The following is a 57,671-nucleotide window of genomic DNA, read 5'->3' as shown; positions in this document are numbered from 1 at the left end:
ACAGGTATTGTCTTCCTTTTCGTTAGTATCTTGTGGATTGGTGGCGGTCTCTTGCCTGCTTCTTTAAATTTATCAGATACAGTTATCGCAATGTTAGGTGCTGTATTGCTCTTCCTTATTCCTGCAAAATCTTCTAACGGCGCATTACTCGTATGGAATGATATGAGTAGACTACCATGGGGTATATTGCTATTATTCGGTGGTGGCTTATCCTTAGCTGCTGCATTTGAAGATTCAGGACTGACAAAATGGTTTGGTGGCATGCTAGGTTTCGTCGAACCACTACCATTAATCCTTGTCGTTATCGTATTATCGACGTCTATTTTATTCTTAACAGAAGTGATGTCTAATACGGCAGTTTCCAATATGTTAATGCCAATCAGTATTGGTTTAGCCGCAGCAATTAGCCAAGATCCATTTATTATTATGGGAATTGTCGCAGTATCCTCAACGTGCGCATTTATGTTGCCAATTTCAACACCACCAAATGCTGCGGTATTTAGTTCTGATGAATTAGAAATGCAAGATATGGTTAAAGGTGGATTTATTTTAAACATGTGTGCAATTGTGGTAATATCACTATTCGTATATTTCTGGTTACCTATTGTATTTGGTTTATAAAAAGAAAGTTCTTAATAGTTTGTATCGTTAGGATACAACTAAGGTATGATATAATTTCGATACTAGGGACGCATGTCACAAAGTACAAAACGGTATAGAATAAGAGTATAAACTTATAGAAGGAGTCATTTATTATGAAGACAATCATTAAAGGGGCTATCGCAGTATTACTGATATTAGGCGTAGTTAAAACATTCCAGGACCATGACGTGCAAGCAGAAGCAGTTAATTATTATAACCAAGCTAAAAATGGTGAATTGCTTCAAAGTATAGAAAGTGTGAATTTCGATTCATTAAAGCACTTACAATTCGATGATCTTATCCCTTCTGATTTCTTTTAAAGTTTATCAACTTTCTTCTAGATAATTACAGAATAAACGTCATCTGATATGCTAGGTGTCAACCTTGTCCCAATTTCGTATCGATACTGTAATTGTCGTACCTTATTAACATAAATTTCAAACAAATAGGTTTTCCAAGACAACCTTCAGACAAATAAATTAAGAGGCTGAGACATGATGACATGTCTTAGCCTCATTTTTTTATATTGGCAGTGGCCAACTGAATTGAAAATGCGCTTATATCAAGCTTTTAAAGAACTACTACTTCATTTATGAAGACAAGTAGTTCTTATGCAAGAGCTAAAGCTCTTGTATTCCATTTTATAGTCAGCTGTGCCGGGGTGGGACGACGAAATTTTATTAGAAAAATTAGATTTCTGTCCCACTCCCTTTTTTGTGAAAAAATATAAATTTTTAAAGGGTAAGTGTAAAAAAAGCATAATGACATATTTCGATAAAAATCGTATAATAATATAAATTTATGATGTCATATAATCTCCACCATTGACGTGGATAACTTGGCCTGTAATATACGAACTATCTGCGTACGTTGCTAAAAATACATAAGATGGTGCAAGTTCAGCTGGTTGCCCTCTACGTTCCATTGGTGTATCAGAACCTTGATTTTCAACTTTGTCTTCTGTGAATGTTGCTGGAATTAATGGTGTATAAATTGGTCCAGGTGCCACTGCATTAACACGAATACCTTTTCCAATCAACGTAGTTGCTAATGAGCGTGTGAATGCAACAATCGCGCCTTTTGTTGCTGAATAATCTATAAGATGTCCCGAACCTCTATAAGCTGTCACACTCGTGGTATTAACAATCGCATCGCCATCACTTAAGTGTGGTACTGCAGCTTGAGATAAAAACATCATTCCAAAAATATTCGTTTCGAATGTTTCTTTTACTTGTTCTGGTGTGATATCTTCAAAATTATCTTTTGGAAATTGAACGCCACCATTATTAACTAATATATTGAGTCCACCAAAATCATTTACGACTTTTTCAATTAAATCTTGTGATGATGCAACATCTTTCAAATCATGTGCATAGGCTTTTGCTTTTACACCTAAAGATTCCAAACGATTTACTACCGCTTCAGCATCTTCATGTTCATCATAATATCCAATCGCGACATCTGCGCCTTCTTTAGCATATAGTGTTGCCACTGAACGCCCAATACCTGAATCTCCGCCGGTAATCAAAGCAACTTTCCCGTTCAATTTTCCACCACTTTTATAATCTTTCATTTCTGAAAGTGGCTGTGGATTCATATCTTTTTCAATTCCTGGTTGTCTATCTTGTGTATAACCTTTAATTTGTTTATGAAATTCAGTTAAGTTCATTTGTATACCTCCATTTTTACACCTATTACTTGCTAGATACCACTTCAGAACACATACAAACATTTTGAATTTTTAATTAGTTTTGAGCAATATAAAATGAATACATTAACAACACACTATAACAGTGCCGCTATAGTGTGTTGACTGAGCTTTAAGATTATTAATTGGATTTAGATAGAATGTTTAATGATTCTACTTGAATGGATAAATGACATAATTGCAAATATGCAATAAACAATTGAATATGCACCCATAACAATATAGACAGGTAACATATTTGTAGTACTGAGGATTAACATAAATGCTTTAGCTGCAAAATATGCATGTAATAATGACACTACTAGTGGCAGTCCAAAATTAAACATTACTTTAAGACCTAACCCTTTGAGCATATCACTATGTGTGTATCCAATTTTGCGTAATATACGGAAACTTGGTATCTCATCTTCTGTTTCATCCATCTGTTTAATATAAATGATACAACCTGACGCAACTAAAAATGCTAGTCCTAAAAATGATGTAACAAATAATAATATACCCGCAGAGTCATTCAATTCTTGACGTACTAATTTTTGAGGGTAGATATCAGAATGAACCGAATGGGCCATTTTATTAGCTTCTTCCCAATTATTTTGATTTTTTAAATCATAACCATATTGAGTACGTGTTTCCTCACCTTGTGGTTTCAATTGATTATATTGCTGTTCACTTATGAGTAATACAGGTGAAGCAAAGCTGACATCGTTTTTAAAATTCACTTCTTTTTTAGCATCAATCACTTTAAATGTGTCCACTGGTTTAGTATCAAATTGAATTTTTGTATTTAAATTGAATTTCATTATACTTGCGGATGAAGCCATATTTATCATTTTCGCTTTATGATCCGTAATATCCTTATCATTAAAATATTTATTACTTGTTATAAACATTTTATCAGTTTCACCAAAATTACTACTGTAATCATAAAAATTCTCTTTAGTTACTTTTAATTCAGTAACTTCTTTATATATTTTGTTATAACCTATATCCTTTTTTTTCAATTTATCTTCAAATTGTTGGGCTTGCTTATTTTCCAAGAAATTAAAATCTTGTGGTGAGGATTGCTTCACTGTATCGTCAATCGTTGACTTACTGATTGCACCAAAGCACAGTACGGTAACAGTAACAGCAGATATCGTCGCTATTATTGTGAGTGACAATGCATTTTTCTTCATTCTGTGCATGATTGAAGACGTAAATACAACATCTGTTATAGAAACATTACCATTTTTTGAACGCTTCAATGTTTTAAAAATCAGCGACACTGAACTTCTAAAGAATAGATATGCACCTATAATAGTTAAAAATAAAATGGCGAATGGCGCGTACATTAATTGCTCGGCGAATTTGCCAAACAGTTCAGTAGACATATAATAGCCAAAAGCAATCATGGCTATGCCTAAAATGCCTGAGATAACTTCAATAACGGTCATCTTAGATTGGGTTGCTTCAGATTTTGTACTATCATTCATCATTGATAATATACTGCGCTTACGTAAAAAGATGAAGCTTTGTGCCATAATCAATAGGAAAGACACGATAATTAACAAAATTGTTTGTATAACAGCAGGAAATTGGAACGTTAATGATACACTCGTGTCTATAGTTAATACCTTGAGTACAATCATTAAGAGAATTTTCGAACCAAAGACACCAATAATTATGCCCATCAACCCTGTTATTAAAAACATTGCAGCTTGTTCAATTAATAATATGCGCATAATATTTTTTCGAGTTAAACCTATTAATTGATATAAAGCAAATTCACGTGTCCGTCGTTTTATAAATAATTGATTTGCGTACATTAGAAATACGAGTATAATCGCAAATAAGAAATATGATCCTACTTCAGAACCCTTTCTAATAATAGACATTGAATTTACGTTGTTTATACTCTCTGTATACTTTAATGTTACGAAACTAAAATATAATACAATACTGACAATCAATGAAAATATATACATCGCGTAATGCCGTATGTTTTGTCTGAAGTTCTTAATTACGATCTGATTAAAACTCATTTGCTACACCACCCAAAGCAGTTTGCATATGAATGATATTTTTGTAAAACGCTTGATTCGAGTCATCACCTTGGTAAATTTCAGAATGGACGCTGCCATCTTTCAACATAATGACACGATTAGAATAACTTGCTGCCACTGGATCATGCGTCACCATTACAATCGTTGCATCTATGCTTTCATTCAAATCTTCAAGCCTGTTTAGAAGATCTTGTGCACTTTTTGAATCTAATGCGCCAGTAGGTTCATCAGCAAAAATAATAGCAGGTTTATGTACCGAAGCGCGTGCTGCTGCAGTACGTTGTTGTTGCCCTCCAGAAATTTCATTAGGATATTTATGACCCAGTTCATGAATACCTAGCGCTTTTGTTACTTCATTATAATTATTTTCTTTTTCTGCTTTAGACATTTTTTGAATTGATAAAGGAAGCATGATATTTTCTTTTACCGTTAATGTGTGTAATACACTATAGTTTTGAAAAATAAAACCTATCTCTTTTTTACGAAAATCTGCTAACGCCTTGTTACTCATGTTATTTATTTTGTTACCGTTAATTTCAACTGTGCCACTCGTTATATAATCAATAGAACTTAAGACGTTTAAAAGTGTTGTTTTACCAGAACCTGAAGGCCCCATTATGGTAACAAATTCACCCTTTTCAATTGAAAAATCTATCCCCTTTAATACTTCTTGTTGCTGATGTCTGTTACCGTACTTTTTTGTTAGTCCTTCTACTTTTAATATCGACATGTTTGTTCACTCCTCGTCATCTTTTTCTCTATATAACTATCATAGCTAATTAATTTTTTCTTTTCGTTTGATATAACTAACAAAAAGCTATTTTTAAATGACAACTTTGTCACTTATATGAAATTTAGTTGATTCTATTTTTTTAAATCTACACTTCTGTCATATGATATAATAGTCTAATTGAATTTTAAATAAGGAGTACAAGAAGATGTTAAATAAACTTAAAAGAGAATGGCTCACTGCTCCGGGCACCAATATCGTAGCTGGTATCCTTGTGGCGCTTGCACTCATTCCTGAAGCCCTCTCATTCTCTATCATTGCCGGTGTAGATCCTATGGTCGGTCTATACTCTTCATTTATTATAGCAGTTGTTATTTCTTTCGTTGGTGGTAGACCAGCAATGATTTCAGCAGCTACAGGTTCTGTTGCCTTAGTCATTGTGCCACTAGTAAAGGACCATGGCGTTCAATATTTACTGGCAGCAACAATTTTAATGGGTATTATACAAATTATATTTGGTGTGTTAAAGGTAGGACGTTTAATGAAGTTCATCCCAAACTCTGTCATGATTGGTTTCGTCAACGCTTTAGCCATTCTTATTTTCATGACACAAATCAAGCATATATTTGGTATATCAATACCTACATATTTATTTGTTATTACTACACTACTAATTATTTACTTATTGCCACGCGTATTCAACAAAATTCCCGCGCCACTTATCGCAATTGTTGTACTTACTATTGTCTACTTAGCGACTGGCGCAAAAGTCGAAACTGTTGGTGATTTAGGTCAAATCACACGTTCATTGCCACAATTTTTCATTCCTGATGTGCCATTTAACTTAGAAACATTACAAATTATTTTGCCTTATTCTTTATCTATGGCGATTGTTGGACTTGTAGAAAGTTTATTGACTGCACGTATCGTAGACCAAGCAACTGATACGTATAGTAGTAAAAATAGAGAATCACGTGGACAAGGTATTGCCAACTTTATTACAGGGTTCTTTGGTGCTATGGGTGGCTGTGCTATGATTGGTCAATCCGTAATTAATGTACGCTCTGGTGCAACAACACGTCTTTCTACTTTTACAGCTGGTGTATTTTTGATTGTTTTAATTATCGTGTTTGGGGATTGGGTCGTTCAAATTCCTATGCCTATATTAGCTGGTATCATGATTATGGTATCTGTAGGAACGTTTGATTGGCATTCATTTCAATTTATGAAAAAAGCACCACGAACTGATGCGTTAGTCATGGTACTCACTGTAGCTATTGTACTATTCACGAGTAACCTTGCCTTAGGTGTTATCGTTGGTGTCATTGTAAGTGCCCTTTGTTTTGCTACAAAAATTTCAAATGTTACTGTAGATTACGAAGAAGTCGATGAGACAATTCACTACAAAATCAAAGGTCAAATTTTCTTTGTCTCTATAGATTCTATGATGAATCAACTTGATTTGGAATTACGCAATAAAATAATTTACTTAGATTTTAGTCAAGCTCACTTATGGGACGATTCCGCAGTGAATGCGATTGATACTTTAATAGAAAACTATCATAAGAAAAAAAATACAATTTATGTACAACACCTCAATAAAGACAGTCGTAAAATTGTTTCAGAATTAAGTAAAGTAAACAAACAACATCTTTTATAAAATATGAATCTATGAGATTGAAATATTGGTAAGTTTTTAAAACTACGCCTTTATTTCAATCTCTTTTTTCAAACACAAAAATTGACTTTTATACCTAGTGGGGGTATATTAAAAATATAGAAATTTAAAAAACGACTCTGTCACCAATATTTAGTTACATGTATGAAAGGAGGTTCACTTCATGGCTGAAAAGAAAAAAACGACTTTAGGTATCACCGGTATGACTTGTGCCGCGTGTGCAAATCGTATAGAGAAAAACTTAAATAAAATTAATGATGTAGACGCCACTGTAAACGTTACAACTGAAAAAGCAACGGTTGCTTACAATCCTAAATCGACAACGATTGATGACCTTACGCACTCCATTGAAAAAACAGGTTATGGCGTCTTAACTGAAAAAGCAGAACTCGATGTTATAGGCATGACTTGTGCCGCATGTTCGAATAGGATTGAAAAAGTATTAAACCGTGACGCTGGTGTTGAACATGCTAATGTCAATTTAACTACTGAAAACGCAACGATTGCTTATAATCCAGAAATGACTTCTATTGATGATTTGATTAAAAAAATTCAAAAAATAGGTTATGATGCAAAACCAAAACAAGCAGCCACTGAGAAAAGTTCGCAAAAAGAACAAGAGTTAAAACACAAACGCACTAAACTTATTATTTCAGCAATTTTAGCAGCACCCTTATTGCTTACAATGTTTGTACACCTTTTCAGTATGCAAATTCCTCATATCTTTATGAATCCATGGTTTCAATTTGCATTAGCAACACCTGTTCAATTTATAATCGGTTGGCAATTTTATGTAGGTGCCTATAAAAATTTACGCAATGGTTCTGCCAACATGGATGTGCTTGTCGCCTTAGGTACAAGTGCTGCATACTTCTATAGTTTATACGAAATGATAAAATGGCTAAGCCTTACAAATTATACACCGCATCTATATTTTGAAACGAGTGCAGTACTAATCACATTGATTCTTTTTGGAAAGTATTTAGAGACGCGCGCAAAAACACAAACTACAAATGCTTTAAGTGAATTGCTCAACCTTCAAGCAAAAGAAGCACGCGTGTTACGTAATCGAGAAGAACTTATGATTCCATTAAACGAGGTTGTCCAAGGCGATCACCTTATCATTAAACCTGGTGAGAAAATACCTGTAGACGGTAAAGTCATTAAAGGAACCACTTCTATAGACGAATCTATGTTAACTGGTGAATCTATACCAATTGAGAAAGTTCAAAATGATAACGTCATCGGTTCCACAATGAATAAAAATGGGTCTATTACAGTAGAAGCAACTAAAGTTGGCAAAGACACAGCGCTCGCTTCAATTATTAAAGTTGTAGAAGAAGCACAAGGATCTAAAGCACCTATTCAACGTCTTGCTGATATTATTTCTGGCTATTTTGTACCGATTGTAGTTGGCATTGCTTTACTCACATTTATTGTATGGATTACACTCGTACAAACAGGACAATTCGAACCAGCATTAGTTGCTGCAATCGCAGTACTCGTAATCGCCTGCCCTTGTGCACTTGGGTTAGCTACGCCTACTTCTATTATGGTAGGTACTGGAAAAGCTGCCGAAAACGGTATTCTTTTTAAAGGTGGCGAACATATTGAACGTACACACCAAGTCAATACTGTTGTATTAGATAAGACAGGTACAATCACAAATGGTAAACCCGTAGTCACTGATTTTGATGGTGATGATAAAGTATTACAACTACTCGCAAGTGCAGAAAAAGGTTCTGAACATCCTTTAGCTGAATCTATTGTGAACTACGCTAAAAAGAATCACATTCCATTTTTAGAAGTAGCACATTTCGAAGCGATACCAGGCCACGGTATAAAAGCGACAATTGATGGTAAATCATTATGTGTTGGTAATCGTAAATTTATGATAGAAGAAAACATTGCAATAAACAGTGCTGAAACACAATTATCACGTTTTGAACAAGATGGAAAAACAGCGATGATGATTGCCATAGATAGCGAATTAAAAGGAACAATCGCTGTTGCAGACACTGTTAAAGCTTCAACAAGTGAAGCAATTCAGCAACTTCATGATTTAGATATTGAAGTCGTGATGCTCACTGGAGATAACGAACGTACTGCACAAGCTATTGCAAAGCAGGTAGGCATCGACACAGTAATCACCGAGGTATTACCTGAAGAAAAAGCCACAAAAATTGTAGAGCTACAAGATCAAGGCAAGACAGTAGCCATGGTTGGTGATGGTGTCAATGATGCGCCAGCACTTGTACAAGCAGACATTGGTATAGCAATTGGTAGCGGTACAGAAGTTGCTATCGAAGCTGCTGACGTTACAATTCTTGGCGGCGATTTATTATTAATTCCGAAAGCCATGAAAGCTAGTAAATCAACAATACGCAATATTCGTCAAAACTTATTTTGGGCATTTGGTTACAATGTAGCTGGTATACCGATTGCCGCATTAGGGTTACTCGCACCATGGGTTGCCGGCGCTGCAATGGCGTTAAGCTCTGTGAGTGTCGTCACTAATGCATTGAGACTTAAACGCATGAAATTATAATTCATTTTTGAAATAATCATGATAGAGACATTCATTATTTTAAGGAGGTGATTTGTATGACTGCAGAAACAATTAAAGTAGAAGGCATGAGTTGTGATCACTGTAAACAAGCAGTAGAGTCAGCACTTACTAACCTTGATGGTGTTACAACAGCAGATGTTAACCTTGAAGAAAATAACGTTAAAGTAGATTATGATGACAGCAAAGTCGAAATGTCTCATATGAAAGAAGCAATTGAAGACCAAGGTTATGATGTAAAATAAATGAATAGCACACAAATATAGTGGACGCCTCATCTCTGATGCGCCCACTTTTTTATTGTTTATATTAATTTTAATACTGAGTTAAAAACCCTTTATAATGTATTAACACGGAGGGCTGTATCACCAGTGTTCAATACTTCTAATGTTGCATTTAGTGCATCCACAATTAAATTTTCAACTGCTGCATCTGTATAAAATGCAATATGAGGAGACAGTATAACATCTTGTCGTTCAATTAATTGAGTTAAAATATCATCTTTAAGTTCAGTGCCTCTTTGATCACTAGGAAACAATCCTTTCTCACCCTCATAAGTATCAAGCGCTGCACCTTTTAACGTTCCATTATCCAAAGCTTCTATAAGTGCACTTGTCTTTACAATAGAACCACGCGCACAGTTGATAAACACAGCGCCCTTCTTAAATGCTTTGAATAAATCTTCGTCAAATAAATAGTCATTTTCTTTACTACTTGGAATATGTACAGTGACAATGTCTGCATCTTTTACAACTTCAGTCACGCTATCTTTATAAGTTAAATATGTTTGGCATTGTTCATTCGGTTCAATATCATATGCCACAACTTCCGCGTCAAACCCTCGAGCAAAAATTTTTCCTACAATAGAACCAATGCGCCCCGTACCGATTACAGCGACTTTTAAATCTCTGATAGAACGTGATAATATCGCTGGTTGCCATCTGAAATCATAAGTTGCTGTTTTTTGTTGAATATCATTATAATTACGAATTAAATTAAGTGCTTGAGAAACTGTATACTCTGCAATTGAATGTGGCGAATACGAAGGTACATTTGAAATAATCAAGTTATATTTTTGAGCTAAATCCAAATCATAACTATCAAAACCTGCACTACGTTGTGCAATTTGTTTAATGCCAAAATCATGTAATTTTTTATATACTGTTTCATCTAAAGGAATTTGCTGTGATAAAGATAAACCATCAAACCCTTCTACTCGATCTACTGTGTCTAAAGTAAGTAAATCTTTATCTAAATCAACCTCTACTTTGTATTTTGTTGCCCATGCTTCTATGTAGGGAATATCTTCTTCACGCACGCCAAAAAGTTTGATTTTTGTCATCTAAATTCACTCCTATTTTATTATTGATAAAGATATTTAAGCGATTGAATACGTTCTGCTGCTTCCAACAATGCTTGATCATCAAGTGCCAATGAAATACGTACATAGTTACGCCCATGTTCACCAAAAGGTATGCCAGGTGCAACAAGAATAGATTGTTCTTGTAATAAATAGTCAACAAACGTTTCACCATCGTATTCGGGGGGTGTTTTCAACCACAAGAAAATGCCACCTTTCATCGGTTCAAATGGTATATCCACTTCATTAAGTTTTGCTTCAAATTGATTTCTACGTTTTTTAAAAGTTTCATTTTGTTCTTCTAAAAAATCATCATAATGATTCAATGCATAAGTAGCTGCATCTTGTAACGCACCAAACATACCAGCGTGTGTATGTGATTGGTATTTCTTTAAGGCTTGTATTATATCTTTATTCCCTACTGCAAATCCCACTCTAAATCCTGACATGTTGTAACCTTTAGATAAGGAAAAAATTTCTACTCCCAAATCTTTCGCACCTTCAGATTGCAGCATACTGGGATTCTTACCATCAAAACCAAATGCACTATATGCAAAATCATGAACAATTTTAGTTTTCGTATTTTTAAATTTTGCAACAGCTTCATCAAATACAGCCTTTGTAGCCACTGAGCCAGTTGGATTATTAGGATAAGTTAAATAAACTAGACGTGTATTAGCTAGCACTTTTTTATCTACTTTATCCCATTCAGGTAAATAATACGGTGGTTTAAGTACCAATCGCTCAGGTTGTGCATCAGCCAACATCACCCCTGCCAAATAGTCTGTATAACCAGGATCCGGTAGCAATACATTTTCTCCAGGATTAACGATACATGTTGGAAGCGCTACCAAACCATTCTTCGTTCCATATAAAATACAAACTTCATCTTCTTTATCTAATTCTACTTGGTACTGCCTTTCATAAAAATCTACAATTGCTTGTTTCAAGCTATCTTTACCATGAAATGCTACATACTTCTGATTCTCAGGAAGACGTATCGCATCAGCGAAACAATCAATAATACCTTTTGGCGTTTCGCCATCAGGGATACCGACTGCCATATTGATTAATGGTAAAGGCCCATGTTCAACCTTTTGCCCCATTGTTTTACCAAAGTAACTATCAGGAATTTGTGCTAATCTATCTGAAATTGACATTAAAAAGTCCTCCTATAAAAAAACTATATACCCAATGAAGTGGCATATAGTTTTCACATGTCACCTATCTATCAAGTCATGTCACTTGTTGGAAGTAGCACAGTACTTACGACATAAGTCTGCTGCTGAAGTCTCATAGGGCCAAATCCCTCAACTTCTCTGGATAAGTTTTCATTTATTTAATTAGCTTTAATTTTATCAGAATATTCACCCTTGTCAATAAACTTTAAAGTATAAAAAAAGAGTGACTCTTGTGAGTCACTCTCTAATCTATATCAATAAATTTTATGATTTAATGCTTTGAAACCTACCACCAGTTATTTTGAGAACGGAATGAAAGTGCTTCATCAATTGAACCATAACGTTGTTCAGCATAGTTAATCATACCTTTTGTTTGTGTAGCTACTGAACCAGTACCCCAAGCTTCTTTAGTTTGTCCTAAACCTGTGTAACCTAATGGGTTAACAGCATTTGGATTACCACTTGATTCAGGTAATACGATAGTATTCCACATAGCTTCTGTACCACCAGCAGCTAAGAATTGAGCTTTAACTGATCCACCAGTTGAAGCAGCTGAAGATTTTGCAGTTTCGTAAGTTTTAGTAGTTGCACTTGTTTGTGTAGTTTCAACTTTTGTAGTAGTTGAAGCTTTAGGAGCTGCAACTGGTTTTACGTCAACATTATTTGATTGTTGTTGCGTACTTACTTCGCTTGCTGCTTTTTCGTTAGTATTAGTAGTTGCTTGTGCGCTAACGTCTTGAGTTGTGTTTGTAGAAACGTTTGAAGATGCAGTTTGAGCACCTGCTACATCATATTCCCATGACCATGATTGACCGTCTGAAGTGAATGTATATTCATAACCGCCTAATACGAAATCATAGTTGTATGCACCAGCGTGTAATGGTTTTTCATTTAATTCTGCAGCATTACTTTGTGCTAATTCAGCTAAATGCGCTTTGTCGATGCTTTCTTCTGAAGCGTGAGCTTGATTGTTGTCTGCTGTTGCTGCGTATCCTGTTACACCTAATGCTACTGCTAATGATGATGCTAAAATTGTCTTCTTCATAATTAAAAAATCCTCCATTTAAATCTTTTTAAGTAAAATTATATTTTCGTTAATTAAATTATCCTATGTACTTCAAGCAATTAATTTTTATGTGTTATTTTTTCGCCACAAATAATATACCATAAATTCCGTTCAATTATATTACACTTAGATAACAAAACGTTACAGATACAGCTTCTCTTTGTAATATTGAAATATAACCGTTTTGTTTTGTAACGCTCTAAACAAATAAAATATACTTTTCATATATCTCTAAATGTTATTATATTGCGCTTCACGTCAATTTTCATACTAATTTTTTATATAGTCTGAAATATTACAAAACCATCTACTGTTACCCAACTGTAAAATTAAAATTCAACATAAAAATTATAATTTTGCGCGAAACTTGCACTAATTTTTGTAAAAATAAAAAAAGACCACTGTTATGTGGCCTTTTAGATTATCTAACTGTATTTTCAAAAAATCAATTTGACTGTTAGTTTATTACAATTCGTTACTCATTTCATATCCAAAACATATAACATTTTATGCTAAGAATTTATAAATGTTACTATCATACAGTTTTAATACCTTCATATAGAAAAGATTAATTAAGTACCCCATTATAAATGGAACTACAAAGAACGTGATAAATACTAATAATAAATTCATTAATATCGAGTCTTCCATAAATTTAAAGGCACTAATTGGCCCTACAAGCCCGATAATACCAAATCCGGCTGATTCTTTAGTACCTTCTATGCCAATAAGCCCACCTACAAACCCTGTGATAAGTGCGTTTGTAAAAATCGGTAATAAAATAATAGGATGTCTTACCATATTCGGTATCATCATTTTAACGCCACCTAAGAAAATCGTTATCGGTACGCCTGGTCTATTCATTTTCATTGTGCCTGCAACAAGTACACCTTCACATGCTACGATGCCAAGCGAAGCAGAACCAGCTGCTAGACCACTTATACCTATGGCTAGGGCTGTAGCCACGGTCGATATCGGTGAAATAATTATGAAACTAAATGCAAGTGCAATAAGCATAGACATTAATATAGGTTGTAATTCTGTAAATGAATTTACTAAATTACCTATACCTGTAGTAATCATTTGTATGTATGGCAGTATGAGTACGCCTATTAATGCAGCCAAGCCTCCAACAATTGTTGGTAAAATAATTAGCGTTAAACTACCGAAACGTTCTCCTACTATTAATATAAAAAACACTGCAATTGCTGCAGTAATCATTGTATTGATTAAATCCCCAACGCCTACAAGCATCCATACACCATCTTTGAATTGTGCAACCCCACTACCAACAAATGCCGAACTTGCAACTACTGCTGTAGCTAATGGCGTTAGATTGAAGCGCATTGCAATCAATGCTCCTACAAGAAGTGGTACTGTAAATTGTATACTTTCGACAACTTGTAACATTGTTTCAAATATTGGATACTTTGGTGAAAGCAATTTAAATAATTCACCTAAAATTGCATTTGGAATCAGACCTGCAACAATCGCTATTGCTACACCTGATAATACATTATTTATAAATTGTTTCGGACTGACTTTCATCATAGCAGTTCCTCCTAAGTTGTAATAATTACTAATATATCACATTATCTTAATTTTCAGAATATTTATTTCATATTTAATTTTTTAAAATAATCTAGTAAAACAACAACTAAAAAGCCCACAGATAACGATTAAGTAATCTATCGGCTATTAATTATATATTTAGTTGGTTTCTAATGGTTTTTAGTTTCTTCCATAATAACTTTTATTTTTCCATTAATTCAGAAGTTATTACGAGTCCTTGTGTTTCAGTTTCAAAAAATTCTAGTTTTTGCAGTTTATTATTTTCTGGTAATAAGCGATCAAATTGTTCCCAAATCCAAAAAGCGATATTTTCAGCTGTTGTATTCATATCCGGCAATGTTTCGTTGACTAATTTTCCGTCTAAATAAGGTTCAATTTCTTTTTTATATAACTTATCAACTTCATTAAAATCCATTGCTAGACCATAATCATCAATTGCAGATATAATTTCAATGTTGAATTTGTATAAATGATTCTCTAAATCTTTGTGAAATTTTTCAGTGAAATAAATACGATTGTTACATGTAAATTCATAATAGTTTTTTATACATACATCGTTATCTCGATATTTGAATTGTTGAGGTGGTTGCACATTATCGAAATTTGTCATTGAACTCACTCCTATTTCTCTCTTTATATCTATATACCCTTTCTCTTTCTTCTATAATTAAAGTAATTATGTTTTTCTATATTCATTATAGGTAATTAAGTATTGTAATAGTTTTTTTAGAAAGGATGAATGCTATGACTATTCACATTCAAAGAATTTATGATAAAGAACAAAAAGATGGTGTGCGTATACTTGTAGACCGCGTTTGGCCAAGAGGTGTATCTAAAGAGGATGCAAATTTAGATTATTGGTTAAAAGAACTTGCGCCTACATCTGAGTTAAGAAAATGGTTCGATCATGATCCTAAATTGTATGCTGCTTTCAAAGAAAAATATGAAAAAGAATTACGTGAAAATGACAATCAACAAGAAGCATTTAATGAACTTAAAGAAATCAAATCTAATACTAAAAAAGATATTATTTTATTATTTGCAGCTAAAGATGAAGAGCATAACCAAGCTGTCGTACTGCAAGACTTGCTAAAATAAGGTGGTGTTAGAATTGACCTCATGGAATATTCATGTACAAGATGACTGTGTTCAACAATTAATTAAAAAAGATGCAACATTAGCATTACTGATTAAAAAAGTCGGCAATCTTCAAATCAATATTCGTCCTAACCCATTAAAATCTTTAATTCGCTCTATAATAGGACAACAAATCACGGTAAAAGTGGCCGCATCTATTTTCGAACAGCTAACAGATGCTATCAATGATGAATGGACAGTTGATAAACTGTCAGAAATTGAAGATACGCAAATGAAATCCTTTGGTTTATCTAAATCTAAAATTAATTATATTCATAATTTAGTAACACATATACAACATGGAAAACTAGATTTAGAAAATTTGCACAAGTTAAGCAACGATGAAGTTATTCGTACGTTAACTGAAGTAAAAGGTATTGGGCAATGGACTGCAGAAGTTTTTTTATTATTTACATTACAGCGTCCAGATGTTGTCCCTGTTCATGATGTTGGACTGCAAAGATCAGCGCAATGGTTGTACGGTACAACTAAAGCGCAACGAAAAGCACAGCTTGCCTTATGTTCTGAACGTTGGAAGCATTGTGCATCTATTGGTGCATTCTATTTATGGGAAGCCATACATCAAGATTATTTAGCTTACGATTCCATATATGACATCAATGACTAATGTGTATACAGAAAGCTTTGCCAACTGCAAAGCTTCATAATATCGACAAAGCCTACGACTTTGTTGGCATTTTTTGTGCACTCTTTCCGCGGGGACAGCCTCAGCCTGTAGTCTTCAGCTAGTGCTTTTCCCGCAGAAGTCTGCCCAAATCACTGCCACTTTTTAAAATAATAATAATATAATCAATCATTGTTTGAAATTATGTAAAGACAAACGAAAATAAAATTGAATCTATAACTAAATTAGAGAAAAGATATTCCCTACATTTCCAATCATAATTGACCATTGAAATTAATGAACAAAGATTGTCTCAAGGAAAAACATCTATAAAAAAAATCAAATGCCTTTACAGCATTTGATTTGTCTACGTTCTGAGCTTTGGCAACATATTACCAAAACTTTTTATTATTTTTTATATAAACTTTTTTCGCCATCAGGCAGTTTTTCTATAAATGATTTAGGATCTTCGGCATACGTATTACCTACGCCACCATTCATTCTTTGGAAATGAAGATGAGCGCCTGTGGTTTGTTCGCCAGTATTGCCTGAAAGTGCAACGACATCGCCAGCTTGCACTTTGTCACCTACTTCAACCTTATAATCATTTAAATGCATATACCATTGATGATACTGACCATTTGCTTCCGAAATTTGTAAGACTTTCCCACCTAATTCGTTATTAAATGTGCGTGTTACCGTACCATCTGAAGCAGCTTTTATAGGCGTATCTTTAGGTAAATGATAATCTATACCATAATGTTTACCATCAAAATTACTTCTCTCGTATTCACCAAATGTTTCTGTTTCTCTACTTCCATCAAATAACATGCTAAATGAGTTACCATTATCTTCATCAGTCTCGTTACTGCTTTCTTCTGTAAAAGTTTTATTCATACTGTCTTGAATGTCGTCGATGTTAATAATGAGTAGTGTTAACGGAACTATAATAATAATAAGTAAAACAATTGTTTTTATCGTATTTTTCACTATTCAAATCACCTTTATTATATTTAAGTTGTGATATATTAGTATACTTTTTATAGTTTTGATACGCTAATCATACAACTTGAAAACGGCTCATACTTTAGTTTGATGTCACAAAAAAGTCATCGTATATTATTTATACAATGACTTTTCATTCAAATTATTTCAGATTATGCTTCAACGACCTTAAAGCTATATATTATTTTAAGCACTATAACTTCCAAGCATATTTTCCATTAGTTTCCATACGCTTTCTACATCCACTGCAGTAGCGAAATAAGCATTTTTTTCTTTATGCGTAATATCATTTAAATCGACTGCCATCGTCCCATATGTAAGCGGACTTTGGTGTTCAATATCTATGTGTGTATGTTGCATCGTAAATAAGTCTGGCTGTAATAAATACAAAATTGTACAAGCATCATGTATTGGGCCACCATCCATATTAAAATGTGTTTTATATGTTGATTTGAAAAACTCTAAAAGTTCAACGACAAATTTAGCAATTTGATTGTCGATACGCTTAAATCGATTAATGACTTCATCCGTTGCCAATACTTGGTGTGTGACATCTAGCCCAAATACATTAATTGTCACTCCACTATCAAAGATTCGTTTCGCCGCTTCAGCATCTACCCAAATATTGAATTCCGCGTTAGGCGTCCAATTACCGAATGTGCCCCCGCCCATAATTGTTATAGAATCGATATATTGCGTAATGCTTGGATCTTTAATTAATGCAGTTGCTATGTTAGTTAACGGTCCTGTAGCAACAATGGTAACTGGTTCTTCACTCTGCTTTAATGTTTTAATAATGACATCAGCAGCATGATCTGGTGTGGGTTTAAGAGATGGCACTTCAGGTAACTTCGGACCATCCAAACCAGTATTGCCATGAATTTGGGAGGCAAATGAAGCTGGCTTAATTAACGGACGTGTTGCACCAACTGAGACATTGATATCTCCTCTTCCCATAACTTCAAGCACATTCAATGCGTTCTTTGTATTTTTTTCAACAGATTGATTACCTGCCACTGTAGTTACTGCTAAGACATCAAGTGAGCTATTTTTTGCACCAGCTAAAATTAAAGCAATTGCGTCATCATGTCCTGGATCACAATCCATAATAATCTTTTTAGTCATATGCTTCACTCCAATCAAAATATTTTAGATATGTTGCTCATTTCAAATCTCAAAATTAAAACAATAGCTAATACTGAAAGTTCATTTAAAAATTCGCTATAACAAGAATCTTCTACGTAAACCTTACTGTATTCTAATCCTCCAATTCGAAATCTTGCCACATTTCTATCATACTACTTTTTAATATGGTAGTAACAATATTAACTAATCAATATTCAAACCGAAAACCATAGTAATAAACCAATTATGAAACAATGCAATTCATGTTAAAGCACGCCGTTTTATATTTATTTTTACTCATTACAAATCAAGCATATTGACATTCATGAACTAAAGCCAGATAATTTGTATAAATTATCTTATTTGCAACTTATTTAAGGAGGTGTGAAGTCAATGACCACAACACATGTTGATCCACGAATTACCAGAACAAAAAAATTATTGATGGATGCCTTTCGTGACATTGCCAAAGAAAAGAAGTTACAAACCATTACAGTGAAGGATATAACTGAACGCGCAACTGTAAACCGTGCTACATTCTATGCTCACTTTTATGATAAATATGACATTATGGATTATACATTGTCAGAAACCATTCTTAAAAATTTAAACGATAACTTAACCCTTGCTTCCGAACTTAATGAAGAAACATTATGCAAAACGTTTATCACAATTACGAGTTATATTGAAGAAACACATAATGAATGTAAATTAAATAGTGCTGCATATGGTGAAGTAGTTGAAAAGAGAGTAAAAGAAGAACTGGAAGATATTTTCTTAACGTTAATCGTACAAAAACATCCAACTGAAGATAGAGAAGCCTTAGCTACAAGTGCTCGCTTTTTATCGTGGGGGCTATATGGCACAGCTAAACATTGGTTTCATACGAGCAACACTTCTGCACATAACTATATCGAAAAAGCACTTCCTTTGTTTATGAGTCACGTATTAAAATAAATCCTACAAAAAAGCCTCTAAAGCAATGCTTATTTGTTCTAGAGGCTTAAAATTTTTCAAGAAACTATTTTTTGTTTTCATTAATAAAGTCTAATACATCACCAGTTAATGCGACGCCATTATTACTTTCACCTTCTACGCCACCGTAATGTAATCCTACTACTTCATTATTCGCATTAAAGATTGCAGAACCAGAGTTACCGCCAAATGTACTCGCACCGTATGTAAGTTGCGTGCCGCTATTTGTTAATACTTCTCCCTTACTTTCCCACATTGTAGCTAACGATTTATCACCCGGATAGCCAGTTACTGTCACAGGATCACCTTTACTAACACTTGATGCATCTTGGATTGTTGCGGGTTGTACGACATCACCTACAGACTGTCCTTTATCGTTAGTATTAAAATGTACAAGTACTAAGCCTTCTTGACCAGGGTAAGCTTGGACATCTTTTTCAGTAAACTCACCATACGGAAATGAACCTTCATTTTTAGCTGCAGGTGCAAATGTCATATCACCGTTTGAAAGATTAGCAACATGTTTATTTGTTAATACAGTATTTTCATCGATGACTACGCCTGTCGCTATATTGTCTCCCATATTAATGTAGCCTACTGATTGGTAATGGCCTGTAGTGGTATTTTTAATTTGTGTTCTGTCTTCATCAGGTAATATGACCCTTGGCATAACTTCTGATGACTGACTATTGGTTGTATTATCATTTTGTTGTGTTTGTGTTTGCTGATTCGTTGTATCGTTATTTTGAGTATCCGTAGCTGCAGAACTACTAAATGGTGCAATTGCAGATAACATAACTAAAGAAAAAGCTATACTACCTATCATTTTTCTTATAAACATAAATAACCCTCCATTAAAATATATTATACTATTAAAATTTAAAGAATTTTCCAAAAATAATCAAATCATAATATTAGTTTTTGAAAATATATCACCTTAATTTATAAGTTTTTTTAATAGTATATTCTTAGGTTATACCCTATCTTCTAAAATAGTATCATTTTCAAAACAACACATTTCTCTTTATGTTGTTTAAACGATAAATATATAAACATGTTGTTTGCTTTATATCTCGTAACGTAATACAATTCATTTAAACAACAGGTGTTAGTTAGATAATGCTTGTTGCTTAAATAAAGTTAGGAGGGATAGACGTGACAACAATTCAAAAACACAATGGTTTCAAACGGACTTTTCAACAGGGTCATTTGACGTTAGGCTTAACGTTACCTTTTGATAATTCTGAACACATCGCATTGTCGTTGGAACATCAAGTTGATTTAGCGCAATACGCTGAAACACTTGGATTTACGAGCCTTTTTGTACGGGACAGTCCGCTTTATAGCCCACATTTAGGAAATGTAACGACAAACTACGATCCGTTTGTATTTTTAACTTATCTCAGCGCCAAGACATCAAAAATCGCTCTCGGAACATCTAGTATTGTTGCTACATTACGTCATCCAATTCATATAGCGAAAGCTGCTACTTCTCTTGACTTGATTTCAAATGAGCGATTATTATTAGGCGTTGCTACAGGAGATCGATCATTCGAATTTCCAGCTTTTAAAGTAAATACAAACCATTTAACTGAACAATTTCAAACAGCGATAACTTCTATAAACGATTTATGGAAAACACATTCACCGCAAATCTCAAATTCTATATTTGAATTATATGAGGATGCCGGTTTACAAATATTACCAAAACACAAGCATATTCCAATGTTTGCTACTGGTTATTCAAAACAAAATATGTCTTGGCTAAAGAAACACATGGATGGCTGGATGTTTTACCCACAAGATTTTCAGCAGCAAAAGAAATTATTACTAGATTGGCATCAAAATGATGTATTCAAACCTTTTATGCATCCACTTGTTATCGATTTGTCTGTGAATCCAAATGAGTTGGTTAAACCTATTAAAGGTGGTTATCGCTTAGGTAGAAATACTTTAATAAAAATATTAAAATCATATGAGCGTATAGGTACGAATCATATTATGCTCCACTTAGTTGAAAATGAAAGAACTTATAAAAATATATTAACAGAGGTTGGAAATTATATTATTCCACACTTTCCACCTCATGAATTACAGGAGGAAAAAAATTATGACACTATTAGATAGAATTAATATACTAGCAAATAAAGAAAAAGTTGAAACATTGAGCATTGAAGAAAAACAAGAACAACATGTATTAAGACAAGAATATTTACAAATGATTCGTGGACAAGTTGTTAACACATTTTCAACTTTGAAAGTCGTTGATCCTTTAGGTGAAGACATTACGCCAGATAAAGTCTATGAATTACGTGAAAACATGAATACTTTAGATTTAAATTAAATTGATAACTTTATAATAAATATTCACAAAAAACGGCTGTGCACTTTCATATCAAAGCGCACAGCCGTTTACTATTTCTGAGGTTCACAAAGTACAATTACTTATATCAATCGTTTAAAATTTGTTGCATTGAACGATCAACACTGCTCGCATACATATTTCCAAATTTGACTAAGTGTACCATTAATAAATAAAGTCTATAAAATTCTAAGCGTTTCTCCGCACCATCGCTCAATGGATAATGCTTATTATATTCATCATAAAATGATTGTGTAAAACCACCAAACACGGTAGTAATACCTAAATCAAATTCTCTATCACCATATAATGGTGCCGGATCAAATAGTGCAGGCGAACCATTTTCTAAAAACATATAATTGCCTCCCCATAAGTCTCCATGCAATAAGGAAGGTTTACTCGTATGCTTATTCAGTGCATCTATAATGACCTTACGTACACGTTTATATGTTTGAGCATCGTTATCTGTCCATAATTTCAACCGCAATAATTCATCTTTTAAATGATCCAGACGACGTTCCACAAATAATGTTATCCATGAATCTGTCCAGCTATTATCAAATGAAATATCTCCACCTTCATATGGTAAATCAAACCCAAATTTTCCTGATGATTGTTGTTGGCTATGCATTTTCGCAACAAGCTGTCCTAATTCTCTTTGGCTACCAGTTGTGCCTTCATCTAAAAATGTTAAGAGTAAATAAGCATCTTCATTAATTTTTCCGCTTCCAATCACTTTTGGCGCAGTAATTTGCGCTTGTTCAAAAAGGTTTAAACCTGCAATTTCTGCTGCAAAGAAATCTTCATTACGATTACGTTGCACGAGTAAAAAATAAGTTTCATCTGGTGTTGTTACTTGAAATGCTTCATTCACATCTCCACCACCAACTGGAGATATAGATTCTATATGATTTAATGGAAGTTGTGCTTGCCATTCTTGTTTCATTTGTACCCCTCCATAACTATTAAGCTATAATATTGCTACTTAATTATTACCTTTTTCAACATATCTTAATCAATAATGCTTATTGTCATACTTTTTATGTGACACTTCTTAAAATTATCTTGATTTACTCTAGGCATATATTCAGTAAAATGCTAGTCTATTAAAGACATCATTTTCAATATAGCCAACAATATAAATTAACTTTTGGCTTAAATACATATAAAATTCGATTAACGGAGTGATAATCTCATGTATAAACTAATCAAACCTATTTTATTTCAATATGACCCTGAAAAAGCACATGGCATGACTATTGACGCACTGAAATTCGTACAAAAACATTCTAAATTATTACCAGTCATCGAACAGTTATTTCATTATGAGCATACAGCCCTACATCAAGAAATTCATGGTATTCATTTTGACAATCCTATTGGTCTTGCAGCAGGCTTCGATAAATCTTGTGAAGTTCCTAAAGCTTTAGAGAAAGCAGGGTTTGGTGCTATAGAACTCGGAGGTGTTACACCTAAACCACAGCCTGGTAATCCAAAACCACGTATGTACCGATTAGTTGAGGATAACGCTTTAATTAACCGTATGGGCTTCAACAATTTAGGTATGAACAAGGCACTTAGTAACCTACGTAAATATATCTATCAAGTACCTATAGGTTTGAATGTGGGTGTGAATAAATTTACTGATTATGAATCACGTTATCAAGATTATATAAAAGTAATCGATACATTTAGAAATGATGTAACTTTTTTTACTGTGAATATTAGCTCACCTAACACTAAAAATTTACAAAGCTTCCATGACAAAGATGAATTCTCACAACTTTGTTCCGCAATTCAATCATATAAAGACAGTCACAATATCAACGTGCCTATTTTTATCAAGCTGACTTCAGATCTTGATTTAGATAGTTTAGGTCGTATGTTGGACCCTATCGTTGAAACTTTTGATGGCATTATTTTAGCTAATACCACTCAGAAACGTGAACAGTTACATTCTGACAATCAGCATGAAACTGGTGGTTTAAGTGGTAGACCGCTATTTGAACGTAATCTAGAACTCATTTCTTATGCCTATAAACAAACAAATGGTCAGTTCTTAATTATTGGTACTGGGGGTATATTTAATACCAGTGACGTCATTACAATGATGCGTCATGGCGCTTCGCTCGTACAACTTTATAGTGCTTTAGTATTTGAAGGACCAGGACTAACTAAAAAATTAAATAAAAACTTGGCAAAATACCTTAAAACAGAAGGTTATGAGCATATAAATGATATTATAGGGTTAGACGTATAAAATTCAGTAATTATTTAGTTTAAAATCATATTACATTATCTTTATTAGGGTATGTAAATAATAAAGGAGGCGCTATTATGTACAAGAAAATACTATTAGCTTATGACTTTGGCAACACATTCGATAACGTTCCGCAAGAACTACAAAACTTAACTGCTGGCGTAGATGACGCTGAAATTACAATTTTCAATGTTATTTCTGAAGGTGACTTACAAACCTCAGTACGCTATGATGGTAAACATTTTGAAGAATTAGCGAACGAAAAAGGCAAAAAACTAGATCCATTTGTTCAAAAATTAGAAAATCTCGGTTTAAATGTTCGCGTGAGATTTAGTACAGGATACATCAAGCAATCTATTCTGCAAGAAGTTGAAGAAAATAAATATGACATTATCGTCATGAGTAATAAACGTGCAAAGCCAGACATTAAAAATGTTCTTGGGAATGTCACTCATAAAATTGCCAACAGCGCGAATCTTCCTGTATTAATTATAAAATAATAGGCATATAAATAAGGAAGCCTCCATCTAAATCTTGGAAGCTTCCTTTATTTTATTTAAATTGCTATGCAATTATTTTCGACTTATATTGATACTTAATCCTGTTGCTTTAAGTATCTCTCAATTACTTGTAATACACCAGATTCATCATTAGATGGTGCGCGGTGTTGAGCTATTTTTTCAAGTTCTGGGCTACATTTCGCCATAGCATAACTATGTGTGGTCAATGCTAGCATTTCTAAGTCATTATTAGCATCTCCAAAAGCTAATAATTCGTCTTGCTCTATGCCCCACTGGTTTAAAAGTGCTTGAATCGCTACACCTTTATTCACTCCAGGTAAAATAAGATCCACACTCTCAGCACCACTTGTCACGGCTCGTATTTCATGTGCATATTCACTTTCCAAACCAGTTTTCACTTGATTTACGATATTGTCATCTTTGATTCTCATTGCCACTTTAACAAACTGGTCATCTTTGATATCACTAAAGTTTTCAACTTTTTCAATATCGTAGTAATAGTTAGTAATAAAATTCATAAATTCATCGCTACAATCACTTTTAACATATGCTGATTTAATCCCACTTACTATAACATCAGAGATATTATAATCCACCATAATTGTCTGCAGAATATCAAAGGTAAGTTGTTGATCAAAATGTGAAGAAGACACTAATGTATCGTCAACGTATGTAACGGCGCCATTTTCTGCTACATACGTAATTTGTGCTTCCTTGCCTGGGAAATATGATCGTAATTGGGCATATTGATTACCACTTGCTACAATAAATTTGATATTACGTTTTGTTATTCCTTCAAATATTTTTTCAAAATATATTTCATCAAAGGTATGATTGGATTTAAATAACGTTCCATCTTTATCTACTGCAATTGCTTTTATCATCGGTATACATCCTTCCAAATTCGTTATCAACCCTAACAATATATGTTACTACTTACTTTACATCACAATAATATTAAATAAATGGCCATCTATGTCACTAAACAAACCACCATAAAACCCTTCTAACATCGTACCGCTTTGCAATACTTTACCGCCCGCTTCTTTAACTTTATTTAATAATGCATCAACATCTTGAGACTGAGATACAGAAATAGAAACTAATGCTTCATTTGAGCCTATATTAGAAAGCTGAGATGCTTTTTTAAATTGGCTACGTTCAATAAGCATAATAATTTTATTATCGATCGTTTGAATTCCTCTCATTTTATCCAAAACAGCATCATTTTGTTGAATTTTAAAGCCAATTGCACTAAAAAATACTTCACTTGCTTTAAGGTCTTTTACTGGTAAATTTAGCCATGCCGATTGTATATCCATTTTAACACGTCCCCTATTTTTACTCACCATATTATATTTCACTCTATAGAGGGCATTAATCATCTACTTTAAACTATAGAACCGTTATCCACTTACATTGTGATTATTTCCTAGGTTATACTATAAAAACTAAAATTTAATGAATTAATCATCATTAATATGAGTGAGCTTACGAATATGCGATAGGTCAATCTTTTCAATCAATTGTTCATATGTGTTCAACGCCTTTTTAGTCATTGTTAATCCTTCTTCAGTTAGATAGATATACATAGCGCGTTGATCTTCAACACATTCTTGTCTAAAAACGAGCGGACAATCCATTCTTTCTATCCTAACGATTAAACGCGACATTGCACTTTGACTCAAATCTACTATTTTAATTAAATCATTCATTTTATATTTTTTTCCTGTTGCTGTAAAAATTTCGTATAGTACATAAAATTCTTTTAAACTTAAATGATATTGTTGTTTTAACGTTTTTTCTATTAATGATTCTGTGTAGTGTACATATTTTGTCATTTCAATCCAATTATTTATTTTTTGCTGTTGTTCCATATAACATCCCCCAATACTTCTCTAACATCTATATTTATTCTGCTGTTTATTTTATAGCTTTACGTTACATTATAGATTGATTGTTTTGTTAACCCCATAATTTATCATTTAAAAAAGTGAGCGCATTCACTTAAGATTAACACATTCATTATTAAATAAAAAAGTACTCATCCATACCACTAGCACTATAATTTTAAATAAAAAAACATACTGGAAGGCTTTATAAATAAAAAGTCCTCGCAGTATGTTCAGCTCACTATGAATTGCTATTTAATAATTTCTCTTTTAAATCTTTACGTTCATATTCTAATGAATACGGATCATTCAACCAATAAATGCCTTCGTCTACTTTAAATGTATGATTGTTTTGTACCGCTTCAGTATTTTTCCAAATTTCTTTATTTTCAAATGATAAGTCAGACCCTTTTGCTACAGGAGTCACAACATAATCGCCAGCCATTTTAGGAAGCTCTTCTTCTGAGATATCAGCTAAATCATTTTCTTTTGTTGCTTTTTCTACTGTCTCTGGCATTTTCAACCCAAATGAGTCGTATAAAATCTCACTACCGTGACCATATGTTTTACCTAGCGCATAGATTTTTTTGTCAAAATCTTTGATGATAGACACTGTTGTATCTGCTCCAATGGCATCTTTGATTTCTTTACCATCATCTTTTGTTTTTTGCTCCCAGTCTTCAACCCATTTTTTTGCTTTATCTTCTTTGCCAACAATTTTCCCTAGCTCTAGGTGCTGTTCTTTATAATCATGTTTTGCATAATCAAAGGCAACAGTTGGTGCTATTTTTTTCATTTTTTTCAAGTTTTCATCTGTATTATAAGTAATGATTAAATCTGGTTTGAGTTTCGCGACGCTTTCTACATTTTCAGCATCTACCTTCTCCACATCTTTAAATTTTTCTTTTAATACTTTACTGTCATCAACGATATTCGCAACTCCTACAATATTCGCATCAAGTTGTTTTAAACCACCTGCATATGTTGCCCCTAAAACGACAATACGCTTAGGATTTTTAGGTATTTTCACTTTATCTCCTGAGTCTTGTTTGTAAGTTGTTTTTTCGCTATCTTTTTTAGACGACTTGTCTTCTGAGCCATTGCTACACGCTGCAAGTACAAGCACCAACACTAACAAAGGTAATAATAGTTTCTTCATTGTTTTATGTCCCCTTTTTTTATCGTATTTTAAATTATACAGGAAGCTGTATTAAACACAATAATATATAAAGAATTACTATTTGAAATTCTAAATGATTGTAGATGTTATATAAATAAACAGCCACTTTCTTAATATATAGAAAGTAACTGTTTTGTATATTCATGTCGTTGATTACTAAATAAATTCTCTACATTAAAATCGTCTACAATGATGCCATTTTTCATTACAATAACTCTTTCAACCAAATGATTTAAAAAGGCAATATCATGAGAAATCATCAACATGCCTTTTTGTGTTCTGTGATGATAATCTTTCAGCACTTCTATCATTTTTTGTTCTGCAATAACATCTAAGCTGGCTGTGATTTCATCACATAGAAGCATATCTGGTTCCAACATAAGTGTACGGATTGTATTAAATCGCTGTAATTGGCCACCACTTAATTCATCAGGTAACCTATCCAACAACTTAGTATCTAGGTCCATATATGTCATCATTGCTTTCATTCTTCGATGTACATCACTCATAATCGTACCTTTATAATACTGTATAGGTTCTGCTAAGGATTTCCCCATATTAAATTTCGGATTAAAACTATCATATGCATGCTGAAATATAGGTAATAATGTTAATCCATGTGTGATGATTTGTCCTTCGGTCGGTTGAAGTAAACCTAGCATAAGATGCGCTAAAGTTGTTTTTCCGGAACCACTTTCACCTACGATACCAATAATTTCATCCGCTTTTATAGTCAGGTTAATATTAGTTAAAATAGGATCTTGATCATATTTAAAATTTATTCCTGTTAATTCAATCATAAGCATTCTCCCTTCTTAGCTGACTACGGGAATTAAATAACTCCAGGCTATAGGGTTTTACATTGTGATTTTTAAAGGCTTGAACATGATTAGAATCTATTATTTCTCCGTGACGTATCACATGAATCCAGTCACTAAAATCTAAAACGTGTGATAAATTATGTGTGATAATTAATAAAGTTACTTGATGCACTTCCGCTAAATGTTTAATTAAGTTCATTACATTATAACCCGTTATCGCATCTAATGATGAGGTTGGTTCATCAGCGATAATGACTTCTGGATTTAACATCAGAACACTCGCAATTTGTACCCTAGCAAGTTGTCCTCCAGACAAGCTAAAGCAGTAGCGGTCCATGACTTGGTCAGGTACTAAATCTACCCATTGTAATGCTTTAATGACAAACTGCTTTGCCACTGCTTTCTTAACTTTATAGTGCATTCTGTAAATAGCCATAAGTTGTTTACCCAATTTTGTATGATCATTAAAGCTGTGTGTATAGTCTTGAGAAATAAAACCGATATCTTTGCCTAATAAAGTATGTATATCTATGACACTTTGGTTTTTGTAACGTAATCCATCAAATTCCATATCTAATGTACGTGGTACACGTTGAACGAGTGCTTTGGCAGTTAAACTTTTACCCGAACCACTTTCACCAACTAGGACATTCACTTTACTTTGCTTAAGTCCTAGGTTGATATTATGAATGAGCTTAGTACCTGAATTGTCTTTGATTGATAGATTGGATATATCGAGTATATTAGTCATCCAAATCACGCTTCCCTTTTAATAATTTATCTCGTAAGGCATCACCAGCTAAATTAAATAATAAAATTGTTAGTGTAATTAAAGTTGCTGGAACAATTAACAGTAATGGATATGAGCTAATATAGTCACGTCCAGCATTAAGCATTGCTCCCCATTCAGGTGAAGGTGGTTGTGCGCCTAGCCCTAAAAAGGATAGTGATGAAATATAAAGAATAATTTTACCAAAATCAACAGTCATCAGCACAATAATAGATGGCGTAACTTGTGGTAAAAAATGTTTCCAAATAATTGTACGCGTTGGCACATTAAATAACTTAGCCATTTGTATATAGGGTTTCATCATTTCACTGCTTATTACAGAACGTGTAAGTCTTGTATATGTCATCCATTTAATTATTGTAATGGCGATGACTAAATTCCAAATACTCGGTTTAAAAAAGCTGGCAAATGCAATCATCAATACAAATTCTGGAATGCTTAGTCCAATGTCAATTAAACGCATAATCACTGTATCGACGATTCCCTTTTTGTAACCGGCTAAAAGACCAAGTGGAACACCAATAATTACCGTAACGAGTAATGTAATCAAACTAATGAGTAAAGTATACCTTGCCCCAACGATAACTCGTGATAATAAATCTCTACCATAATCATCTGTCCCTAACCAATGAGTCAGACTTGGCGTTTCCAAAGCATTACCTAAATGCACTTCTAACGCACTATTAGTTGAAACAAAAAATTGCGCTATTATAATGACGATGAGATAGAAAGAAAAACCATAGAAAATGAGATTGTGTTTATTAATATGTTTCATTACATCTCACCATCCTGACGCGCTACTTTAGTCTTTTTACGATTTTTATTGTATCGACGTTTTGGATCTAGCCATAATAACAATAAGTCACTGATTGTGTTAGCAAGAACAACAAGGAAACCAATCATAAGAACTGCACCTTGCACAACAGGATAATCCCTTGCTCTAATACTATCGACTAGGAAATGACCAATACCTGGTATACTAAATAAGTTTTCAATAACGACTGTGCCACCAATAAGACTGCCTATAGACATACCCAAGACTGTAACGACCGGTATAATAGCAGGCTTAAACAAGTCTTTCCATAAAATATAACGTTCAGACATCCCTCTGAGTCGAGCCGCTTCTACTTCTTTAGATTGGTACAGTTCTACTAAATTAGAACGCATTAATCTGACATAATAGGCACTCATACCTATGCTCAGTGCTATCATAGGTAATACGTAGCCTGCTAACGAATCTAATCCAGATGATGGAAGTAAGTTGAGTTTTTGTGCGAATACATAAATCAATAAAGTTCCTAAAAAGAATGAAGGTATACTAACAGTAAAAGATGTCACTGTGCGGATCAATGTATCAATCCAAGTATGATAGTATTTCGCTGCAATAATACCTAATGGCACTGCTACAATAAAAACGATAATGATAGTCAAAATAGCAATGAATGCTGTAGGTGGCGTATAATAAATTAATTCATTGATTACAGGCTCGCCTGTTTGATAACTCGTACCAAAATTCAACTGCACAATTTGTCCTAACCATTGAATGTATTGGATGACTACGGGTTGGTCTAAACCTAATTTTTGTTTGGTAGCTTCAATTTGTTCACTTGAAACGTTAGCTACATCTAAATGTAAAATTTTGTCGACTGGGTCTCCCGGCGTAAGTTTCATTAATATAAAAGTGATAGTAGAAAGGACAAACAATACAATGATCATTTGTCCAATTCTAGAAAGTATATTTTTTAATATCATTGTTTTTTATCCACTTTATAATCGATGAGATAGACGCCTTCAGGAGTTGCTTTTAAGTTTTCTACATCTTTACTCATACCGACGATATTATCATTATATGAAATATAGCTATTTGCTAAGTCATTGCTAGTTATATCAATAATTTTATTCGTTAAACGATGACGTTCTTTTGTATCTACTGTTTTATTAAATTGATTTATTAAAGCAGTCACTTTGTCATTATCATAATCACCTGCATTAATCGCACCTTGTGGTTTATACGCTTGGTTGAAGAAATAACCAGTGTCTCCTCTTGGAATCGTACCAAAGCTATAAAGTGATGCATCCCACTGACTTTTATCTTTTAGGTAACCTTGGATATCATCCACATTACGTAATTTAATATCAATATTGGCTTTTTTAGCATCTGATTGGATGACTTGTGCAATTTTGGGAAGTTCTGGACGTCCATTATATGTTGAAACTGTTAATTGTAATGGATGTTCTTTTGTATAGCCTTCTTCTTCCATTATTTGCTTCGCTTTATCTATATCTTGTTTCTGCACTTGTCGATTCTCTATAAAATCTAATTTTGTATTGAAAGGTCCAGTCGCAGGTTCAGCATGACCTTTAGACACATTTTTCGCAATACTTTCACGATTTATTACTTTATCGAGTGCTTCGCGTACAGGTTGCGTCATCTTATCGCTTGTATGGTTATATAAGAGTAAGCCTGTTCTAAATCCTGAGACACTTGATACTTTTGTTTCATCACTCTCTTTTAGTGTTTTTACTTTTTCCACAGGTACATCTGTAATAACATCTGCTTTCCCAGAGTCTAAATCACTCGTACGTGCGTTACCATCTTCTTGATAAGTAACATTAATATGATCTAGTTTCGGTTTACCTTGCCAGTAGTCTTTATTCTGATCTAATTTAATTTTTTGAGATTGCTTATAATCTTTAATTTGATATGGTCCAGTACCAACAGGGGTTTTATTTACATCGCCCTTTGCTTCCGTATCATAGATTGCTGAAAATGGACTGGCAAGCTCTGAAACTAATTCAGGATATGCTTCTTTTGTCGTAATCGTAACATTTTGTCCGTCTACTTGAATGTCCTTAATAGGAAGAGATCCTTTTACCAAGTCACTTTTCTCAATACTTTCTTCCAAACTAGATTTCACTGCTTTACCAGTCACTTTTTTACCATTTTGGAATTTAATATCATCTTTTATTTTTAGATCGAGTTGAGTTGGTGACTTTTGATTATATGATTCAACTAATAATTTTTGAACTTTTCCTTCAGCGGAGGCTTTAAACAAAGATTCTGCTGCGCCAATTTTCACTGGTACATCGGTTTCATAAGGGGCGATTGAAGTTGTTTTTAAAGGTAACTCAATGTTCAAAGTGTTTCCTTTAGATTGACTTCCAGATCCACTACATCCTGCTAAAGTAATTGCTGCGGTTGCAAACAATACCACTAATCTTTTCATTTATTTTCCTTCTTTCTAAAAAACCATTCTTAAAATCAATTAGAAATTTATATTTTAAAACTTATAACAATAGAGTTAACTACACTTTCAACCAGATTAATTTAAGTTTTCATGTTATATCACTCTATTTGTTGTTCTTTCATTTGATTACCCGCAAATAGCATAATCCACGTAGCAATAATAAATGGCAATGTAAATACCGGCAAACCAAATGGTGTTAATAATGTAGTCATGCCTGCATGTAATATGACAGTTAGCAGAATGCCTAACACAATACTTATATAACGCGGAATTCTAGTACTAAATGCGACACCTAAAGCTAACACTGTAAGTATGACATTATAGCCAAACAGACCATCATTAATTTGGTCGTGATTACCACCAAGTACCGTGACTGCTGCAAAACCTATAATATTTGCAATAATTGCAAATGTACCAGCTTTTCTGGAAGCAATAAAAATACCAATAAGAATTAATATACCTGCAATCATATTTTTAAGTAAAAATATTTCACTGAAACCCGTCAAAAATGCACTTATAAAGTCGATACTATGACCAGAAAATTTAATTTCCTGAACTGTATTCGGCAAAATATTAACATCTGCGTTCACAAATTTAAATTGGAATGACATGAGTAATACAATCCAACTTACAAATACATATGGCATTGTTAACATTGGCACACCAAATGGTTTGAAAAACTCTCTAAATGCCGAACCAATAGGCATTGTTATAATAATTGCCACTAATACAATAACCACACTATACCATTCTGGTACTAAGAATAATGTTAATGCAATGGCAGTAAGTACGGGATTGAACCCGGCCAATCCCGTGTTGATTTCCTCTTCTGAATAATTCGTGCGTTTTGCAAGCAATAGGGAAATGACACTTGCACTCAAAGCCATTAGCCCCACTTTCCAATTACCTACAAAAATACCTGCTAAAACAAACAATCCTGTCCACGAATTGTTCAATAATAATACTTGCGCAATATTCTTCAATATTATCCGAATAGCGTCCACAACGTCACCTGATTTCTATATACTTTGACTTAAATAATAATATATTAATATCCACTAAATTTAAAGAGATACATATCGCCTGTAATAAAATTCTTTTTTTTTATTTTTCACGCTCACAAGGGGTTATTCTTGTAGTTAAATACTATTCGGAATATCATTATATAGCGGACATAATTAACGGACACGATATAAATAATTGAAAGGTAGTGAAGCTCGTGCATTTTACACAACGTGAACAAGATAAGTTGATGCTAGTTGTAGCAGCAGATTTAGCACGCAGACGTCAACAACGCGGTTTAAAATTAAATTATCCAGAGGCAGTAGCTATAATTAGTTTTGAACTACTTGAAGGTGCTAGAGATGGAAAATCTGTGGCAGAACTGATGAGTTATGGGAAACAAATATTAAGTGAAGATGATGTAATGGAAGGTATTGCCGATATGCTAACAGAAATGGAAATTGAAGCGACTTTCCCTGACGGAACTAAATTGATTACCATACATCACCCAATCGTATAAAGGAGGATTTATATTATGAAACCTGGTGAAATTATAGTTAAACGTACAGAAATAGAAGTAAATAAAGGTCATAAATCCACAATACTTAATGTGAAAAATACTGGAGATCGACCAATACAAGTCGGCTCACATTATCACTTTTTTGAAGCGAATCCAGCGCTAGACTTTGACCATGAAAAAGCCTATGGTAAACGACTCGATATTCCTGCTGGTGCAGCCGTTCGTTTTGAACCGGGTGATGAGAAAGAAGTTCAACTCGTTGAATTTTCTGGCAAACGAAAAATTTATGGTTTTCACGGTGCTGTAAATGGAGCAATTGATGAGTCTCGTGTCTATAGAGATGAAACAGACACTTCAGCTACAGAAATCGTTGAAGAAGAAAATCAAGAAAACGAAAATGCTAATAAAGAAAGTGGGTATAAAGCATGAGTTTTAAAATGACGCAATCACAATATACAAGTCTTTATGGGCCAACTGTTGGTGACTCTGTAAGACTTGGAGATACAAATTTATTTGCAAGAGTAGAAAAAGATTACGCTACGTATGGCGATGAGGCGACATTTGGTGGTGGTAAATCTATCAGAGACGGCATGGCTCAAAATCCTAATGTAACACGTGATGATAAACAGGTTGCAGATTTAGTTATGACAAATGCAATGATTATCGACTACGATAAAATTATTAAAGCTGATATTGGTATTAAAAATGGCTATATTATGGCAGTCGGAAAAGCAGGTAATCCTGATATTATGGATAATGTAGATATTATTATTGGTACTACGACTGATATTATTTCTGCAGAAGGTAAAATCGTAACTGCAGGTGGTATTGATACACACGTTCACTTTATTAACCCTGAACAGTCACAAGTTGCGCTTGAAAGTGGTATAACTACGCATATTGGTGGCGGCACTGGTGCATCTGAAGGTGCAAAAGCAACTACAGTTACTCCAGGACCATGGCATCTACACCGCATGTTAGAATCTGCAGAATCATTGCCATTAAATATTGGGTTCACTGGTAAAGGTCAAGCAGTCAATCACACTGCCTTAGTAGAACAAGTACATGCTGGTGCGATTGGCTTAAAAGTACACGAAGACTGGGGTGCGACACCTTCAGCATTAGACCACGCTTTGCAAGTCGCAGATGACTATGATGTTCAAATCGCACTACACGCCGATACATTAAATGAAGCTGGCTTCATGGAAGAAACAATGGCCGCAGTTAAAAACCGCGTATTACACATGTATCATACAGAAGGTGCTGGTGGTGGCCACGCGCCAGATTTAATTAAATCTGCTGCCTATCCAAACATTTTACCTTCTTCTACAAATCCAACACTTCCATACACAGTAAATACTGTAGACGAACATTTAGATATGGTTATGATTACCCACCACTTAAACGCTGCAATCCCTGAAGACATCGCATTTGCTGATTCACGTATTCGTAAAGAAACAATTGCAGCAGAAGATGTATTACATGATATTGGCGTATTTAGTATGGTAAGTTCTGATTCTCAAGCTATGGGACGTGTCGGTGAAGTTATTACACGTACTTGGCAAGTTGCACACCGTATGAAAGAACAACGTGGTGCATTAGAAGGTGACAGTAAACATAATGACAATAACCGTATCAAACGTTATATCGCTAAATATACGATTAACCCTGCCATTACACATGGTATTTCAGATTATGTTGGCTCTATTGAAGAAGGCAAACTCGCCGATATTATCATGTGGGAACCTGCTTTCTTTGGCGTAAAACCAGACGTTATCCTTAAAGGTGGACTCATTAATACAGCCATTAATGGTGATGCTAACGGTTCTATCCCTACTTCTGAACCCTTGAAATACCGTAAAATGTACGGACAATTAGGTGGCAATATGCAAAGTACTTCAATGACTTTCGTTTCTTCAACAGCATACGAAAATGATATTGATAAAGTACTCGGCTTAAAACGTAAAGTAAGACCTGTTCGTAATATCCGTAAGTTAAGTAAAGCAGATATGAAAAACAACAATGCAACACCAAAAATAGATGTTGATCCACAAACATATGAAGTATTCGTGGACGGTGAAAAAATCACAAGTGAACCAGCTACTGAATTACCGTTAACTCAACGCTATTTCTTATTCTAGGAGGTAAAAAATGATCATCGAAGAAATTGTAGGAAATATCGCTAACATTGCTGATAGTGAAAAAGGTAAACATATAGAAAAAGTATACTTGGAAAACTCTGATTTAGTTAAACGTATTCAACGTGTAACGACAGACCATGGTAATGAAATAGGAATTCGTTTAAAACAACCTATTGATTTACAATATGGCGACATTTTATATAAAGACGATACCAATATGATTATCGTAGATGTGAATTCTGAAGATTTACTCGTTATTAAACCACGTACGCTTCAAGAAATGGGAGATATCGCGCATCAACTTGGAAACAGACATTTGCCAGCACAATTTACAGAAACTGAAATGCTTGTACAATACGACTACTTGGTAGAATCATTATTAAAAGATTTAGGGATTCCATACGAGCATGAAGATCGTAAAGTAAATAAAGCATTTAGACATATAGGTCATTCACATGACTGATCATGCACATCTACGTCTGTTTCAATTTTGTGATTCTCAATTCCCGACAGGTGCATTTAGTCATTCCTTTGGCCTTGAAACTTATATTCAACGTGACACAGTACATGACGAAGCAAGCTTTCAACAATGGCTCGCGTTATTCTTAAACGAACAATTGACATATGCAGATGGCTTAGCCATGCGACTCGTCTACGATGCGCTTAATCAAAATGATTCAGAATCTATATTGCGATTAGATAAAATTCTTTTCGTACAAAACTTACCTAAAGAAACACGCCAAGGTTCAAAACAAATGGGTAACCGCATGGTCAAACTCGCTTCTGAACTTTATGATAGTGACTGGATTGACTGGTACAATGCGCAACTAAAAGAGAAAAAAGCCAAGTTGCATCCTGCCATTTGTTTTACGATGCTCGGACATCATTTAGGAGTCGATATCGAAACAATTATTGATTATTATTTATATCAAAACGTGTCCAGTTTAACTCAAAATGCGGTACGCGCAATTCCTTTGGGACAAACTGCTGGTCAACGTATTGTACATCATATGATTCCACTTATGAAAGAGACAAGAGACTATATCATGACATTGGATGAATCCCAACTAGGTATTACTGCACCAGGATTAGAAATCAATCAAATGGAACACGAGAACGTCAATGTAAGAATTTTTATATCTTAGGAGGACAATTTTTATGACAGAGACAGTTAAAATAGGTATCGGTGGCCCTGTGGGTGCAGGGAAAACCCAGCTTATCGAGAAAATTGTTAAACGTTTAGCAAAAGACTTGAGCATTGGTGTTATCACTAATGATATATATACAAAAGAAGATGAAAAAATATTAGTTAACTCAGGTGTATTACCTGAAGATAGAATTATCGGTGTTGAAACGGGTGGATGCCCACACACAGCAATTCGTGAAGATGCATCAATGAACTTTGCAGCAATTGATGAACTAAAAGAACGCAATGAAGATATAGAACTTATTTTCATTGAATCTGGTGGCGATAATTTAGCGGCAACTTTCAGTCCGGAACTCGTTGATTTTTCAATTTATATTATTGATGTTGCACAAGGCGAAAAAATTCCACGTAAAGGTGGACAAGGTATGATTAAATCTGACTACTTTGTAATCAATAAGACTGATTTAGCGCCTTATGTTAATGCATCATTAGAACGCATGGCAGAAGATACAAAAGCATTCCGTGGTAACCGCCCATTCACTTTTACAAATCTTAAAACCGATGAAGGCTTAGACAATGTACTTGAGTGGATTGAACAAGATGTATTTCTTAAAGGATTAGCTTAATGTCTGAGTCAAATCCACAATGGACTGGCCAATTAGATCTAACTGTTTTTAATAACGGAAAAAAATCTGTTGCGCGTGATATCTTTTTTGAAAGAGCATTAAAAGTAATGCGTCCAGTCTACTTAAACGGCTCTGATATTCCTACATTTTATATTGTGAATGTAGGTGGCGGTTATTTAGATGGCGATCGCTATAACATGAACTTTAATGTAGACACTGATGCAAAAGTGATATTAACTTCGCAAGGTGCAACAAAGATTTATAAAACGTTGAATGATCATGTGGAACAATATCAAAATTTCAATATTAAAGATAACGCTTATGCGGAATATGTAGGCGATCCAATTATCGCTTTTGAAAATGCCAAATTCTACCAACATAATACATTTAACTTGAGTTCAACAGCTTCTTTATTTTATACAGATATTTTAACACCAGGATATTCTAAAGAAGGTAAAGCCTTTAGCTACACATATATGCATTTATTAAATGAAATTTATGTAGACGATGATCTCGTTGTATTTGATAATATGTTACTTGATCCAACTAAAAATAAAGTCGATGATATTGGTTACATGGAGCATTATAGCCACTTGGGTTCTTGCTATTTTATCCACCCAGATGTTAACCAAAAATTTATAGATAACGTATTCGATCAAATTAAACACTTGCAACAAGTATATGATTGTCGTTTTGGTATTACACAGTTACCAACACATGGTTTTAGCATTCGTATTTTATCTAACAAAACACAAGTAATCGAAAAGATTTTAACAACATTACAAACTTATGTTGTTAAAGAAATCTTCGATCGTGACGTTGATTTTTTAAGAAAATATTAGTTATTCTCTAGGTTGGACATAAATGCCATTCTCAAAATAAAAGGACTAATCCGTATTAAATGGATTAGTCCTTTTAAACATATAAATTATTTTTCAAACTAAAGACACAACTTTTAAATTAGATTAAGTAACCAAACTAAACTTATCACTAATAAAACAATCGTAACGATATAGATTAATAACTTTTGTCGTTTAGTTAAAGTTTTTTCTCCATCCGTAAACAAACTAAATAACGAACCATCCTTGCCCATTAATAATGCGATAGAATAAATAAGTAAGACTAAAGATAAAATAAATAATATTAATGCAACAAATACCATAATAGTACTCCTCTCACAATACAATCTGTTTTTCTTAGTTCTATGCCTATTCATTCTATCTTAATATTCAAATTTGTAAAACAAAGCCTATATAAATAATCATATTGATTTTATTTCTATTATACTATGGCAAATCTCCTTTTTTCTCTAATCGTTTAACTTTAAATGGTGCATAAATTAATACCATAATTAATACTAATCCTAAATATCCAATGAATGGATAAAAGAATGACATTAAGTCTGTAAATCCTGCAAAACTTACTGCAAAGCCAATTAAAATAGCTACGATATAAAATATTTTAAACTGTATTGTTTCAGGAGTAGTAAAACGTGTAGCAAGTGAATAGAACATACCTAAACACGTATTAAATATCATTAAATAGATAATGATAGACATAAGAACACCTAAAATTGGAGATATATCATTTACAAGCCCTAACATCGGCATTGGTAAATCCCCTACCGTTTCAATTTTAGAAAGTATCGCAAAATGACTTATCATAATCATTATGCCTAAAAAAAATCCTCCGAAGAAGCCACCCCATGCAGCTACCTTAGGATTCTTCTCACTACCACCCATAACAATTGCCATAGTTGCTCCTAAACTGATATTTAATGAAACGTAATTAACGCCTGAAATAAACCAATTCGGCACCGCTGACGTATGTTCTTTAGCTATGTCAGTGAGTTCAGTAAACGTACCTGACATAGTAAACAAGCAATAAACCGCAACAACGAGAATCGCTATAATCAATAACGGTGTAATATTACCGATAACTTTAACAACATTATCTACACGTAACATACCGAATAAAAATACTAAGAGAACCATTAATAATGTTCCAAGTACTGCTGGTATACCAAACTGTTGTTCAAAGTTCGAACCGCCACCAGCAAGCATTACGACACCAAATCCAAATAAAGCGATGATGAGTACAATATCTATCACCCATGCAAGCACTTTACCAAACAATGTACCGCCTGTTAATTTATGTATTACATCATTATGACTCTGAGCTTTAAACTTACTACCTAGCCATACAAGTACCATACCAATATATGAAAATAACATTGTTGAAACAATTGCTGCAAATATACCCAACTTACCGAAACTAGTAAAATATTGTAGGATTTCTTGTCCCGAAGCAAATCCAGCACCCACAATTATACCAATTAAGGCACTACCTATTAAAAATACTTTCTTCATAGTAATCCCCTTTGTACGTAGTAATATTTTTTGTTTAAAACGTAAAATCATCATTGTGAAATAGAACGCATTACATTCCAAACCCCTTTATACACGTCTATACATAGAAAATCCGTATTGCCTTTCACAATAATGTAAACGTTTACATATTCATAGTAACTCACTAATCTTTAATTTTCAAACCGCTGAAAATACTTATCCTTGATGGTATTTACATTATATAATACGCACTTTTCAACTAATAATAATATCATTATAGAGAAAACAAATTTTTAAACTTTTCACTATAAAACTGATACAATTATATAGTCCAATATTAAAAAATAATTATAGGAGTGGTCTCATGGTAGAAGAATACATATATAGAAATACCGTACAACCATCTTGGATTGACCGTAATAATCATATGCACGACGCACAATATTATTCAATTTTCAGTGATGCAGTTGTTGGTTTCTTTGAATCTGTAGATTTATCAATTTCATATCGTCCCGATCAAGAGATCACGATATTTAGCATTGAAGCACATATTTCTTTTTTAAATGAATTATTACTAGATGATCAATTTTATATCAAGTTTCATATACATGACTATGATGCCAAGAGAGTGCATTTGTTTTTAACGATGTATAATGAGCAGGACGAACGCACGGCTACTTATGAAGTCATTATGATGGGCGTAAGTCACCATACAAGACGTAGCATGAATTTCCCTGAACCTGTTTATGATAAGATCAAAACATATTTTGATAGCCAACAACCCTTCGACATTCCAAAACAATTAGGTCATGTGATTGGTATTCCTAGAAAATAACTCTGTGATACATAGAAGCCTTATCTTAAAACTAAACTTAAGTCCTAATAAGCCATTATCCAATATGACATACAAAGGCTACAAAAGTACTACATAGATATTACAACAGAACAGTGTCTTATAAAAAAGAACCTCCAAATATTGGAGGTTCTTTTTTATTATTAATTATTTTAGGTGATCTAACGCTTTTTTTAAATCTTCCACTAAATCTTCAGTGTCTTCAATGCCAACTGAGAGACGAATTAGCCCATCTGCAATACCTTCTTTGGCACGAATGTCTTTAGGAATAGATGCATGTGTCATTAATGCTGGTACAGAAATTAAACTTTCTACTGCACCTAAACTTTCAGCTAATGTGAAATATTGCGATTCACGGATAATTGCTTTGGCACTTTCTATATCCTCAACTTCAAAAGCAACAACACCAGTATGTCCTTCTGATTGTGCTTCGTGGATATCATGGTTTAAATGTTCAGCGATGCTTGGATGAAATACTTGTTTAACATTTTGATGTTGTTGCAACATTTCAATAATTGAAAGTGCATTACGTTGTACTTGTTCCATTCTTAGCCCTAATGTTTTAATGCCACGAATTAATAAATAACTATCTTGTGGTCCCAACACGCCGCCTGTTGAATTTTGAATAAATCCAATACGCTCAGCTAGGTTCTCATCATTTGTAGCAACTAGGCCTGAAACGACATCACTATGACCACCAATGTATTTTGTAGCTGAATGCAATACAATATCAATACCCAATGTTAATGGGTTTTGGAAATATGGCGTCATAAATGTATTATCAACAACTGATATCAAATTATGTTTTTGTGCAATTTCAGCTGATTTTTTAATATCTGTTACTCGTAATAATGGATTTGAAGGTGTCTCAATATATAACATTTTTGTTTCTGGTTTAATATATTGTTCCACTTCATCTATATGCGTTGTATCTATGAAATCTGCTTTTATTCCAAAACGTGAAAACACTTTTGTTAGAGCTCTATAAGTGCCACCATAAACGTCAGAATTTATCAATAAATGATCGCCTTCATCTAATAACATAATCACTGCTGATATTGCTGCCATACCTGAACCAAATGCATAACCATATTGACCATGTTCTAAATCAGCAATTAAGCCTTCTAATGAACTACGTGTTGGATTAGCTGAACGAGAATATTCATATCCCTGTCTCATATCACCGATGTCATCTTGCATAAATGTACTTGTTTGATAAATTGGTGTAGTTACTGCACCTGTATATGGGTCTGTAGTAGATCCGCCGTGAATTAATTGTGTTTTTTTATTCATTAATGATTCTCCTCATAATTAAAGATTTTTTGTGACATGTATCGATCACTACCATCAGGAAAAATCGTTACAATAACGCCACTATTGATGTGTTTTTTTACTTCTAATGCACCTTGTAAGACTGCGCCAGAGGAACTTCCTACAAGTAAGCCTTCTCGTTTTGCCAATAATGCTACATTTTCAAAAGCCTCTTTATCAGATACCTTAACAATATCAGAAACTAAGGATTCAGGTAAAAACTGAGGCCACTTTTCAGAACCGATACCTTCAATATCATGGGGATGTTGAGCTCCTCCACTTAATATAGAACCTTCCGGCTCAACTATGACATTCTCTACATTTAAGGAAGTTAAGTGTTCTGCAACACCTGTAAATGTACCTCCTGAACCTATACCAGCTACAAAATAATCTATTTCTGGCAATGCTTCTGTAATTTCTTTGCCCAACGTTTCTAAATATGCTTTCGGGTTGTTAGCAGATTCAAATTGATTTAAATAAAGTGCGCCTGTTTGCAATTCAAATTGCTTTGCTGCTTCTTGAGCACCTTGCATGCCTAGTGCTTGCTCAGTTCTTCTAACTTCAGCACCTAAGGCTTTAATAATAGCTATTTTTTCTTCTGCAAAACCTTCAGGTGCAAAAATAACTGCATTTATATTATGATGGTTGGCTGCAATAGCTACGCCAATACCCGTATTGCCTGCTGATGCCTCTACTACAGTTCCACCTTTTTGTATTAAGTTGTTCTCTAAAGCTTTTTCAATTAAATACTTCCCAAGTCTATCTTTAATACTACCGCCAGGATTGAATTGTTCTAATTTAGCATAAATTTGAACATCCTCATTACTAAAAGATTTTAATAATACCATAGGTGTATTGCCGATTAAATCATATGCAATCATCATAGTCCTCCACACACAGGTGTTTTTAATATTTTGTTTATTCCCTACTATACTGATATGAATTATAAATAGTTTCAGCCCTTTTTGCAAATTTTATAATTAAAATATTGTAAAACACTTAAAATAAATCCTTACTTTTTTAATAAGAATACTTGAATTCACTATATAGCTCTTGTATAGTATTAGTTATCAGAAAATTCAAATTTATAGGAGGATTTACATTATGAGTCAGAATTCATGGCATTTAGACACATTATCAATTCATGGCGGTCAACAAGTGGATGATTCAAAATCACGCGCAGTACCTATCCATCAAACAACGAGTTATGTATTTGATAGTACAGACCATGCACAAAAATTATTTTCGCTACAAGAAGACGGTAATATTTACACGAGAATTATGAACCCAACACAAAATGTCTTTGAAGAACGCATCACGGCTCTAGAAGGGGGCGTTGGCGCTTTAGCTACTGCTTCAGGACAAGCTGCAATACATCTCGCATTATTAAACATCGTTGAAACAGGTGATGAAATTGTTGCTTCTTCAAACTTATACGGTGGTACATATAATTTATTAAAAGTGACATTCAAAAAATTAGGTATTAAAGTCCATTTTGTAGATCCTAGTAATCCTGAAAACTTTAAAAATGCTATTACAGATAAAACGAAAGTTGTTTATGCAGAAACAATCGGCAACCCTCGTATTGATGTTCTAGATATAGAAGCTGTTGCAGATATTGCTCATGATAATGGCGTTCCATTAATTGTTGACAATACATTCCCAACGCCTTATTTATTACGTCCGTTTGATCATGGTGCTGACATTATTGTTCATTCAGCCACTAAATTTATTGGTGGCCATGGTACTTCAATCGGCGGTGTCATTGTTGATAGTGGTAAATTTAATTGGGATAACGGTAAATTCCCTGGCTTAGTAGAACCAGACCCTAGTTATCATGGTGTCTCTTATGCGAAGGATGTAGGAGAAGCTGCGTTTATCACTAAAGCACGTGTTCAATTATTACGTGATTTAGGTGCATCTGTATCACCTTTCAATGTTCATGAGTTCTTAATTGGTTTAGAAACATTACATCTACGTATGGAACGTCATTCAGAAAATGCTTTACGCATCGCTCAATATTTAGAAAAACATCCAAATGTAACATGGGTAAACTATCCTGGTTTAGAAAACAATGCTTACAATGAATTAGCTCAAAAATATCTACCAGATGGACAAGGCGCTATACTCACATTTGGCGTTGATGGTTCAGTAGACGATATTGCTAATTTCGTTGAAGGATTAAATTTATTCTCACACGTAGCAAACGTTGGTGATTCTAAATCATTAATCATTCATCCTGCAAGTACAACGCACTTACAATTGTCACCAGAAGAACAAAAAGCTTCAGGTGTACTACCTGAACTTGTAAGATTATCAGTTGGAACAGAAAAAGTAGAAGACATCATTTCAGATCTTGATAATGGTTTTAAAGCATCACTTGGAAATTAATGAAAAAATTTCCTTAGTGATGCTTATGCAAAAGCCTAGCTTTTGTAATCCTTAATTCCACTTGGAAACTAATGTTAAAAGTTTCCTTAGTGACGCTAAGAACCAAGTTCACACTCTGAAAATATAGCACGTCAAAAACGCCCAAACAAATAAAGGTTGGGCGTTTTTTAGACTGCGCGCTATTATCTCGTCACACAAACCGAAGACTCCTGCGTGTGTAAATTTTATATTTCAACTCCTATATTCTATTAATAAAGGTATTTACCTTTGTGTTTGTTAATTAATATTGGGATAATAACAATAATTGTTCAATAAGTTGGAGGTGCATGTTTGGATAATCAAAAAGATCAAATAACCATGAATGTCATATTACTTACCGGTAAAATACTTTTATCTTCTGGCGCTGAAGTATCGCGTGTTGAAGATACTATGCGTCGCATAGCAATTTGTATGGGCTATTATAATAGCCAAGGATATGTCATAAATGTGTTTATCAATTTTTCACTTAGTGAGGAACACGATACGCGCATTTTACGTATTAATAAAAATATCACCAACTTATTGAAAATATTTCAAGTTAACGCAATTTCACGAAAACTCACGAGTAATCAATTGTCTATAGAAGAAGCTTATGACCTTTTAAAAAATATAGAACGTACATCAGTAACAATTCCATTGTGGAAGAAAGGTATAGCAGCCGGCATTATTTCATTGAGCTTTTTATATTTACAAAATGGTACATGGCCAGATGCACTTACCGCAATCATAGCTGGTGCTACAGGATTTTTAATCGTAGAGTATATGCATAGTAAGTCACTGACTATGTTTATACCTGAATTTGTAGCTTCTTTTGTAATAGGAACAATTGTTATATTTGGGTCTAAATTATTCAATGTTGATAATATGTTTGGACCTGCCATGCTTGCTTCAGTTATGCCAATTGTTCCTGGCGTGTTAATAACAACCGCAATACAAGATTTATTTGGACGTCACATGCTTATGTTTACAGCAAAATTTTTGGAAGCATTAGTTATTGCTTTTGCGATTGGTTCAGGCATAGCAATTGCGTATTCACTATTTTAAGGGGGATTCTTCATGACTATTTTAATTACATTCTTATGCAGTTTCAGCGCCTCTTATTTCTTCAACGTGATTTACGATTCGCATAAAAAGGTATTTCTTCCCGCCGGATTTGCTGGAGCCATGGGTTATATCGTCCATTTTATTTTAAGCGAGCATGGACAAATGGATACAATATACACAAGTTTATTAGGTAGTTTAACTCTAGGTTTAATCAGCCATACTATGAGTCGAATATATAAAGCGCCTGTTGTATTGTTTATGATTCCTGGTATTATTCCACTTGTTCCAGGAAGCATTGCTTTCAGTGCGACACAACAGCTCGTTACGCTTAATTTTACTGACGCGACTAACACATTTATTCGTGCTATTTTGATAGCAGGTGCGATTGCTTTAGGTTTGTTGATTTCAGATCAATTATCTAAAACTTTGAACATACGAAAATACTTAGCTATTAAAAGAAATAAACTTTAAAAAGACTACACACTATTGTTATACATTTCAAAGAGGTTTATAAAAACGTTATTTGATAGTAATACAACATATGTGTAGTCTTTTATTATGATTCATTCACAAAATATAAACCCGTTAATACATTAGCTTCTAAATCACTTACTTTAATACTAATGGGACTATTTCGTACTAAATGATGTTCTTTTACATAGGTTTCTATACTTTCTTTATAAGGCAATGGACTTTGCGTCACGCCGCCGCCTAATACAATATGATAAATATTAAATACACTAAATAAATTTGTACACAGTTGTTGAGTTAAGTTTAAAACTTCCTCAATCATATGACTTATTGTTTTGTCTTTACCTTGAACATACATTTCAATGGCTTCTTTTGTACTCACTTCTCTTTTTAGAATCCCACTCGCTTTTCTGCTAATCGCTAATCCAGAAATCTCATTTTCAACACAGCCATATTGCTTACAGACAGGACATTGGTAACTACTATCGCTTTTAATTACTGTATGGCCAATCTCACCAAAGTTCCCGTCAATGCCAGAGATTAATTGTCCCTGTTTCATATAAGCCATGCCAACGCCTGTGCTAATCGTTAAGTAAATGAAATCCTCAGTTTGTGCTTTTATATACTGATGTTCTGCTAAAATTGCAGCATCCGTATCATTAACAAATCGTGGCTTAAATTCACTATTCTGTGTTATATAAGTACCCGCATTAAATCCATTATATTTTTGCAAATTGGGAGGATTTAAAAATAAGCCTTGATTATAATCACAAGGACCTGGCATCGCAATATTTAACGAAGTTTTATCGACATTTTCGAAATTCTCTACATAGTCATTCGCCAGGTTTATAATTTCTTCAAATTCCTTTTCGGGCACATCTTTATCCGTTTTAAATTTTTGACTCGCTACGATTTCTAAGTCTTCATTGATAAGGCCCACAATCGTTTTAGTTCCTCCAATATCAACACAAATTTTCAACATCAGGCACCAACTCCATCATTTATTAGTTTATCTTAATTATGTATAAAAAGAGGCACAGACAAAACTAATTTGCCTTGTGACAAATCAAATTCATCTTGCCTCTCCTTATTTATACATGGCTGACAATCATCGTCATGTCACCATTAAATTTTATCTCTGTATCTTCTGTTGTCAGTATAAAGTGCGTACCTTTGTTTAAACTATAGTCGCTTCCATCTACAGTAATTTGTCCGCTACCTTCAACAATTGAAACAAGACAGTAGTCATGCGGTTTTCTATAATTTAAGTTACCAGCGATCACCCAACGTTCAACTGTGAAAAAATCATTAGACACAAATTGTGTGTACTGCTGCCCTTGGATATTTTCATGTATTGGCGTCGTGTTAGGTGAATCTTCTGAAAGATGAATTACAGCTTTACTCTGTTCTAAGTGCAAATCACGTTTATTTCCATCTTTATCTACACGATCATAATCGTATATTCTATATGTCGTATCCGAAGATTGTTGCGTTTCTAAAATCATAATACCTTTTCCTATTGCGTGTACTGTTCCAGCTGGTACATAGAAGAAATCTCCTGCTTGTACTTTTACTGTTTTAAAAAGTGTATCAAATTGTTGTCGATCAATCATTTCGTTTAATTCACCCTGATTTTTAGCGTTCACATCATAAATAATCTCTGCATCTTCTTGTGCATCTAGAATATACCAACACTCTGTTTTGCCATATTCACCTTCATATTTTTGTGCGTATTCATCATTTGGATGGACTTGAACTGATAATTTATCGTTTGCATCTAATATTTTCGTTAATAAAGGGAATTTAGTATCACCAGTTTCACCAAATAATGCTTTATCTTCATTCCATACTGCTTCTAATGTTTTACCTTTATGTTTACCATTCTCAATTATATTCGGTCCATTAGGATGTGCTGATATCCCCCAACATTCACCCGTATATTCATTAGGAATATCATAATTGAATGATTTTAAAGCCGTACCACCCCAGATACGTTCTTGAAAAACAGGTTGTAAGAATAATGGCATATGCTCATACCTCCAATTATATTTCTTTTAGTATATCGTATATTTGTTCTGTATGTGTTGCATCGATTAAACTTTGACGGATATTATCATCCATTAGCGCTCTAGATAAACGCTGTAACAATTTCAAGTGAGTATCACTACTATCACTTGGTACTGCAATTAAGAAAACAATTTTTGGCAATGTGCCATCTAAGCTATCCCAATTCACGCCTTGCTTATTATTCATAACTGCTACGATTGGTTTTTTCACTGCATCTGACTTGGCATGAGGTACTGCCACATTCATGCCTATAGCCGTTGTCGACTCCATTTCTCGTTTTAAGACGTCTGCTTTCAGTTTTTCCGCATCTGTAATGTAATCATATTTATCTAATTGAACTACAAGATGTTCAATTGCTTCGTCTCTTGTCAATTTCTTCTCTGATATTTCAATTACCTCTTGCTGAAATACTTCAATTTCATCATCTGTTGTTGATTGTTTATCTTCTTTTTCTTCAGCGCTATTTTGCGCAGTTACTTCTGAATCATTCTGACTTTGTTCTGTCATTCCTGCTTCTGTATGCGCTGCATCTCCAGCTATTGCTGGTGTTTTTCTTCTTAGTGTTAACACTGAGAACATTGTCACAACACTACCTACAATCACTGCTATAAAGAACCAGAGCACTTGGTCAATACCACCAAGCACAGCTACGATAGGTCCACCGTGTGCTACTCTGTCACCTACGCCACCAATTGCTGCAATCGCCGCTGCAATCATAGCACCTATCATATTAGAAGGTATAATACGTAAGGGATCTTGAGCAGCAAAAGGAATCGCACCTTCCGTTATACCAAATAATCCCATTGTAAATGAAGCTTTACCCATTTCTACTTCAGCTTTATTAAACTTGCGTTTGTTGATAAATGTTGCAAGACCTAGACCAATAGGTGGTGTACATACTGCAACAGCAACCATACCCATGACTGCATAATTTCCTTCAGCAATCAATGCTGAACCAAATAGAAATGCAACTTTATTTACTGGTCCACCCATATCAAAAGCAATCATTGCTCCAATAATCAACGCTAAAATTACGATATTTGTTCCTTGCATCCCTTTCAACCATGTCGTTAAGCCTTCAAAAATACTAGCAATCGGTGCGCCAATTAAGAAAATAAAAATGAGACCTACGATAAGTGAAGATATTATCGGTATAATGATAATCGGCATAATTGGAGCCATTGCTTTTGGTATTTTAATATTTTTTATCCATTTTGCAATATAACCTGCTATGAAACCTGCTACGATACCGCCTAAAAAACCTGCACCTGCGTCACTACCATAAAAACTACCATCAGCAGCTATCGCACCACCAATCATCCCTGGCACAAGCCCCGGTTTATCTGCAATGCTTACAGCAATATAACCTGCCAAGATAGGAACCATAAAGCTAAATGCTAAATTACCGATATTTTCAATTGATTTCCAAAATGAATCTTCCGGTATTACTAACCCTTCAGGTGTGGCTTTGCCTCCTAAAGTCAATGCAATTGCCATCAATAGTCCACCAACAACGATAAATGGAACCATAAATGAAACACCATTCATCAAATGTTGGTATATCATTTGCATGCCACTTTTTTGCTCCTCATCATCTTGATTAGAAGCACCTGTCGCATTAGCTTCATGATGTATGTGTGCATCTTTATCGATAATACGTTGAATGAGTTCTTGTGGTTTATGAATACCTTCTCGAACACTTTCATTGATTAATAATTTCCCATCAAATCGAGATAAATCTACTTGGCGATCTGCGGCAATAATAATCCCATCCGCTTCTCTAATTTCTTTCGATGTCAAAACATTTTCAGCACCAACGCCTCCCTGCGTCTCTACTTTAATGTCTATACCCATTTCTTTACCTGCTTGCTCTAATTTCTCTTGAGCCATATACGTGTGTGCTATCCCATTTGGACACGATGTTATCGCTAATATTTTCATAACGTTCATCCTCCTTACTTTTAATTGTAAACGCATTCATGAATAAATAAAAAAGAATAATTGCCGTTAGTAGTGGCAATTATTCTTTCACTAACTGAATTACTTTATCCCTTAAAATTTGATCTTCAAGCACTAACAACTGATCTACATCATTTTCAGTTAAATTGGCTATCGTATGAATAATCTTTTTCATAGCTGGAATATCTTGTTCTGCTATTGCTAAGAAAAAGACTAATTTCGCTCGATTTTGTTTCCAGCCAAAACCCTGCATGTTTTTAAAAATCACCACGTGTGATTTCAGTACCTTTTCAGGATCGCCATGAGGAATACTAATCCCATTTCCTATAAAAGTAGAAGAAAATTTTTCTCTTTCCAAAGCACTTTGGATATATTTTTCGCTAACTGAGTGGTTGTCCCCAAAAATAATTTGCGCCTGTTCAAATACATAGGATGCTTCTGTTAGCTCTTGCTTGTCTGAGTGCACATCAAATTGAATGGCTGCTAATTCATCCTGATTTAGCACAGGATTTTGCTTATGGCGTATAAATGATTGAATTTTATTAGCATCTTCATTGGAAAATAATGGAGAAACCTCCATTACTTGTAATGTATCTGGCACCTGAAATTTATCTATAAAATGCGTCGTAATCAAAGCATCGACACCTGAAAAATCATACTGTGACACATTTTCTAATTTCAATGTATCTATCACGTGTATCCTATCATCTAAATTTGCTATTTTAGCTTCCAATAAACTTGAAATACCCAAACCATAGTAGCAAGTAATTACGATATTAAAACGATTTTTTTCATTACGATCTATTGATGATTGAAAATGTAATGCTAAAAATGCAATTTCATCTTCTACTAGATTTATTTTTGCGTCTTTAGACAAATGATTTACTGTTTCATATAATGTGTTAAAAACAAAAGGATAATGTTTTTTTATATCTTCAGTTAATGGATTGTTAATGTAGACATTTTTAGCAATACGTAAGTAGGTTCTACTAAAATGTGAATAAACATTGTCACGTAATGCTTTATCTTTAGTAAAATTCACTCCAACACTTTTTTCCATTTGATATATCATTCTATCGATATAACTTTTAACGAACACTTTTTCTAAGCCTAAATCGTATTTATTAAAATAGTAACTAATAAAAAATGAAAACAATTTAGCTGTTTCATCACTTAGACCATATGCTAATTTACGATTTATTTCGTCTATGCAATGCTGTGCTATAATTTGTGATTCTTCATCTACAACCCACGAAGCGTCATTGTCATTGTTTCTTTTAAAGATAATAATAAGATGTATGAGCAATTGTCGAATTCGAATATCGGAAGTTTGTATTTGGTAATCACTTAAGTTATTTTTAATAATTTGAAATATCATTTGGATATGTGCTTCCGGTATTTCATTTAGAATGAATTGCTCTACAGTCTGGTGTTTTGTAGAGAGCTGATTTAAATGGAGAATCGCATTTCTTATATTCATTTCGTTACCATTAACTGTAATACCTTTTTTCTTAGAAATATTTACATTAATATCAAATGAGGTACACCATGATTGTATTCTCTTTAAATAGTCATTTACTTCTGATCTTGTTAAGGCAAAGTCATTTTCCAATTGATCAACAGTCATGGGTTGTTGATGCATTAGCAATTGGTACCCTATTTTCAACAGTATTTCACTTTCTTTATTCGTATATGCTGTAACGATTTCTGCTAATTGTTCCACGCTATATAAGGTACGGTTCATTTTATAACCTCGACCCTTTACACTAACAATTAGTTCTTTCACTAACTCACTATTAATATATTTAATATCACTTCGTACAGTTCTGTTGGAAACATTCAAGTAGTTCGCTATTTCGTTTGCACTTAAATAATCATTACTATTATTTAATATTAAACGAATAAGTTTAGCATGTCTTTCTTGCATTTCTGCACCGCACTTTCCACATTCTTACACGCCTTATTAGTAAGCGTTACCTATAATATCAAATACATTGTAGCTATAACTCATTATATAAGCAAGGAGTTCACTGTTTATTTAACATCACCTTAATTTCTGCTATAAATGCTTATTTTAAATAAAAAAAGAGATAGCAACTGAATTTTTCATTCGTTACTATCTCTCAATTATTAATTTGTTACTTTACTAATTGTTTGTTTTATATATCGATGCGCCTCTTTGAGTTGCGCAATTTCTGTTGGACTAAGTTGAATTTCAAACCTCTGTTTAATACCTTCACGTCCCACTAATGTAGGTAGGCTAAAGGCACTCTCATTCAAACCATATTCATTACTTATTGAAGTTAACGGCATGATGCTCTGCTGGTTTAATGCAATTGCTTGTATTAAATAATTAACTACTTTCGATATCGCTACATTTGTCCATCCTTTTTTATAAAACACATCCATAGATACCTGATCTATTTCTGAAGTTATGCGCGTTTTATCGATAGGTGGAGTATCCGTCAATTGTTGAAATTCATCTAATGTCATGCCATAAATTCTAACTTTACTCCATACAGGAACTGCATGTTGCCCGTGTTCTCCAATCACAAACGCTTCAACATTCTTAGGGTCAACTTGGTAATATGACGCAATCAATGTTTTAAATCGAGATGTTTCCAAAGATGTACCAGTACCAATTATTTTATGTGAAGGATACTGAGATGCATTGCTCATATAAGTAATTGTATCTACTGGATTGGAAACTAAAATAACAATCGCATCTTGTGTCACTTGATTAATTTGTTTCATGACTCCTTCAATCATAATTCGATTACCTTTCGCAAGCAATACCCGGTCACCCTCATTAGGATCTGTTGGCACACTTGCTGTAATTACAATGAATGAGGCATCGGTTAAATCCTCGTAATTGCCCTCGCGAATATTGATGTGGGTTGAATTAGGTAAACCTTGCGTGTGCAAATGATCCAGTGCTTCACCACTTGCTTTTTCTGTATCTGTATCAATTAATACAATATCTGAGAATAAATTTAAATTTTGGACGTCTGTAAGTACTTGGCTTCCTACTTTACCAAGCCCAATGATTCCTATTTTGGACATTTTATCCCCGCCTTATTTATAGAATATTAATATATGGTACTTTTAATTACTATATAAAATGTAACCAATTTATTGTGTTATCTATGACAACCTATTTTTCATACGGAATGACGTCTTGACCGTATTCTTTTTTAATAAAGTCTTGTGTATCTTTTGATTGTAGTACTTTAATTAACGTTTGATATTTTTTATCATCTTTATGGCCATTTTGAACGGCGACTATATTTGCAAATGGTGATGATTTATCCTCAACTGCAATCGAATCTTTATGTGGTGTTAGTCCATTATCGATAGCATAGTTGGAATTCATAATAACTGCCGCGCCTTCTTTGCTGTTATATGTTTTTGGTAAAAATTCAGCACCTTGTTTGTTATTGAATTTTAAATCCTTTTTATTTTCTACAATATCCTCAAATTTTGCATCTTCAATATTTACACCTTTTTTAATTTTAATTAAACCTTTATCAACAAAAAATGATAAGAAACGTCCTTCTTCAGCAGGATTGTTCGATACATAAATTGTTGAGCCTTTAGGGATATCATTAATATCTTTATATTTTTTACTGTACACACCCATTGGCGTAGTTAAGACTTTTCCTACTTCTTCAATATTATAGTTATGATCTTCTTTTTCAGCTTTTAGATAAGGCACGTGTTGGAAAAAATTTGCATCTACATCGCCTTTATCTAATAATTTATTAGGCACTTTATAGTCATTCACTGTCTTAATTTCTAATTCATAACCTTCTTCTTTCATTGCTTTTTTAGCGTGTTTTAGCACTTCGCCATGTGGCGCAGGAGACGTTGCTATCGTGATTTTTTTATCCTCACCTTCACCCTTTGAATTTCCGCACGCTGCTAATATAACTGCTAATACTAATAACGAAACTAAACTTATAACCCTTTTCATCAAATCTCTCCTTATAATTTGTTTTAATTTACGACTAAAGCTATGTATAAAAAATACTTTCTCTTGGTTTTCAAGAGAAAGTATCCACCTTCCCTCATCTTTGAAAGTAAAATTACTTTCTGTGAATTAGCACCATTTCAAAAACGACGGTTGCTGGGCTTCATAGGGCACATCCCTCCACCACTCTAGATAAGAGTAAATCATATGTATTTGATTGTTTTAATCCTAGCATCGCACTCATGATTAGTCAATAAGTTTTTAGAAAATTCTAAATCATTTGTTTTCATAAATATTTCCACTTTCGTTCCATGTGAAACAATGCTCATTCTGATAGTTAACTTTATAATTTGAGAAGCTAAAGAAAAAATAACACCTTAATTTAATATATACATCTACAATAATAATATAAAATATATATAAAAATATGCGTAATAATTTTATGAAGTGGTATATATATTAACAAGATAGAAATAATACATAACACGAGGAGTTGCATAATAATGAGAATTTTAGTCTTAGGAGCAGGTGGTATCGGGGGCTACTTTGGTGGTCGCTTAGCTGAAGGTGGTCAAAACGTTACATTTCTAGTACGTTCAAAAAGAAAATCATATCTAGAGCGTAATGGTCTATCTATTCATAGCGAAAAGGGTGACTATCACTTTAACCCTCAACTTATTACAAGAAAAGACCGTGTGAAACCATTTGATGTAGTACTCTTGTCTTCTAAGTCTTATCATTTAGAACATGCACTTGAAGATTTAACACCATTTGTTAACGGTAATACAGTGATTATTCCATTACTTAATGGAATCGCACATCTACCAAAGTTACAATCAACTTTCGGTGAAAATAAAATTATGGGTGGTTATTGCGTTATTGAAACGACTTTAAACCCCGTTGGTGAAATCGTTCATACAAGTCCTTTTGACAAACTCTTTTTTGGTGAATTAAATGGTGATCAAAGTGAACGTGCTGAACAAATTGCTCAAGCTTTTTCAAATACCAAAGCTGAATTTATTTTAAGTTCAAATATCCAGCAAGGTATGTGGCATAAATATTTAATGATCACTGTACTATCAAGTCTTACTACACTCATGCATGCACCAATTGGACCAATTCGTGATAGCGTGGGAGGCATTGATTTTATTGAGTCACTATACAATGAAGTCGCTTCAATTATGCGTACACATAGTGCGCCTATTTCGGATAATATCGTCGATCAATATATGAAATCACTGCCGAAATTATCCTATCACTTCAAGACTTCTATGCAACGAGATATGGAAAAAGGATTAAATATTGAAGCAGATCATTTACAAGGTTATTTGTTAAATTTAGCAGCATCATACCAATTAAATGCACCTCTGCTAACTACTGTTTATCAAAACCAAAAAGTATATAAGGAAATGCTTCAATAATAACTATTTAAAATCGTTGTTTATAGAACTTAATGAGTAGTTGCATAGTGCCGACAAAGTTGAAGACTTTGTCGGCACTTTTTGTACACACTTTCAGCAGGCATGAGCCATCCTATAGTATTCTGCTAGTACTTTTCCCGCGGGGTCGGCACAAATCACTGCCTTGATTCATTGATGTAACTAAATATAGGACAACAAATATATAAATGAATTAGCGAAAAAGAATTCTTCCATTTCCTTGTAAATTTAGTAAAGAAATTGATAAACAAAGATTATCTCAAGGAAAAACATCTATAAAAAATAAACCAAATGCTTTTATAGCACTTGGTTTATTTACGTTTTGAAACCTCTCATGACATAACATAATGAGTAGATTTATTATGTTATTTTTTCACTTTCATTCTTTTAAATCCTTTTATAATCAGTGGATAGAACAGCGCTAAAATAGTCATCAATGTCAATACGATACTAATTGGGGATGCCAAAAAGATATCTGCTACATTGTTATTACTCACTATTAAGCTTTTACGAAAATTCTGCTCCATATCTGAACCTACGATTGCTGCCAAAATTAAAGGCGCAGCCGGGAAATCTAATAATTTCATAACTAAGCCGATAATACCGAAAATAATTAGAATATAGAAATCAGTGATACTATAACCTAATGTATATGTACCGATAAACGCTAGCACCAAAATAATAGGATATAACACTTTGGGTGGTGTACGTAATATTTTTAACAGTAATCCTATTAAAGCAATGTTCAAAATGACTAAGAATATATTACCAATAAACATGCTATTAACGAGTGTCCATATCGTTTCAGGTTCATTTGCAAATAATAAAGGTCCTGGTTGTAAACCTAGCATAACGACTGCACCTAAAATTACAGCTGTTGTTCCTGATCCTGGCACGCCCATCGTTAATAACGGGATTAAAGCACCTACGGAAGCAGCATTATTAGAAGCTTCTGGCGCAGCTACGCCTTCTATTTGACCTTTACCGAAATTCTTGCCATTTTTAGATATTTGTTTTTCGGTTGAATAGCTTAACATTGCCGCAATAGAGCCGCCGGCTCCTGGTAATACACCGATTAAGAAACCAATAGGACTTTGGCGAAGCATAGCGCCTCTTGTGTTCTTTATATCTTCCTTAGATAATTTCATTGATCCGACATCAGCTTTAGGTGGTTTCAATGCATCTAAATGTAAATAATTATATAATACTTCTGCTACGGCATATACCCCAATGATAACGACTAAGAAGTTGATACCTTCACTTAAATGAGGTAAATCAAATGTGAAACGATAAATACTTGTTTGTAAATCTACCCCTACTGTACTAATGATTAAACCAATACTTGTCGCAATGAACCCCTTGACCATCTTCCCTGACGATAAAGTTACAATAGCTGAAAGCGTAAATAAGAATAATAAAAAGTACTCTTGAGGACCAAATTTCAAAGCAAAGGCAGATAACGGTTTAGCTAAAATGATAAAACCAATAACTGCTACAATACCTCCAATTAACGAAGCTATAGCTGAGATCGTTAGGGCTTTTGAACTGAACCCAATAAGTGAGAGTAAAATAAAGACACTTTCGTTGAATTCATATTAAAATGAATTTATTCGGAGGTGTTTTTTCTATGAAAAAAGTAGTGTATTCAGTAGAAACTAAAAACAAAGTAATAGAAATGAAAATTCAAGGTTATTCTACTAAACATATTATGGAAACTTTAAGTATTAAAAGTAAAACTCAAGTACAAAGATGGTGGAAATGGTATAGAGATGGTGAAAGCAATAGGTTTCATCAACAAGTCGGAAAACAATATTCGTATGGAAAAGGAATTGAAGAATTAAATAATGAAGATAAATT

The 57,671-nt window shown here is 33.7% G+C and carries 57 protein-coding genes, 1 pseudogene and 2 riboswitches (2 of these 60 cut by a window edge); of the genes and pseudogenes, 25 read left to right on the top strand and 33 right to left on the bottom strand.

All coding sequences use genetic code 11. The features are described from left to right. Both SOJ_RS03105 and SOJ_RS03100 read left to right on the top strand, forming a co-directional pair. Nucleotides 1–621 carry the 3' end of an SLC13 family permease gene (locus SOJ_RS03105; protein ID WP_002506626.1) on the top strand. The gene continues 801 nt to the left of window position 1, outside the view, so only the last 621 of its 1,422 coding nucleotides appear in the window; its start codon lies off the left edge, out of view; the stop codon is at nucleotides 619–621. A 134-nt stretch (nucleotides 622–755) separates the two neighbouring features. Further along, entirely contained in the window at nucleotides 756–962 is a 207-nt protein-coding gene (locus SOJ_RS03100) for a hypothetical protein (protein WP_002506625.1), read from the top strand. Between the two features lie 479 nt (nucleotides 963–1,441). On the opposite strand, the gene SOJ_RS03095 is transcribed toward SOJ_RS03100, so the two are convergent. From SOJ_RS03095 to SOJ_RS03085, 3 genes are all read right to left on the bottom strand, one after another. Continuing rightward, nucleotides 1,442–2,311 (bottom strand): SDR family oxidoreductase, encoded by an 870-nt coding sequence (locus SOJ_RS03095; protein ID WP_002506624.1) that lies wholly within the window; start codon nucleotides 2,309–2,311, stop codon nucleotides 1,442–1,444. Between the two features lie 170 nt (nucleotides 2,312–2,481). Next, on the bottom strand, nucleotides 2,482–4,371 hold the full coding sequence (locus SOJ_RS03090; protein WP_037539424.1) for an FtsX-like permease family protein: 1,890 nt from the start codon (nucleotides 4,369–4,371) through the stop codon (nucleotides 2,482–2,484). Further along, the gene (locus tag SOJ_RS03085) at nucleotides 4,361–5,122 is read right to left on the bottom strand and encodes an ABC transporter ATP-binding protein (protein ID WP_002506622.1); all 762 of its coding nucleotides are present in this window, start codon (nucleotides 5,120–5,122) and stop codon (nucleotides 4,361–4,363) included. The genes SOJ_RS03090 and SOJ_RS03085 overlap by 11 nt, the downstream gene beginning before the upstream one ends. A gap of 208 nt (nucleotides 5,123–5,330) precedes the next feature. Between SOJ_RS03085 and SOJ_RS03080 the strand changes: the two genes are divergently transcribed. From SOJ_RS03080 to copZ, 3 genes are all read left to right on the top strand, one after another. Continuing rightward, the gene (locus SOJ_RS03080) at nucleotides 5,331–6,782 is read left to right on the top strand and encodes a SulP family inorganic anion transporter (RefSeq protein WP_002506621.1); all 1,452 of its coding nucleotides are present in this window, start codon (nucleotides 5,331–5,333) and stop codon (nucleotides 6,780–6,782) included. 181 nt (nucleotides 6,783–6,963) lie between these two features. Then, the gene (locus tag SOJ_RS03075; RefSeq protein WP_002506620.1) at nucleotides 6,964–9,348 is read left to right on the top strand and encodes a heavy metal translocating P-type ATPase; all 2,385 of its coding nucleotides are present in this window, start codon (nucleotides 6,964–6,966) and stop codon (nucleotides 9,346–9,348) included. A 56-nt stretch (nucleotides 9,349–9,404) separates the two neighbouring features. Then, nucleotides 9,405–9,611, top strand: coding sequence for a copper chaperone CopZ (gene copZ, locus SOJ_RS03070; RefSeq protein ID WP_002506619.1), 207 nt, complete (start codon nucleotides 9,405–9,407; stop codon nucleotides 9,609–9,611). A 92-nt stretch (nucleotides 9,612–9,703) separates the two neighbouring features. Here the strand turns inward: copZ and SOJ_RS03065 are convergent, their stop codons facing one another. The 5 genes from SOJ_RS03065 to SOJ_RS03045 all read right to left on the bottom strand — a co-directional run bounded on the left by SOJ_RS03065 (nucleotide 9,704) and on the right by SOJ_RS03045 (nucleotide 15,155). Beyond that, nucleotides 9,704–10,708, bottom strand: coding sequence for a D-lactate dehydrogenase (locus tag SOJ_RS03065; RefSeq protein WP_002506618.1), 1,005 nt, complete (start codon nucleotides 10,706–10,708; stop codon nucleotides 9,704–9,706). A gap of 20 nt (nucleotides 10,709–10,728) precedes the next feature. After that, entirely contained in the window at nucleotides 10,729–11,886 is a 1,158-nt protein-coding gene (locus tag SOJ_RS03060) for an aminotransferase class I/II-fold pyridoxal phosphate-dependent enzyme (protein WP_002506617.1), read from the bottom strand. A gap of 61 nt (nucleotides 11,887–11,947) precedes the next feature. After that, nucleotides 11,948–12,056: riboswitch (SAM riboswitch) on the bottom strand. A gap of 137 nt (nucleotides 12,057–12,193) precedes the next feature. Next, nucleotides 12,194–12,952 carry a hypothetical protein gene (locus SOJ_RS03055; RefSeq protein WP_002506616.1) on the bottom strand — a complete coding sequence of 253 codons (759 nt, stop codon included), beginning with the start codon at nucleotides 12,950–12,952 and terminating at the stop codon, nucleotides 12,194–12,196. A gap of 528 nt (nucleotides 12,953–13,480) precedes the next feature. Next, nucleotides 13,481–14,524, bottom strand: a complete 1,044-nt coding sequence (locus SOJ_RS03050; protein ID WP_002506615.1) for a PTS transporter subunit IIC — start codon at nucleotides 14,522–14,524, stop codon at nucleotides 13,481–13,483. Nucleotides 14,525–14,726: 202 nt separating this feature from the next. Next, the gene (locus tag SOJ_RS03045; protein WP_002506614.1) at nucleotides 14,727–15,155 is read right to left on the bottom strand and encodes a 6-pyruvoyl trahydropterin synthase family protein; all 429 of its coding nucleotides are present in this window, start codon (nucleotides 15,153–15,155) and stop codon (nucleotides 14,727–14,729) included. 134 nt (nucleotides 15,156–15,289) lie between these two features. Between SOJ_RS03045 and SOJ_RS03040 the strand changes: the two genes are divergently transcribed. After that, a complete protein-coding gene (locus SOJ_RS03040; RefSeq protein WP_002506613.1) occupies nucleotides 15,290–15,643 on the top strand; it encodes a DUF488 domain-containing protein in 354 nt (117 codons plus the stop codon). Nucleotides 15,644–15,656: 13 nt separating this feature from the next. Next, nucleotides 15,657–16,310: a DNA-3-methyladenine glycosylase family protein gene (locus SOJ_RS03035; RefSeq protein WP_002506612.1), complete on the top strand. Its 654-nt coding sequence runs from the start codon at nucleotides 15,657–15,659 to the stop codon at nucleotides 16,308–16,310. Between the two features lie 405 nt (nucleotides 16,311–16,715). On the opposite strand, the gene SOJ_RS03030 is transcribed toward SOJ_RS03035, so the two are convergent. Further along, nucleotides 16,716–17,297, bottom strand: coding sequence for a M23 family metallopeptidase (locus SOJ_RS03030; RefSeq protein ID WP_002506611.1), 582 nt, complete (start codon nucleotides 17,295–17,297; stop codon nucleotides 16,716–16,718). Nucleotides 17,298–17,498: 201 nt separating this feature from the next. Beyond that, nucleotides 17,499–18,437, bottom strand: coding sequence for a nucleoside hydrolase (locus tag SOJ_RS03025; RefSeq protein ID WP_002506610.1), 939 nt, complete (start codon nucleotides 18,435–18,437; stop codon nucleotides 17,499–17,501). A gap of 393 nt (nucleotides 18,438–18,830) precedes the next feature. Between SOJ_RS03025 and SOJ_RS03020 the strand changes: the two genes are divergently transcribed. Further along, nucleotides 18,831–19,394, top strand: a complete 564-nt coding sequence (locus tag SOJ_RS03020; RefSeq protein ID WP_002506609.1) for a TetR/AcrR family transcriptional regulator — start codon at nucleotides 18,831–18,833, stop codon at nucleotides 19,392–19,394. 64 nt (nucleotides 19,395–19,458) lie between these two features. Here the strand turns inward: SOJ_RS03020 and SOJ_RS03015 are convergent, their stop codons facing one another. Beyond that, on the bottom strand, nucleotides 19,459–20,253 hold the full coding sequence (locus SOJ_RS03015; protein ID WP_002506608.1) for a trypsin-like serine peptidase: 795 nt from the start codon (nucleotides 20,251–20,253) through the stop codon (nucleotides 19,459–19,461). 314 nt (nucleotides 20,254–20,567) lie between these two features. Here SOJ_RS03015 and SOJ_RS03010 point away from each other — a divergent pair, with 314 nt between their 5' ends. Beyond that, nucleotides 20,568–21,539: an LLM class oxidoreductase gene (locus SOJ_RS03010; protein ID WP_002506607.1), complete on the top strand. Its 972-nt coding sequence runs from the start codon at nucleotides 20,568–20,570 to the stop codon at nucleotides 21,537–21,539. Continuing rightward, nucleotides 21,523–21,756 carry a DUF896 domain-containing protein gene (locus tag SOJ_RS03005; RefSeq protein WP_002506606.1) on the top strand — a complete coding sequence of 78 codons (234 nt, stop codon included), beginning with the start codon at nucleotides 21,523–21,525 and terminating at the stop codon, nucleotides 21,754–21,756. Before SOJ_RS03010 ends, SOJ_RS03005 begins: the two co-directional genes overlap by 17 nt. 106 nt (nucleotides 21,757–21,862) lie before the next feature. On the opposite strand, the gene SOJ_RS03000 is transcribed toward SOJ_RS03005, so the two are convergent. Continuing rightward, nucleotides 21,863–22,720 carry a fructosamine kinase family protein gene (locus tag SOJ_RS03000; protein ID WP_002506605.1) on the bottom strand — a complete coding sequence of 286 codons (858 nt, stop codon included), beginning with the start codon at nucleotides 22,718–22,720 and terminating at the stop codon, nucleotides 21,863–21,865. A 249-nt stretch (nucleotides 22,721–22,969) separates the two neighbouring features. On the opposite strand from SOJ_RS03000, the gene SOJ_RS02995 reads away from it, so the two are divergent. Further along, on the top strand, nucleotides 22,970–24,034 hold the full coding sequence (locus SOJ_RS02995; RefSeq protein ID WP_002506604.1) for a quinone-dependent dihydroorotate dehydrogenase: 1,065 nt from the start codon (nucleotides 22,970–22,972) through the stop codon (nucleotides 24,032–24,034). A gap of 77 nt (nucleotides 24,035–24,111) precedes the next feature. Beyond that, the gene (locus SOJ_RS02990) at nucleotides 24,112–24,534 is read left to right on the top strand and encodes a universal stress protein (protein WP_002506603.1); all 423 of its coding nucleotides are present in this window, start codon (nucleotides 24,112–24,114) and stop codon (nucleotides 24,532–24,534) included. A 95-nt stretch (nucleotides 24,535–24,629) separates the two neighbouring features. Here the strand turns inward: SOJ_RS02990 and SOJ_RS02985 are convergent, their stop codons facing one another. The 10 genes from SOJ_RS02985 to yut form a co-directional block, all read right to left on the bottom strand. After that, a complete protein-coding gene (locus tag SOJ_RS02985) occupies nucleotides 24,630–25,439 on the bottom strand; it encodes a Cof-type HAD-IIB family hydrolase (protein ID WP_002506602.1) in 810 nt (269 codons plus the stop codon). Between the two features lie 57 nt (nucleotides 25,440–25,496). After that, on the bottom strand, nucleotides 25,497–25,877 hold the full coding sequence (locus SOJ_RS02980) for a VOC family protein (RefSeq protein WP_002506601.1): 381 nt from the start codon (nucleotides 25,875–25,877) through the stop codon (nucleotides 25,497–25,499). A gap of 144 nt (nucleotides 25,878–26,021) precedes the next feature. Then, a complete protein-coding gene (locus tag SOJ_RS02975) occupies nucleotides 26,022–26,432 on the bottom strand; it encodes a MarR family winged helix-turn-helix transcriptional regulator (protein ID WP_002506600.1) in 411 nt (136 codons plus the stop codon). A gap of 256 nt (nucleotides 26,433–26,688) precedes the next feature. Further along, nucleotides 26,689–27,606 carry an ABC transporter substrate-binding protein gene (locus SOJ_RS02970; RefSeq protein ID WP_002506599.1) on the bottom strand — a complete coding sequence of 306 codons (918 nt, stop codon included), beginning with the start codon at nucleotides 27,604–27,606 and terminating at the stop codon, nucleotides 26,689–26,691. Nucleotides 27,607–27,737: 131 nt separating this feature from the next. After that, nucleotides 27,738–28,427, bottom strand: a complete 690-nt coding sequence (locus SOJ_RS02965; RefSeq protein ID WP_002506598.1) for an ABC transporter ATP-binding protein — start codon at nucleotides 28,425–28,427, stop codon at nucleotides 27,738–27,740. Further along, nucleotides 28,420–29,199, bottom strand: coding sequence for an ATP-binding cassette domain-containing protein (locus SOJ_RS02960; RefSeq protein WP_002506597.1), 780 nt, complete (start codon nucleotides 29,197–29,199; stop codon nucleotides 28,420–28,422). Before SOJ_RS02960 ends, SOJ_RS02965 begins: the two co-directional genes overlap by 8 nt. Continuing rightward, nucleotides 29,192–30,013 (bottom strand): nickel transporter permease, encoded by an 822-nt coding sequence (gene nikC, locus SOJ_RS02955; RefSeq protein WP_002506596.1) that lies wholly within the window; start codon nucleotides 30,011–30,013, stop codon nucleotides 29,192–29,194. Before nikC ends, SOJ_RS02960 begins: the two co-directional genes overlap by 8 nt. Next, nucleotides 30,013–30,990 (bottom strand): nickel ABC transporter permease, encoded by a 978-nt coding sequence (nikB, locus tag SOJ_RS02950; RefSeq protein WP_002506595.1) that lies wholly within the window; start codon nucleotides 30,988–30,990, stop codon nucleotides 30,013–30,015. The genes nikC and nikB overlap by 1 nt, the downstream gene beginning before the upstream one ends. Continuing rightward, nucleotides 30,987–32,465: a nickel ABC transporter substrate-binding protein gene (gene nikA, locus SOJ_RS02945; RefSeq protein WP_002506594.1), complete on the bottom strand. Its 1,479-nt coding sequence runs from the start codon at nucleotides 32,463–32,465 to the stop codon at nucleotides 30,987–30,989. Before nikA ends, nikB begins: the two co-directional genes overlap by 4 nt. Nucleotides 32,466–32,584: 119 nt before the next feature. Next, nucleotides 32,585–33,490 carry an urea transporter gene (yut, locus tag SOJ_RS02940; RefSeq protein ID WP_002506593.1) on the bottom strand — a complete coding sequence of 302 codons (906 nt, stop codon included), beginning with the start codon at nucleotides 33,488–33,490 and terminating at the stop codon, nucleotides 32,585–32,587. A 215-nt stretch (nucleotides 33,491–33,705) separates the two neighbouring features. Here yut and SOJ_RS02935 point away from each other — a divergent pair, with 215 nt between their 5' ends. The 7 genes from SOJ_RS02935 to SOJ_RS02905 are packed head-to-tail and all read left to right on the top strand — an operon-like array spanning nucleotide 33,706 to nucleotide 38,764. Continuing rightward, complete coding sequence (locus SOJ_RS02935) at nucleotides 33,706–34,008, top strand: urease subunit gamma (RefSeq protein WP_002506592.1); 303 nt, start codon at nucleotides 33,706–33,708, stop codon at nucleotides 34,006–34,008. A 15-nt stretch (nucleotides 34,009–34,023) separates the two neighbouring features. Continuing rightward, on the top strand, nucleotides 34,024–34,437 hold the full coding sequence (locus tag SOJ_RS02930) for an urease subunit beta (protein ID WP_002506591.1): 414 nt from the start codon (nucleotides 34,024–34,026) through the stop codon (nucleotides 34,435–34,437). Then, nucleotides 34,434–36,149: an urease subunit alpha gene (ureC, locus tag SOJ_RS02925; RefSeq protein ID WP_002506590.1), complete on the top strand. Its 1,716-nt coding sequence runs from the start codon at nucleotides 34,434–34,436 to the stop codon at nucleotides 36,147–36,149. Before SOJ_RS02930 ends, ureC begins: the two co-directional genes overlap by 4 nt. A gap of 10 nt (nucleotides 36,150–36,159) precedes the next feature. Then, nucleotides 36,160–36,612, top strand: a complete 453-nt coding sequence (ureE, locus tag SOJ_RS02920; protein WP_002506589.1) for an urease accessory protein UreE — start codon at nucleotides 36,160–36,162, stop codon at nucleotides 36,610–36,612. Next, the gene (locus SOJ_RS02915; RefSeq protein ID WP_002506588.1) at nucleotides 36,605–37,294 is read left to right on the top strand and encodes an urease accessory protein UreF; all 690 of its coding nucleotides are present in this window, start codon (nucleotides 36,605–36,607) and stop codon (nucleotides 37,292–37,294) included. The genes ureE and SOJ_RS02915 overlap by 8 nt, the downstream gene beginning before the upstream one ends. A gap of 13 nt (nucleotides 37,295–37,307) precedes the next feature. After that, nucleotides 37,308–37,922, top strand: a complete 615-nt coding sequence (gene ureG / locus SOJ_RS02910; RefSeq protein WP_002506587.1) for an urease accessory protein UreG — start codon at nucleotides 37,308–37,310, stop codon at nucleotides 37,920–37,922. After that, nucleotides 37,922–38,764, top strand: coding sequence for an urease accessory protein UreD (locus SOJ_RS02905; protein ID WP_002506586.1), 843 nt, complete (start codon nucleotides 37,922–37,924; stop codon nucleotides 38,762–38,764). Before ureG ends, SOJ_RS02905 begins: the two co-directional genes overlap by 1 nt. 113 nt (nucleotides 38,765–38,877) lie before the next feature. Here the strand turns inward: SOJ_RS02905 and SOJ_RS02900 are convergent, their stop codons facing one another. Next, the gene (locus SOJ_RS02900) at nucleotides 38,878–39,084 is read right to left on the bottom strand and encodes a hypothetical protein (protein WP_002506585.1); all 207 of its coding nucleotides are present in this window, start codon (nucleotides 39,082–39,084) and stop codon (nucleotides 38,878–38,880) included. Between the two features lie 124 nt (nucleotides 39,085–39,208). Then, nucleotides 39,209–40,291 carry a YkvI family membrane protein gene (locus SOJ_RS02895; protein ID WP_002506584.1) on the bottom strand — a complete coding sequence of 361 codons (1,083 nt, stop codon included), beginning with the start codon at nucleotides 40,289–40,291 and terminating at the stop codon, nucleotides 39,209–39,211. Between the two features lie 343 nt (nucleotides 40,292–40,634). On the opposite strand from SOJ_RS02895, the gene SOJ_RS02890 reads away from it, so the two are divergent. Then, nucleotides 40,635–41,105, top strand: coding sequence for a thioesterase family protein (locus tag SOJ_RS02890; RefSeq protein WP_002506583.1), 471 nt, complete (start codon nucleotides 40,635–40,637; stop codon nucleotides 41,103–41,105). 165 nt (nucleotides 41,106–41,270) lie between these two features. Here SOJ_RS02890 and SOJ_RS02885 read toward each other — a convergent pair whose 3' ends face one another. Beyond that, nucleotides 41,271–42,416, bottom strand: a complete 1,146-nt coding sequence (locus SOJ_RS02885; protein ID WP_002506582.1) for a bifunctional cystathionine gamma-lyase/homocysteine desulfhydrase — start codon at nucleotides 42,414–42,416, stop codon at nucleotides 41,271–41,273. Continuing rightward, entirely contained in the window at nucleotides 42,416–43,315 is a 900-nt protein-coding gene (locus tag SOJ_RS02880) for a PLP-dependent cysteine synthase family protein (RefSeq protein ID WP_002506581.1), read from the bottom strand. Before SOJ_RS02880 ends, SOJ_RS02885 begins: the two co-directional genes overlap by 1 nt. 223 nt (nucleotides 43,316–43,538) lie before the next feature. Here SOJ_RS02880 and SOJ_RS02875 point away from each other — a divergent pair, with 223 nt between their 5' ends. The 3 genes from SOJ_RS02875 to SOJ_RS02865 all read left to right on the top strand — a co-directional run bounded on the left by SOJ_RS02875 (nucleotide 43,539) and on the right by SOJ_RS02865 (nucleotide 46,379). Further along, nucleotides 43,539–44,825 (top strand): homocysteine synthase, encoded by a 1,287-nt coding sequence (locus tag SOJ_RS02875; protein ID WP_002506580.1) that lies wholly within the window; start codon nucleotides 43,539–43,541, stop codon nucleotides 44,823–44,825. A 330-nt stretch (nucleotides 44,826–45,155) separates the two neighbouring features. Beyond that, the gene (locus tag SOJ_RS02870) at nucleotides 45,156–45,908 is read left to right on the top strand and encodes a threonine/serine exporter family protein (protein ID WP_002506579.1); all 753 of its coding nucleotides are present in this window, start codon (nucleotides 45,156–45,158) and stop codon (nucleotides 45,906–45,908) included. 12 nt (nucleotides 45,909–45,920) lie between these two features. After that, nucleotides 45,921–46,379 carry a threonine/serine exporter family protein gene (locus SOJ_RS02865; protein ID WP_002506578.1) on the top strand — a complete coding sequence of 153 codons (459 nt, stop codon included), beginning with the start codon at nucleotides 45,921–45,923 and terminating at the stop codon, nucleotides 46,377–46,379. An 85-nt stretch (nucleotides 46,380–46,464) separates the two neighbouring features. Here the strand turns inward: SOJ_RS02865 and SOJ_RS02860 are convergent, their stop codons facing one another. The 6 genes from SOJ_RS02860 to SOJ_RS02835 all read right to left on the bottom strand — a co-directional run bounded on the left by SOJ_RS02860 (nucleotide 46,465) and on the right by SOJ_RS02835 (nucleotide 54,378). Next, nucleotides 46,465–47,361, bottom strand: coding sequence for an ROK family protein (locus tag SOJ_RS02860; RefSeq protein ID WP_002506577.1), 897 nt, complete (start codon nucleotides 47,359–47,361; stop codon nucleotides 46,465–46,467). Between the two features lie 109 nt (nucleotides 47,362–47,470). After that, nucleotides 47,471–48,406 (bottom strand): mannose-6-phosphate isomerase, class I, encoded by a 936-nt coding sequence (gene manA, locus SOJ_RS02855; protein ID WP_002506576.1) that lies wholly within the window; start codon nucleotides 48,404–48,406, stop codon nucleotides 47,471–47,473. A gap of 16 nt (nucleotides 48,407–48,422) precedes the next feature. Beyond that, nucleotides 48,423–50,387 carry a fructose-specific PTS transporter subunit EIIC gene (locus tag SOJ_RS02850; protein ID WP_002506575.1) on the bottom strand — a complete coding sequence of 655 codons (1,965 nt, stop codon included), beginning with the start codon at nucleotides 50,385–50,387 and terminating at the stop codon, nucleotides 48,423–48,425. A 79-nt stretch (nucleotides 50,388–50,466) separates the two neighbouring features. Further along, entirely contained in the window at nucleotides 50,467–52,332 is a 1,866-nt protein-coding gene (locus SOJ_RS02845) for a BglG family transcription antiterminator (protein ID WP_002506574.1), read from the bottom strand. Between the two features lie 203 nt (nucleotides 52,333–52,535). Further along, nucleotides 52,536–53,468, bottom strand: a complete 933-nt coding sequence (locus SOJ_RS02840) for a lactate/malate family dehydrogenase (RefSeq protein ID WP_002506573.1) — start codon at nucleotides 53,466–53,468, stop codon at nucleotides 52,536–52,538. A 91-nt stretch (nucleotides 53,469–53,559) separates the two neighbouring features. Continuing rightward, nucleotides 53,560–54,378 carry a MetQ/NlpA family ABC transporter substrate-binding protein gene (locus tag SOJ_RS02835; protein ID WP_002506572.1) on the bottom strand — a complete coding sequence of 273 codons (819 nt, stop codon included), beginning with the start codon at nucleotides 54,376–54,378 and terminating at the stop codon, nucleotides 53,560–53,562. A 91-nt stretch (nucleotides 54,379–54,469) separates the two neighbouring features. Further along, nucleotides 54,470–54,574, bottom strand: a riboswitch (SAM riboswitch). A 304-nt stretch (nucleotides 54,575–54,878) separates the two neighbouring features. Between SOJ_RS02835 and panE the strand changes: the two genes are divergently transcribed. Further along, entirely contained in the window at nucleotides 54,879–55,796 is a 918-nt protein-coding gene (panE, locus tag SOJ_RS02830; protein WP_002506571.1) for a 2-dehydropantoate 2-reductase, read from the top strand. Between the two features lie 383 nt (nucleotides 55,797–56,179). On the opposite strand, the pseudogene SOJ_RS02825 reads toward panE, so the two are convergent. Continuing rightward, a pseudogene (locus SOJ_RS02825) lies at nucleotides 56,180–57,367 on the bottom strand (tripartite tricarboxylate transporter permease); the annotation flags it as partial. A gap of 74 nt (nucleotides 57,368–57,441) precedes the next feature. On the opposite strand from SOJ_RS02825, the gene SOJ_RS02815 reads away from it, so the two are divergent. Continuing rightward, nucleotides 57,442–57,671, top strand: a protein-coding gene (locus SOJ_RS02815) for an IS3 family transposase (RefSeq protein WP_156789163.1) (it continues 912 nt past the right edge of the window). Within the gene, nucleotides 57,442–57,671 belong to an annotated coding region that runs on past the window's edge; the region does not span the whole gene.

Source organism: Staphylococcus sp. OJ82, assembly GCF_000294465.1.
Classification (GTDB): domain Bacteria; phylum Bacillota; class Bacilli; order Staphylococcales; family Staphylococcaceae; genus Staphylococcus; species Staphylococcus equorum.
Note: the sequence above shows the minus strand (reverse complement) of the source record. Positions and strands in the feature narration are given on the sequence as shown.

Bases quoted from the DNA above. Each gene is read 5' to 3' on its own strand.
- SOJ_RS03100 (WP_002506625.1), top strand. From the start codon at position 756: ATGAAGACAATCATTAAAGGGGCTATCGCAGTATTACTGATATTAGGC.
- SOJ_RS03095 (WP_002506624.1), bottom strand. From the start codon at position 2,311: ATGAACTTAACTGAATTTCATAAACAAATTAAAGGTTATACACAAGAT.
- SOJ_RS03090 (WP_037539424.1), bottom strand. From the start codon at position 4,371: ATGAGTTTTAATCAGATCGTAATTAAGAACTTCAGACAAAACATACGG.
- SOJ_RS03085 (WP_002506622.1), bottom strand. From the start codon at position 5,122: ATGTCGATATTAAAAGTAGAAGGACTAACAAAAAAGTACGGTAACAGA.
- SOJ_RS03080 (WP_002506621.1), top strand. From the start codon at position 5,331: ATGTTAAATAAACTTAAAAGAGAATGGCTCACTGCTCCGGGCACCAAT.
- SOJ_RS03075 (WP_002506620.1), top strand. From the start codon at position 6,964: ATGGCTGAAAAGAAAAAAACGACTTTAGGTATCACCGGTATGACTTGT.
- copZ (WP_002506619.1), top strand. From the start codon at position 9,405: ATGACTGCAGAAACAATTAAAGTAGAAGGCATGAGTTGTGATCACTGT.
- SOJ_RS03065 (WP_002506618.1), bottom strand. From the start codon at position 10,708: ATGACAAAAATCAAACTTTTTGGCGTGCGTGAAGAAGATATTCCCTAC.
- SOJ_RS03060 (WP_002506617.1), bottom strand. From the start codon at position 11,886: ATGTCAATTTCAGATAGATTAGCACAAATTCCTGATAGTTACTTTGGT.
- SOJ_RS03055 (WP_002506616.1), bottom strand. From the start codon at position 12,952: ATGAAGAAGACAATTTTAGCATCATCATTAGCAGTAGCATTAGGTGTA.
- SOJ_RS03050 (WP_002506615.1), bottom strand. From the start codon at position 14,524: ATGATGAAAGTCAGTCCGAAACAATTTATAAATAATGTATTATCAGGT.
- SOJ_RS03045 (WP_002506614.1), bottom strand. From the start codon at position 15,155: ATGACAAATTTCGATAATGTGCAACCACCTCAACAATTCAAATATCGA.
- SOJ_RS03040 (WP_002506613.1), top strand. From the start codon at position 15,290: ATGACTATTCACATTCAAAGAATTTATGATAAAGAACAAAAAGATGGT.
- SOJ_RS03025 (WP_002506610.1), bottom strand. From the start codon at position 18,437: ATGACTAAAAAGATTATTATGGATTGTGATCCAGGACATGATGACGCA.
- SOJ_RS03020 (WP_002506609.1), top strand. From the start codon at position 18,831: ATGACCACAACACATGTTGATCCACGAATTACCAGAACAAAAAAATTA.
- SOJ_RS03015 (WP_002506608.1), bottom strand. From the start codon at position 20,253: ATGTTTATAAGAAAAATGATAGGTAGTATAGCTTTTTCTTTAGTTATG.
- SOJ_RS03005 (WP_002506606.1), top strand. From the start codon at position 21,523: ATGACACTATTAGATAGAATTAATATACTAGCAAATAAAGAAAAAGTT.
- SOJ_RS03000 (WP_002506605.1), bottom strand. From the start codon at position 22,720: ATGAAACAAGAATGGCAAGCACAACTTCCATTAAATCATATAGAATCT.
- SOJ_RS02995 (WP_002506604.1), top strand. From the start codon at position 22,970: ATGTATAAACTAATCAAACCTATTTTATTTCAATATGACCCTGAAAAA.
- SOJ_RS02990 (WP_002506603.1), top strand. From the start codon at position 24,112: ATGTACAAGAAAATACTATTAGCTTATGACTTTGGCAACACATTCGAT.
- SOJ_RS02985 (WP_002506602.1), bottom strand. From the start codon at position 25,439: ATGATAAAAGCAATTGCAGTAGATAAAGATGGAACGTTATTTAAATCC.
- SOJ_RS02980 (WP_002506601.1), bottom strand. From the start codon at position 25,877: ATGGATATACAATCGGCATGGCTAAATTTACCAGTAAAAGACCTTAAA.
- SOJ_RS02975 (WP_002506600.1), bottom strand. From the start codon at position 26,432: ATGGAACAACAGCAAAAAATAAATAATTGGATTGAAATGACAAAATAT.
- SOJ_RS02970 (WP_002506599.1), bottom strand. From the start codon at position 27,606: ATGAAGAAACTATTATTACCTTTGTTAGTGTTGGTGCTTGTACTTGCA.
- SOJ_RS02965 (WP_002506598.1), bottom strand. From the start codon at position 28,427: ATGATTGAATTAACAGGAATAAATTTTAAATATGATCAAGATCCTATT.
- SOJ_RS02960 (WP_002506597.1), bottom strand. From the start codon at position 29,199: ATGACTAATATACTCGATATATCCAATCTATCAATCAAAGACAATTCA.
- nikC (WP_002506596.1), bottom strand. From the start codon at position 30,013: ATGAAACATATTAATAAACACAATCTCATTTTCTATGGTTTTTCTTTC.
- nikB (WP_002506595.1), bottom strand. From the start codon at position 30,990: ATGATATTAAAAAATATACTTTCTAGAATTGGACAAATGATCATTGTA.
- nikA (WP_002506594.1), bottom strand. From the start codon at position 32,465: ATGAAAAGATTAGTGGTATTGTTTGCAACCGCAGCAATTACTTTAGCA.
- SOJ_RS02930 (WP_002506591.1), top strand. From the start codon at position 34,024: ATGAAACCTGGTGAAATTATAGTTAAACGTACAGAAATAGAAGTAAAT.
- ureC (WP_002506590.1), top strand. From the start codon at position 34,434: ATGAGTTTTAAAATGACGCAATCACAATATACAAGTCTTTATGGGCCA.
- ureE (WP_002506589.1), top strand. From the start codon at position 36,160: ATGATCATCGAAGAAATTGTAGGAAATATCGCTAACATTGCTGATAGT.
- SOJ_RS02915 (WP_002506588.1), top strand. From the start codon at position 36,605: ATGACTGATCATGCACATCTACGTCTGTTTCAATTTTGTGATTCTCAA.
- ureG (WP_002506587.1), top strand. From the start codon at position 37,308: ATGACAGAGACAGTTAAAATAGGTATCGGTGGCCCTGTGGGTGCAGGG.
- SOJ_RS02905 (WP_002506586.1), top strand. From the start codon at position 37,922: ATGTCTGAGTCAAATCCACAATGGACTGGCCAATTAGATCTAACTGTT.
- SOJ_RS02900 (WP_002506585.1), bottom strand. From the start codon at position 39,084: ATGGTATTTGTTGCATTAATATTATTTATTTTATCTTTAGTCTTACTT.
- SOJ_RS02895 (WP_002506584.1), bottom strand. From the start codon at position 40,291: ATGAAGAAAGTATTTTTAATAGGTAGTGCCTTAATTGGTATAATTGTG.
- SOJ_RS02890 (WP_002506583.1), top strand. From the start codon at position 40,635: ATGGTAGAAGAATACATATATAGAAATACCGTACAACCATCTTGGATT.
- SOJ_RS02885 (WP_002506582.1), bottom strand. From the start codon at position 42,416: ATGAATAAAAAAACACAATTAATTCACGGCGGATCTACTACAGACCCA.
- SOJ_RS02880 (WP_002506581.1), bottom strand. From the start codon at position 43,315: ATGATTGCATATGATTTAATCGGCAATACACCTATGGTATTATTAAAA.
- SOJ_RS02875 (WP_002506580.1), top strand. From the start codon at position 43,539: ATGAGTCAGAATTCATGGCATTTAGACACATTATCAATTCATGGCGGT.
- SOJ_RS02865 (WP_002506578.1), top strand. From the start codon at position 45,921: ATGACTATTTTAATTACATTCTTATGCAGTTTCAGCGCCTCTTATTTC.
- SOJ_RS02860 (WP_002506577.1), bottom strand. From the start codon at position 47,361: ATGTTGAAAATTTGTGTTGATATTGGAGGAACTAAAACGATTGTGGGC.
- manA (WP_002506576.1), bottom strand. From the start codon at position 48,406: ATGCCATTATTCTTACAACCTGTTTTTCAAGAACGTATCTGGGGTGGT.
- SOJ_RS02850 (WP_002506575.1), bottom strand. From the start codon at position 50,387: ATGAAAATATTAGCGATAACATCGTGTCCAAATGGGATAGCACACACG.
- SOJ_RS02845 (WP_002506574.1), bottom strand. From the start codon at position 52,332: ATGCAAGAAAGACATGCTAAACTTATTCGTTTAATATTAAATAATAGT.
- SOJ_RS02840 (WP_002506573.1), bottom strand. From the start codon at position 53,468: ATGTCCAAAATAGGAATCATTGGGCTTGGTAAAGTAGGAAGCCAAGTA.
- SOJ_RS02835 (WP_002506572.1), bottom strand. From the start codon at position 54,378: ATGAAAAGGGTTATAAGTTTAGTTTCGTTATTAGTATTAGCAGTTATA.
- panE (WP_002506571.1), top strand. From the start codon at position 54,879: ATGAGAATTTTAGTCTTAGGAGCAGGTGGTATCGGGGGCTACTTTGGT.